This is a genomic window from Sphingobacterium sp. UBA2610 (genome assembly GCF_002339225.1).
Taxonomy (GTDB): domain Bacteria; phylum Bacteroidota; class Bacteroidia; order Sphingobacteriales; family Sphingobacteriaceae; genus Sphingobacterium; species Sphingobacterium multivorum.
Genome location: NZ_DDKA01000019.1, coordinates 399,897 through 457,567, shown reverse-complemented (window position 1 = coordinate 457,567; position 57,671 = coordinate 399,897). Strand labels below are relative to the sequence as shown.

45 protein-coding genes and 1 pseudogene (1 of these 46 only partly in view) are annotated in these 57,671 nt (G+C 39.5%); 33 read left to right on the top strand and 13 right to left on the bottom strand.

Annotation, left to right across the window (positions count from 1 at the left end; all coding sequences use genetic code 11):
- Positions 1-62 precede the first annotated feature (62 nt).
- The 18 genes from B4Z47_RS14610 (at position 63) to B4Z47_RS14525 (ending at position 19,239) form a co-directional block, all read left to right on the top strand.
- A complete protein-coding gene (locus B4Z47_RS14610; RefSeq protein ID WP_286727436.1) occupies positions 63-989 on the top strand; it encodes a PstS family phosphate ABC transporter substrate-binding protein in 927 nt (308 codons plus the stop codon).
- 25 nt (positions 990-1,014) lie between these two features.
- Entirely contained in the window at positions 1,015-2,814 is a 1,800-nt protein-coding gene (locus B4Z47_RS14605) for a tetratricopeptide repeat protein (RefSeq protein ID WP_286727434.1), read from the top strand.
- A 118-nt stretch (positions 2,815-2,932) separates the two neighbouring features.
- Positions 2,933-3,307, top strand: a complete 375-nt coding sequence (locus B4Z47_RS14600; RefSeq protein WP_070560967.1) for an NADH-quinone oxidoreductase subunit A — start codon at positions 2,933-2,935, stop codon at positions 3,305-3,307.
- 61 nt (positions 3,308-3,368) lie between these two features.
- On the top strand, positions 3,369-3,920 hold the full coding sequence (locus B4Z47_RS14595) for an NADH-quinone oxidoreductase subunit B (RefSeq protein WP_070560969.1): 552 nt from the start codon (positions 3,369-3,371) through the stop codon (positions 3,918-3,920).
- Entirely contained in the window at positions 3,921-4,418 is a 498-nt protein-coding gene (locus tag B4Z47_RS14590; RefSeq protein WP_070560971.1) for an NADH-quinone oxidoreductase subunit C, read from the top strand. It abuts the gene before it with no gap.
- 10 nt (positions 4,419-4,428) lie between these two features.
- Complete coding sequence (locus B4Z47_RS14585; RefSeq protein ID WP_070560973.1) at positions 4,429-5,664, top strand: NADH-quinone oxidoreductase subunit D; 1,236 nt, start codon at positions 4,429-4,431, stop codon at positions 5,662-5,664.
- On the top strand, positions 5,657-6,178 hold the full coding sequence (gene nuoE / locus B4Z47_RS14580; RefSeq protein WP_070560974.1) for a complex I 24 kDa subunit family protein: 522 nt from the start codon (positions 5,657-5,659) through the stop codon (positions 6,176-6,178). Before B4Z47_RS14585 ends, nuoE begins: the two co-directional genes overlap by 8 nt.
- A gap of 1 nt (position 6,179) precedes the next feature.
- Entirely contained in the window at positions 6,180-7,535 is a 1,356-nt protein-coding gene (nuoF, locus tag B4Z47_RS14575; protein ID WP_070560976.1) for an NADH-quinone oxidoreductase subunit NuoF, read from the top strand.
- A 30-nt stretch (positions 7,536-7,565) separates the two neighbouring features.
- Positions 7,566-8,585: a 2Fe-2S iron-sulfur cluster-binding protein gene (locus B4Z47_RS14570; RefSeq protein WP_070560978.1), complete on the top strand. Its 1,020-nt coding sequence runs from the start codon at positions 7,566-7,568 to the stop codon at positions 8,583-8,585.
- Positions 8,586-8,593: 8 nt separating this feature from the next.
- Positions 8,594-9,634 (top strand): NADH-quinone oxidoreductase subunit NuoH, encoded by a 1,041-nt coding sequence (gene nuoH, locus B4Z47_RS14565; RefSeq protein ID WP_070560980.1) that lies wholly within the window; start codon positions 8,594-8,596, stop codon positions 9,632-9,634.
- A 13-nt stretch (positions 9,635-9,647) separates the two neighbouring features.
- Complete coding sequence (locus B4Z47_RS14560; protein WP_070560982.1) at positions 9,648-10,157, top strand: NuoI/complex I 23 kDa subunit family protein; 510 nt, start codon at positions 9,648-9,650, stop codon at positions 10,155-10,157.
- Positions 10,158-10,168: 11 nt separating this feature from the next.
- Positions 10,169-10,666 carry an NADH-quinone oxidoreductase subunit J gene (locus B4Z47_RS14555; protein ID WP_070560985.1) on the top strand — a complete coding sequence of 166 codons (498 nt, stop codon included), beginning with the start codon at positions 10,169-10,171 and terminating at the stop codon, positions 10,664-10,666.
- Entirely contained in the window at positions 10,666-10,995 is a 330-nt protein-coding gene (gene nuoK, locus B4Z47_RS14550) for an NADH-quinone oxidoreductase subunit NuoK (protein WP_046673084.1), read from the top strand. The genes B4Z47_RS14555 and nuoK overlap by 1 nt, the downstream gene beginning before the upstream one ends.
- An 18-nt stretch (positions 10,996-11,013) precedes the next feature.
- Positions 11,014-12,936, top strand: a complete 1,923-nt coding sequence (gene nuoL / locus B4Z47_RS14545; protein ID WP_070560989.1) for an NADH-quinone oxidoreductase subunit L — start codon at positions 11,014-11,016, stop codon at positions 12,934-12,936.
- 14 nt (positions 12,937-12,950) lie between these two features.
- Positions 12,951-14,393, top strand: a complete 1,443-nt coding sequence (locus B4Z47_RS14540) for a complex I subunit 4 family protein (RefSeq protein ID WP_070560991.1) — start codon at positions 12,951-12,953, stop codon at positions 14,391-14,393.
- A gap of 17 nt (positions 14,394-14,410) precedes the next feature.
- On the top strand, positions 14,411-15,787 hold the full coding sequence (locus tag B4Z47_RS14535; protein WP_070560993.1) for an NADH-quinone oxidoreductase subunit N: 1,377 nt from the start codon (positions 14,411-14,413) through the stop codon (positions 15,785-15,787).
- Between the two features lie 192 nt (positions 15,788-15,979).
- Positions 15,980-18,454, top strand: a complete 2,475-nt coding sequence (locus B4Z47_RS14530; RefSeq protein ID WP_070560995.1) for a DUF5686 family protein — start codon at positions 15,980-15,982, stop codon at positions 18,452-18,454.
- A 32-nt stretch (positions 18,455-18,486) separates the two neighbouring features.
- Positions 18,487-19,239: an enoyl-CoA hydratase/isomerase family protein gene (locus tag B4Z47_RS14525; RefSeq protein ID WP_312129259.1), complete on the top strand. Its 753-nt coding sequence runs from the start codon at positions 18,487-18,489 to the stop codon at positions 19,237-19,239.
- A gap of 165 nt (positions 19,240-19,404) precedes the next feature.
- On the opposite strand, the gene B4Z47_RS14520 is transcribed toward B4Z47_RS14525, so the two are convergent.
- Positions 19,405-20,298 carry an AraC family transcriptional regulator gene (locus B4Z47_RS14520; protein ID WP_070560999.1) on the bottom strand — a complete coding sequence of 298 codons (894 nt, stop codon included), beginning with the start codon at positions 20,296-20,298 and terminating at the stop codon, positions 19,405-19,407.
- A 129-nt stretch (positions 20,299-20,427) separates the two neighbouring features.
- Here B4Z47_RS14520 and B4Z47_RS14515 point away from each other — a divergent pair, with 129 nt between their 5' ends.
- The 6 genes from B4Z47_RS14515 to B4Z47_RS14490 all read left to right on the top strand — a co-directional run bounded on the left by B4Z47_RS14515 (position 20,428) and on the right by B4Z47_RS14490 (position 30,917).
- Complete coding sequence (locus B4Z47_RS14515; protein WP_070561001.1) at positions 20,428-21,804, top strand: sugar porter family MFS transporter; 1,377 nt, start codon at positions 20,428-20,430, stop codon at positions 21,802-21,804.
- Between the two features lie 63 nt (positions 21,805-21,867).
- A complete protein-coding gene (locus tag B4Z47_RS14510; protein ID WP_070561003.1) occupies positions 21,868-25,236 on the top strand; it encodes a tetratricopeptide repeat protein in 3,369 nt (1,122 codons plus the stop codon).
- A gap of 6 nt (positions 25,237-25,242) precedes the next feature.
- Positions 25,243-26,082 (top strand): sugar-binding domain-containing protein, encoded by an 840-nt coding sequence (locus B4Z47_RS14505; protein ID WP_286727431.1) that lies wholly within the window; start codon positions 25,243-25,245, stop codon positions 26,080-26,082.
- Positions 26,083-26,088: 6 nt separating this feature from the next.
- Positions 26,089-28,026, top strand: coding sequence for a glycoside hydrolase family 2 TIM barrel-domain containing protein (locus B4Z47_RS14500; RefSeq protein ID WP_286727430.1), 1,938 nt, complete (start codon positions 26,089-26,091; stop codon positions 28,024-28,026).
- 328 nt (positions 28,027-28,354) lie between these two features.
- Positions 28,355-29,551, top strand: coding sequence for an ankyrin repeat domain-containing protein (locus B4Z47_RS14495; protein ID WP_070561005.1), 1,197 nt, complete (start codon positions 28,355-28,357; stop codon positions 29,549-29,551).
- A 19-nt stretch (positions 29,552-29,570) separates the two neighbouring features.
- Positions 29,571-30,917 carry an ankyrin repeat domain-containing protein gene (locus B4Z47_RS14490; protein ID WP_070561007.1) on the top strand — a complete coding sequence of 449 codons (1,347 nt, stop codon included), beginning with the start codon at positions 29,571-29,573 and terminating at the stop codon, positions 30,915-30,917.
- Between the two features lie 452 nt (positions 30,918-31,369).
- Here B4Z47_RS14490 and B4Z47_RS14485 read toward each other — a convergent pair whose 3' ends face one another.
- Genes B4Z47_RS14485 through B4Z47_RS14445 form a run of 9 tightly spaced genes read right to left on the bottom strand, consistent with a single transcriptional unit; the run spans position 31,370 to position 47,475 of the window.
- Positions 31,370-33,349, bottom strand: coding sequence for a hypothetical protein (locus B4Z47_RS14485; RefSeq protein ID WP_070561009.1), 1,980 nt, complete (start codon positions 33,347-33,349; stop codon positions 31,370-31,372).
- 19 nt (positions 33,350-33,368) lie between these two features.
- Entirely contained in the window at positions 33,369-35,408 is a 2,040-nt protein-coding gene (gene brxL / locus B4Z47_RS14480) for a BREX system Lon protease-like protein BrxL (protein WP_070561011.1), read from the bottom strand.
- 11 nt (positions 35,409-35,419) lie between these two features.
- A complete protein-coding gene (pglZ, locus tag B4Z47_RS14475; RefSeq protein WP_070561013.1) occupies positions 35,420-37,921 on the bottom strand; it encodes a BREX-1 system phosphatase PglZ type A in 2,502 nt (833 codons plus the stop codon).
- Positions 37,922-37,953: 32 nt separating this feature from the next.
- Positions 37,954-38,958, bottom strand: a complete 1,005-nt coding sequence (locus B4Z47_RS14470) for a PDDEXK nuclease domain-containing protein (protein ID WP_070561015.1) — start codon at positions 38,956-38,958, stop codon at positions 37,954-37,956.
- Positions 38,955-42,488, bottom strand: coding sequence for a BREX-1 system adenine-specific DNA-methyltransferase PglX (pglX, locus tag B4Z47_RS14465; protein ID WP_070561017.1), 3,534 nt, complete (start codon positions 42,486-42,488; stop codon positions 38,955-38,957). Before pglX ends, B4Z47_RS14470 begins: the two co-directional genes overlap by 4 nt.
- A gap of 3 nt (positions 42,489-42,491) precedes the next feature.
- Complete coding sequence (gene brxC / locus B4Z47_RS14460) at positions 42,492-46,055, bottom strand: BREX system P-loop protein BrxC (protein WP_070561019.1); 3,564 nt, start codon at positions 46,053-46,055, stop codon at positions 42,492-42,494.
- A gap of 10 nt (positions 46,056-46,065) precedes the next feature.
- A complete protein-coding gene (locus B4Z47_RS14455) occupies positions 46,066-46,662 on the bottom strand; it encodes a DUF1788 domain-containing protein (RefSeq protein WP_070561020.1) in 597 nt (198 codons plus the stop codon).
- Complete coding sequence (locus B4Z47_RS14450) at positions 46,659-47,222, bottom strand: BrxA family protein (protein ID WP_070561022.1); 564 nt, start codon at positions 47,220-47,222, stop codon at positions 46,659-46,661. The genes B4Z47_RS14455 and B4Z47_RS14450 overlap by 4 nt, the downstream gene beginning before the upstream one ends.
- The gene (locus tag B4Z47_RS14445; protein ID WP_254667628.1) at positions 47,212-47,475 is read right to left on the bottom strand and encodes a helix-turn-helix transcriptional regulator; all 264 of its coding nucleotides are present in this window, start codon (positions 47,473-47,475) and stop codon (positions 47,212-47,214) included. Before B4Z47_RS14445 ends, B4Z47_RS14450 begins: the two co-directional genes overlap by 11 nt.
- Before the next feature lie 125 nt (positions 47,476-47,600).
- Between B4Z47_RS14445 and B4Z47_RS24735 the strand changes: the two are divergent.
- A pseudogene (locus B4Z47_RS24735) lies at positions 47,601-47,780 on the top strand (integrase core domain-containing protein); the annotation flags it as partial.
- A 307-nt stretch (positions 47,781-48,087) separates the two neighbouring features.
- Here B4Z47_RS24735 and B4Z47_RS14440 read toward each other — a convergent pair.
- Positions 48,088-48,783, bottom strand: a complete 696-nt coding sequence (locus B4Z47_RS14440; protein ID WP_070561025.1) for a hypothetical protein — start codon at positions 48,781-48,783, stop codon at positions 48,088-48,090.
- A 121-nt stretch (positions 48,784-48,904) separates the two neighbouring features.
- Here B4Z47_RS14440 and B4Z47_RS14435 point away from each other — a divergent pair, with 121 nt between their 5' ends.
- From B4Z47_RS14435 to B4Z47_RS14415, 5 genes are all read left to right on the top strand, one after another.
- The gene (locus B4Z47_RS14435; RefSeq protein WP_070561026.1) at positions 48,905-49,657 is read left to right on the top strand and encodes a hypothetical protein; all 753 of its coding nucleotides are present in this window, start codon (positions 48,905-48,907) and stop codon (positions 49,655-49,657) included.
- Between the two features lie 135 nt (positions 49,658-49,792).
- Positions 49,793-50,071 (top strand): helix-turn-helix domain-containing protein, encoded by a 279-nt coding sequence (locus B4Z47_RS14430; protein WP_070561027.1) that lies wholly within the window; start codon positions 49,793-49,795, stop codon positions 50,069-50,071.
- Positions 50,064-50,381 (top strand): hypothetical protein, encoded by a 318-nt coding sequence (locus B4Z47_RS14425; protein WP_070561028.1) that lies wholly within the window; start codon positions 50,064-50,066, stop codon positions 50,379-50,381. Before B4Z47_RS14430 ends, B4Z47_RS14425 begins: the two co-directional genes overlap by 8 nt.
- The gene (locus tag B4Z47_RS14420) at positions 50,374-50,928 is read left to right on the top strand and encodes a BfmA/BtgA family mobilization protein (RefSeq protein ID WP_070561029.1); all 555 of its coding nucleotides are present in this window, start codon (positions 50,374-50,376) and stop codon (positions 50,926-50,928) included. Before B4Z47_RS14425 ends, B4Z47_RS14420 begins: the two co-directional genes overlap by 8 nt.
- A gap of 5 nt (positions 50,929-50,933) precedes the next feature.
- A complete protein-coding gene (locus tag B4Z47_RS14415) occupies positions 50,934-51,911 on the top strand; it encodes a DUF5712 family protein (RefSeq protein ID WP_070561030.1) in 978 nt (325 codons plus the stop codon).
- Positions 51,912-52,108: 197 nt separating this feature from the next.
- Here B4Z47_RS14415 and B4Z47_RS14410 read toward each other — a convergent pair whose 3' ends face one another.
- The gene (locus B4Z47_RS14410) at positions 52,109-52,243 is read right to left on the bottom strand and encodes a hypothetical protein (RefSeq protein ID WP_286727429.1); all 135 of its coding nucleotides are present in this window, start codon (positions 52,241-52,243) and stop codon (positions 52,109-52,111) included.
- Positions 52,244-52,493: 250 nt separating this feature from the next.
- Here B4Z47_RS14410 and B4Z47_RS14405 point away from each other — a divergent pair, with 250 nt between their 5' ends.
- Positions 52,494-52,931 carry a hypothetical protein gene (locus tag B4Z47_RS14405; RefSeq protein WP_070561031.1) on the top strand — a complete coding sequence of 146 codons (438 nt, stop codon included), beginning with the start codon at positions 52,494-52,496 and terminating at the stop codon, positions 52,929-52,931.
- A 417-nt stretch (positions 52,932-53,348) separates the two neighbouring features.
- On the opposite strand, the gene B4Z47_RS14400 is transcribed toward B4Z47_RS14405, so the two are convergent.
- A complete protein-coding gene (locus B4Z47_RS14400) occupies positions 53,349-53,780 on the bottom strand; it encodes a helix-turn-helix domain-containing protein (RefSeq protein ID WP_175441935.1) in 432 nt (143 codons plus the stop codon).
- An 838-nt stretch (positions 53,781-54,618) separates the two neighbouring features.
- Here B4Z47_RS14400 and B4Z47_RS14395 point away from each other — a divergent pair.
- A complete protein-coding gene (locus B4Z47_RS14395; RefSeq protein ID WP_070561033.1) occupies positions 54,619-55,200 on the top strand; it encodes a TlpA family protein disulfide reductase in 582 nt (193 codons plus the stop codon).
- On the top strand, positions 55,197-57,671 hold the 5' portion of the coding sequence (locus tag B4Z47_RS14390) for a SusC/RagA family TonB-linked outer membrane protein (RefSeq protein WP_070561034.1). Its footprint extends 735 nt past the window's final position; the window shows 2,475 of its 3,210 coding nt (coding positions 1-2,475); its start codon is at positions 55,197-55,199; its stop codon lies off the right edge, out of view. Before B4Z47_RS14395 ends, B4Z47_RS14390 begins: the two co-directional genes overlap by 4 nt.

The following is a 57,671-nucleotide window of genomic DNA, read 5'->3' as shown; positions in this document are numbered from 1 at the left end:
AATTCTCTCTTCAAAAATTAAACTATTTTTTAATTAAACTGTCTTATTTTATGATGTATCATATGAGAAAATATAAAATGATTCTTGTGATGCTTGGCATCTGTATGGGCATTTTTGTTTCCTGCGAAAATAAAACAAAGCAAACGAAAGAGAGCGATGATATTCTAACGGGTAAACTACCCGTCATTGTCGATCAGACTTTGTTGCCTATTATTCGGGAGTCTGCGGATGTTTTTGAAAGTTCTTATCCAAACTCGAGTTTGGAGCTCATGGCACGGCCCGAGATTAAAGCGGTGAATGCCTTATTGTCTGATTCTGCTTATGTGGTTGTGTTGACCCGACAGTTGACAGATGAAGAAGATAGCTACTTTAAAAAACGTGGCATTCAACCTAAAATATTCCAAATGGCTTCGGATGCCGTTGTATTGATTAATAATCGTAACAGTACTGATACTATAATGCAGCAAAAAGACGTTAAGTCTTTGTTGGAAGGTAACTTAGGGGGACAGCGATTGATCTTCGATAATGCCAATTCAAGTACACTGCGCTATTTGAAAGATTATTTCAAATTGAACAAAATTGATCCGAAAGCTGTTTCTGCTTTGAAAGATAGTGAAGATGTCATGAAATATGTCAGTGAAAATGCCAATGCAGTAGGCGTTATCGGATACAATTGGTATTTAAAAGCGATAGAAAAAAATTCGAATTTATTGGATAAAATTCGTACATTGAGCATCGAAAGTGTTGGTAAGGAGGGTGAAAAGGCGAGTTTTTATCGGCCGTCCCAATCGACTATTGCTGATGGCTTATATCCTTTTGTAAGGCCTGTCTACATTATGAACTATCAGCCAAATATGGGCTTGGGGTTAGGCTTTAGTGCCTTCTTGACAGGGGATCGTGGACAGCGGATTGTATTAAAGGCTGGATTGGTTCCTGCTACAATGCCCGGACGAGAGATCATTATTAGAGATGAAAGTTATATTAAATAGATAATAAATAGTACAAAAATAGATTATGACAAACAGTAAATTATTATTTAGTCTTTTATTGGCTGGATCTGTGGGCACAGTGAGTGCACAAAGTTTGAAAGATGCTAGAGCAGCCATCGAGGCTGAAAATTATGGTAAAGCGAAAACTATCCTTCAACAGTTAGTGACTAAGCAACCTAAGAATGGAGATAATTATTTCTATTTGGGTCAAATTTATTTGGTAAACGACAGAGCGGATTCTGCCGCTGCGATTTTCAACCAAGGTTTGGCTGCTGATCCAAAGGCTACAATTAATAATGTAGGTTTGGGTTATGTTGACTTAATGAAAAAAGATAAAGCAAGCGCTGAATCTAAATTCGCTTTGGCAACAGCAAAATTAGGAAAAAAGGATTATGAGCCATTATTGGAAATCGGTCGTGCATATATTAATGCTCCAGAGCCTGATTATGCAAAAGCGTTGGAATACCTGACACAGGCGAAAGAGAAAAATAAAAAAGACGTAGCTGTTCCTATCGCGTTAGGTGATGCGTACCGCGGTTTGAAAGAAGGTTCATTGGCCTATACAAGCTATGGTGAGGCGACGGATATTGATCCAAATTCAGTACAGGCGAAAGTTGGACAAGCTGTGATTGTACGTGGCGCTCAAGCTTTTGATGAGGCTATCACACAATTGGAAGCTATCGCAGCAGAAACACCGGCATACGCACCTACTTACCGTGAGTTGGCTGAAACATATAACCAATGGTCTAGATTGCCGGGTACTTCTGACGAGAAATATGTCGAGTTAAATAAAAAGGGTGTTGAGCAATACAAAAAATACCTAGAAGTAGCGGGTGATAATTCATTGGAAGCTAAAATCCGTTATGCCGATTTCTTGGTTTACGCGCGTCAATACGACGATTTGAAGGTCGTTTCTGAGGAATTAGCGAAAAACCCTTCTGTAGATCCAAAAATCTACCGTTATTTGGGTTATATTGCCTTCCAAAAAGCTAAAGATTATCCGAAAGCCTTGGAGTACTTAAACCAGATGTTTAGCAAAATGGAAAAAGATCGTGTAATTCCGTTGGATTATATGTATCTAGGTATGTCTGAGATTGCTGCAAATAGCCCAAAACCAGCAGCTGCTGGTGCAGATAGTACGGCTACTGCGGCTCCGGTATTGACAGCAGAGAATACAGCGAATATTCAAAAGGGTATTGCCGATATTAAGAAAGCAATTGATTTAGACAAAGAATTGTTGGGAGAAACAGCTGAGTTAGCTTTTGCTAAATACCAAGAGCAAGAATTGCAAACAGCAGCCTCTTTATTCGAGCTAGTTGCTTCTTATAAAGATAACAAAACATATCTGTTTGATGCAAATTACTATGCTGGAGAAGCCTATTACCAAATCGGTGCTAAAGAAGATGCAGCTAGTAAAAATGAGGAACAAGTTGTGGTTAATCAAGAATTGAGAGACAAAGCAATTGCGGATTTACAAAAATCACAAACTTTCTTAACTGTGATCGAAACAACTGATAATAAAGAAGCACAAGATAAATATTTGATTAATGCGCTTTATTACAAGGCTTTTGCTGCATTGACGGCTGATAATTTGGAACAACCAAAAGGTGATTTCGTAGCATCCTTCCAAAAATTGATTGAAACAATCAATCAACGTGGTGCGCAAGAGAAAAATAAAAATTATTTAATCGATGCGAATACCTATATCGGTCTTTACTATTATGTGAAGCAAGATCTTCCTAAAGCGAAGGAGAGCTTCCAAAAAGTATTGGCAATAGATCCAACGAATGAAGCTGTTAAAGGCTATTTACAAGGGATCAAATAGGCTTAAGTAAAATCATTCTAAATTAGGCGCAGATAGTAATATCTGCGCCTTTTTTGTTTTGTTTTTTACCTTGGAATCTCTATATTTAGAGACAGTTACCAATATAAATTGAATTGAGATGGAGCAAGCCAATAGTATGCCGATAGACTACTTGCCTATATTTATACAGCTTCTAGTTGCTGTAGGATTTGGAGTAAGTACCATAATTATTACACATCTTATCGGGCCAAAGGTCCGTACTGAAAACAAGCTTGGGGCTTTTGAGTCGGGGATTGAAGTTGTCGGAAATGCCAGGCAGCCTTTCTCTATCAAGTATTTCTTGGTGGCTATCCTGTTTGTGATTTTTGATGTTGAAGTCATTTTCATGTACCCGTGGGCTGTAAACTTCCGGGAGATGGGATTACAAGGCTTGATTGAGATGTTTATTTTCATGGGACTGCTCTTGTTGGGCTTTATCTATGTGATCAAGAAGAAAGCATTGAATTGGGACTAAACGTCCCGTTGGTCGTTGGCTCTTTGAGTCAATGATACTTAAACCTATAAATCGACTTTTCATGAGTGATATAAAATTGGCAGAAGCTCCTCCGGGAGTAGAAGGCGCAGGTTTTTTTGCGACAAGTTTGGATAAAGCCATTGGCTTGGCCCGAGCCAACTCGTTATGGCCTTTGCCGTTCGCCACATCCTGCTGTGGTATCGAATTTATGGCAACGATGGGCTCTACTTACGATTTGGCCAGATTTGGCGCTGAACGTCCTAGTTTCTCGCCCCGTCAGGCAGATATGCTTTTGGTGATGGGGACAATCGCTAAAAAAATGGCGCCTGTATTAAGACAAGTATATATACAGATGGCCGAGCCGCGCTGGGTAATCGCTGTAGGAGCTTGCGCATCGAGTGGTGGTATTTTCGATACGTATTCTGTTCTACAAGGAATAGACGAAATCATACCGGTTGATGTGTACGTGCCTGGTTGTCCTCCCCGCCCGGAAGCAATTTTGGATGGTGTATTGCGTCTGCAGGATATTGTAAAGAATGAATCATTGAACCGGAGAAATACGCCCGAATACAAAGCGCTGCTTGAGAAGTACGGAATACATACAAATAAATAGATGATGGAAAACAGTTTTTTATTGGATAAGCTCCAAGGAAATTTTCCGGGAAAGATTAACGAAATTCAAGATGCACACAGTCTATTGACCATTGTTGTTGATATGGAAGATGTGATTGATGTACTTCGTTTCTTAAAATCGAATAACGAATTGCAGTTTATTCATCTCACGGATATTACGGCGGTACATTATCCACATTTAGAAAAGGAGTTTGCTGTAGTTTACCATATTCAAAGTCTCGTTCATAATATCCGAATCCGCGTGAAGGTCTTTTTGCATGGACCAAATCCTGAGATTCCAACGGCAACAGTCGTTTGGAGAGGTGCAAATTGGATGGAACGTGAAACCTTCGATTTTTTTGGTGTCAATTTTATAGGACATCCCGATTTGAGAAGAATTTTGAATGTAGATGATATGGAGGTGTTTCCAATGCGTAAGGAATATCCTTTAGAGGATCCAAATCGCGTAGATAAGAAAGATTTGTATTTCGGCCGTTAATTTATACGATATGAGCGAATTTATAAGCAAGATAACAGCTAATCAGCCTGTCTTTGATGATAATGATCCACAGGATGAGTTGATTACCCTAAATATTGGTCCCACACATCCGGCTACGCACGGTGTATTTCAGAATGTCGTGCAAATCGATGGTGAACGGATTGTTAGCGGAGTTTCCACGATTGGCTATATTCACCGTGCATTTGAGAAAATTGCTGAACATCGGCCTTTTTATCAAATTACGCCTTTGACCGATCGTCTAAATTATTGCTCGTCTCCAATCAATAATATGGGCTGGCATATGACCGTTGAAAAACTACTCAAGATCGAGATTCCTAAGCGGGTGCAGTATATGCGTGTTATCGTCATGGAGCTTGCGCGTATTGCAGATCATATTATTTGTAATGGTATTTTGGGGGTAGATACGGGGGCTTTTTCGGGCTTTTTGTATGTGATGCAGGAGCGTGAATTTATCTACGAAATCTTTGAAGAAATCTGTGGCGCTCGCCTGACAACGAACATTGGTCGTATTGGAGGCTTCGAACGTGATTTCAATGCTATAGCCTTTGAGAAAATACGTGAATTTCTAAAACGCTATCCGCCGGTATTGCAAGAGTTTGAAGAGTTGTTTGTTCGTAACCGTATTTTTATTGAGCGGACTTCAGGCGTTGCTGCTGTAACAGCAGAAGATGCACTGGATTATAGCTGGTCTGGCCCTATTTTACGGGCGACAGGTGTAGATTACGATGTGCGGGTACAGAATCCTTATTGCTCATATGAAGAATTTGATTTCGACGTACCTGTTGGCACGACAGGCGATGTATATGACCGTTTCATGGTTCGAAATGCCGAAATGTGGCAATCACTTCGCATTATAGAGCAGGCATTAGCGAAAATTGAGAAAGAGCCTAAAGGTGTCTTCCATGCAGAGGTGCCTGATTTCTATTTACCACCGAAAGAGCAGGTGTATACCAATATGGAAGCTTTAATCTACCATTTTAAAATCGTCATGGGTGAGGTGGACACACCGAAAGCCGAAGTCTATCATGCGGTCGAAGGGGCAAATGGTGAACTTGGTTTTTATCTGATTCATGACGGTGGACGGTCACCTTATCGTCTTCACTTTAGAAGACCTTCTTTTGTCAATTATCAAATGTTCGCGCCAATGAGTGCAGGAATGCTGATTTCAGATGCCATTATAAATATGAGTAGTCTTAACGTTATAGCCGGAGAATTAGATGCTTAGTGTAAAACAACATAATGAAAATGTAACGTTTTCTCCAGAATTGTTAGCCAAGTTTGGAGAAGTGGTAAGTCGTTACCCCGAAGGAAAGCAAAAATCAGGCTTATTGCCCATTTTACATCTGGTTCAGGCGGAATATGGCTGGGTAAGCGCAGATGCGATGGATAAGGTTGCTGTTTACCTGAATATATTGCCTATTGAGGTGTATGAGGTGGCAACCTTCTATACCATGTTCCTGTTGCAACCTAAAGGAAAATATGTACTGGAGATTTGTCGTACCGGACCTTGTTGTTTGGTCGGTGCAGAGCGTATCATGGGGCATTTAGAGCAAAAGCTCGGCGTAAAGGAAGGTCAGGTCACCGCTGACGGGCTTTTCTCTTGGCGGGGTGTAGAATGTTTGGCCGCCTGTGGTTTTGGACCAGTCTTACAGATCGGCCCTGAATATACATTCTATGAGAATCTGACAGAAGATAAAGTCGACGAATTGATTGATAATTTAAAAGCTAAAACAGAATAATATGGCACGTAAACTTTTGTTGACTCATATCGATGTTCCTGGCATCAATACCTTTGAGGTCTATCGACAAAAAGGTGGTTATGTTGCTGTTGAAAAAGTAGTAAAGACAATGTCTCCTGAGGATGTTGTTGAAGAGGTTAAGAAGTCTGGATTACGTGGACGTGGGGGAGCTGGTTTTCCTACGGGCATGAAATGGTCCTTTTTGGCTAAACCTGAAGGGGTGCCACGCTATTTGGTCTGTAATGCCGACGAGTCTGAACCAGGAACATTCAAAGACCGTTATTTGATGACGCACATCCCACATGCGCTCATTGAGGGAATGATTGTATCCAGCTTCGCCTTAGGAGCTCATACATCGTATATCTATGTGCGTGGAGAGATGATGCCGCAAATAAGAATTCTGGAGCGGGCCATTGCTGAAGCCAAGGAAAAAGGTTTTTTGGGTAAAAATATTTTAGGCTCGGGCTATGATCTGGAGATTTATGTTCAGCCGGGAGGTGGAGCGTATATCTGTGGTGAGGAAACAGCTTTATTAGAATCTTTAGAAGGTAAACGGGGTAATCCGCGTATTAAACCGCCTTTTCCAGCGATAGCAGGTTTATATAACTGCCCGACAGTGGTGAATAATGTGGAGTCTATTGCGACCACAGTGCCCATTATCAATTTGGGCGGTGAAGAATATGCTAAAATCGGCGTGGAGCGTAGTACCGGGACAAAATTAATTTCCGCTAGCGGAAATATTGTAAAACCAGGGGTCTATGAGATCGAACTCGGTCTGCCTGTGGAAGAGTTTATTTACTCGGATGAATATTGTGGTGGTATTGCCAATGGGAAACGAATGAAAGCTGTCGTAGCTGGAGGCTCTTCGGTTCCAATCCTACCCGCTAACTTGATCTTGAAAACTGCGGCAGGAAATAGCCGGTTGATGACTTATGAGTCATTGGCGGATGGTGGTTTCCAAACAGGGACAATGCTCGGGTCGGGTGGTTTCATCGTATTTGATGAGGATCAGTGCGTGGTGCGTAATACCTGGAATTTTGCACGTTTTTATCATCATGAAAGCTGTGGGCAGTGTTCGCCTTGTCGTGAAGGAACGGGTTGGATGGAGAAGGTGCTGCATAAGATCGAGAGCGGTCACGGCTCGATGTCAGACATTGATTTGCTGTGGGATGTGCAGCGAAAAATTGAAGGGAATACAATTTGTCCATTAGGGGATGCGGCAGCATGGCCTGTGGCAGCAGCAATAAGACATTTTAGGGATGAATTTGAATGGCATATTCTTCATCCGGAAGAGTCACAAACACGGAATTATGGACTGGCACATTATGCTGATCCTTTACAACCAATAGTATCATAATAGAAGCTGTAACGATAAATTAATTATATCATGGCAGAAGCGGAAGATGTAAAGTTTAAGGTCACCATCGATGGTATACCGGTAGAGGTTGCTCCTGGGACAAGCATATTAAATGCAGCGAGAAAGATCGGTGGAGATATAGTCCCTCCGGCAATGTGTTACTACTCCAAACTGGAGGGAAGTGGCGGTAAATGCCGTACCTGTTTGGTCAAAGTCTCCAAGGGATCTGAAAAAGATCCGAGGCCGATGCCAAAATTGGTGGCTTCTTGTCGTACGACGGTGATGGACGGTATGGAAGTACAAAATATTACTTCGCCAGAGGTGGTGGAAGCAAGAAAAGGTGTTGTTGAAATCTTATTGATCAATCATCCCTTGGATTGTCCAATCTGCGATCAGGCTGGTGAATGTAAATTGCAGGATCTTGGGTATGAACACGGCAGCGCTAATACACGCTACGAATTCGATCGTCGTACCTTCGAACGAATTGATCTGGGCGATAAGATCCAATTGCATATGAACCGTTGTATCCTATGTTACCGTTGTGTTTATGTCGCCAATCAGTTGACCGACCAACGTGTACATGGTATCCTAGGAAGAGGAGATCACGCCGAAATATCGACTTATATTGAGAATGTCATCAACAATGATTTCTCCGGAAATGTTATTGATGTTTGTCCTGTGGGAGCTTTGACGGATAAAACCTTCCGTTTCAAGAACAGGGTATGGTTTACAAAGCCTGTCGATGCACATCGCGATTGTCCGACATGTTCAGGTAAAGTAACCTTATGGTATAAGGGAGAAGAAGTCATTCGGGTAACTGCTCGAAAGGATGAGTTTGGTGAAGTGGAAGAATTTATCTGTAATACCTGCCGCTTTGATCAGAAAAAAACAAGCGATTGGATTTTGGAGGAACCAACAGAAATAGATCCACATTCTGTTATTTCTGCCAATCACTACGAGTTATTTAATCCGCCAAAAGTCATTAAAGAAAATCCAATATTGCAGGAACAAAATCGGGAACAGTTAGCTAGAACGGAAAAATTGAAATAATCACAAACATGGAGTGGTCTTTTGTCATAGAAAAATTAATACTGGTGTCTGTTATTTTTGTTGTCACCCTGGTGATTGCGATGTATTCGACACTTGCTGAGCGTAAAATTGCAGGTTTTATGCAGGATCGATATGGTCCTGACCGGGCTGGTCTCTTTGGTATCTTGCAACCGCTTTGTGACGGTGGTAAATTCTTCTTTAAGGAGGAAATTATCCCTGCAGGGGCACACAAGGTACTTTTTATTTTAGGGCCTACTATTGCCATTATTACGGCCTGTATTAGCTCGGCGGTTATCCCTTGGGGACAGGAATTGCAAATTGGGGGACGGGTCGTTTCCTTGCAGGTGGCCGATGTTAATGTTGGGATATTGTATATGTTTGGTGTGATCGCATTAGGTGTATATGGTATTATGTTGGGCGGCTGGGCTTCCAATAATAAATTCTCACTTATGGGTGCTATTCGCGCTGCGTCGCAGAGCATCAGTTATGAGATCGCCATGGGATTGTCAATTATCGCTTTATTGATGGTGACACAAAGTCTCTCCTTAAAGGAAATCGTTGCGCAGCAGTCGGGTTTTGTCAATTGGAATATCTGGGCGCAGCCGCTAGGGTTTATCATTTTTATGGTCTGTGCTTTTGCCGAATGTAATCGGGTTCCTTTCGATTTACCGGAATGTGAGACAGAGCTTGTCGGTGGTTACCATACGGAGTACTCCTCCATGAAATTGGGACTCTATATGTTTTCCGAATATATTAACATGTTCGTTTCCTCTGCATTGATGGCATCACTTTATTTTGGCGGTTATAATTTCCCCTTTATGAATGATCTGGGATTGTCGGCCAATATGATCACGATCATCGGGGTAGTGGTATTCTTCATTAAAATATTGCTGTTTATCTTTTTCTTTATGTGGGTCCGTTGGACTTTACCACGTTTCCGCTACGATCAATTGATGAATCTGGGCTGGAAGATGCTGATTCCATTGGCAATTGCCAATATTGTACTCACAGGTGTATTTACATTGATTAAAGATACTTATTTCTCATAAGAAAGGACTTTTTATGCAACTAACCAATCGTAAAAAAGTAATTGAACAAAAACCGATGACATTTTCGGAAAGAATATACTTTCCGGCTATTATCAAAGGTTTGCGCATTACATTAAGGCATTTTTTTAAGAAAATTCCAACCATTAAATATCCGGAGGAAATAAGACCTTATTCGAAAAACTTCAGGGGGCAGCACTCGCTCAAACGTGATGAGGAAGGGCGTGAGCGCTGTACAGCCTGTGGATTATGTGCTTTGTCCTGCCCGGCAGAGGCGATTACAATGACTGCCGCCGAGCGGAAAAAAGGTGAAGAGAATCTTTATCGAGAGGAAAAGTATGCGTCGGTATATGAAATCAATATGTTGCGTTGTATTTTCTGTGGTCTATGTGAAGAGGCCTGTCCTAAAGAAGCGATTTATCTGGATGGACCGCATGTGACAGCAGATTACCTACGTAAGGATTTTATCTATGGAAAAGATAAATTGGTAGAACCAACTTTTGATATTACCAAATTAAAGAGCTAAACCAGGAAATTATGACAGTATTTTATTTTGTAGCCTTCTTGTCTATTTTCTTTGCGCTGCTGACCATTTTTACAAAAAATCCTGTACACAGTGTACTGTATCTGGTCATTACGTTTTTTACGTTTACAATACATTATATTCTTTTGAATGCACAGTTTTTGGCTGTGGTGAATTTCATCGTATATATGGGAGCCATCATGGTGTTGTTTTTATTTGTACTGATGCTGCTCAACCTGAACAAGGATACCGAACCCATGAAATCCAATCTGGTTAAGTTTATGGGTGCTATCGCCGGTTGTTGCCTATTGGTGACTTTCTTCGGTGTATACCGCGTATTTGACATTTCTAATCCCTTAACTGTTGTTAATCCGGAAATAGGGTTGGTTAAGAATCTGGGTAAGGTGTTGTTTAACGAATTTTTGCTTCCTTTTGAGTTATCATCATTATTGTTATTGACAGCAATGATTGGAGCAATATTATTAGCTAAGAAAGAACCTAAACAAATCTAATGGAAACAGTTGTTCAACAGTTGCAGGGGGTGCCAATAAATCATTATCTGATTTTTTGTGCGATTATTTTCGTTATTGGTGTTATCGGTGTTCTTATTCGCCGTAACGTCATTATTATTATGATGTCTATTGAATTGATGCTGAATGCGGTGAATCTTCTTTTAGCTGCTTTTTCAGTGCAGCATGGCGATTCGTCAGGACAGGTCTTCGTCTTCTTTATCATGGCATTGGCAGCGGCAGAAGTTGCCGTAGGCCTAGCGATTATTATTATGGTATATCGGAATACGAAGTCTGTGGATATCGATTCCTTAAATAAACTTCGTTGGTAGAACTTAGAAATAAATACGATGAGTGAATTAGTTTGGTTGATTCCCCTTTTGCCCTTAATCGGGTTTATTGTGAACGGATTGGGTAGGAATGCCTTCTCCAAAGGTATGATAGGTGCTGTTGGCAGCGCTGTAGTGCTTATTTCTTTTGTATGCAGCTGTATTCTTTTCTCCGAAGTCTACCAAGCGAGGCAAGCTGGACAAGCAGGTATTATAGAACAACATGTATTTGACTGGATTGCGGTGGGCAATCTCAAGATCGGTCTGTCCTTTTTGGTAGACCCACTAAGTGCCATCATGCTCCTGATCGTTACAGGGATTGGTTTCCTTATCCATGTCTATTCGATTGGTTATATGCATCATGATCATGGATTTGGTAAGTTCTTCGCCTATTTGAATCTCTTTATCTTTTTTATGTTGCTATTGGTATTGGGATCCAATTACCTGGTCATGTTCATTGGCTGGGAAGGTGTAGGGCTATGTTCTTATTTATTGATCGGCTTTTGGTATAAGAATAGTTCGTATGCGAATGCGGCAAAAAAAGCATTTGTGATGAATAGAATAGGTGATTTAGGTTTTCTACTTGCGGTATTTTTAATCCTTGGAACTTTTGGATCCTTAGAATTTTCAACTGTATTTCCTGCGGCCAAGAATTTTGCTGTTGGTGATATCACAGTCGTTAGCATTACCATTTTGTTGTTTATTGCTGCAACAGGTAAATCGGCGCAGATACCTTTGTTTACTTGGTTGCCAGATGCCATGGCTGGCCCAACCCCCGTCTCGGCCCTGATTCATGCGGCAACGATGGTTACGGCCGGTATCTATATGATTGCACGTTCCAATGTACTGTTTATCCTTTCACCGTTTACCTTGCAGCTCATTTCTGTGATCGCTATTTGTACAGCCCTATTGGCTGCTGCAATAGCATTGACACAAAATGATATTAAGAAAGTATTGGCTTATTCCACCGTTTCACAATTGGGCTATATGTTTCTTGGCCTTGGTGTCGGAGCATTTACGGGAGCGTTTTTCCATGTATTGACGCATGCCTTTTTCAAAGCCTTACTATTCCTGGGGGCGGGATCTGTTATACACGGTATGAGTGAAGAACAGGATATGCGAAAAATGGGAGGTTTGAAGAAAGCAATGCCTATTACTTATCTGACGATGTTGATGGGGACAATCGCGATTGCAGGAATTCCACCCTTCTCCGGCTTCTTTTCCAAAGACGAAATATTGGCCGGGGCATTTGCTGCGAGTCCAGTTTTATGGGGTTTAGGTTTTATTGGTGCATTAATGACGGCTTTCTATATGTTCAGGATGTTGTTTATGACCTTTTCTGGAACATTCCGTGGTACGGAAGAGCAAAAGCATCATTTGCATGAATCTCCAAAGAGTATGACAGTGCCACTCATTGTATTGGCTATACTTTCTGTGATCGGAGGAGTGATCAATTTACCAGCTGTTTTGGGTGGTAACCATTGGCTTGAGGATTTCCTGACGCCAGTGTTTTCAGAGGGAAAAGCGATAATGCCTGCAACTCATCATTTGGAACATAGTACGGAATATTTACTCATGGGCATTTCTGTTGTTGGAGTATTGATTATGGTTGCTTTGGCTTTTCATAAATACGTTAAACGACAACAGCTACAGGAAGAGGGCGAAGGTACGCGTGGTTTCTTGGGCAATCTTTCTTACCATAAGTTTTACGTGGATGAGCTCTATGATAGCATCATTGTACGTCCCATCAATTGGCTCTCGGCTTTCTTCGGAAATGTCGTGGATCAACGTGGTATTGACGGTGTTGTTAATGGGGCCGGTAAGGCAACATTTGATACGGGAAAGGTATTGCGTTTGCTCCAGAATGGTAATGTTGGTTTTTATTTATTGATGATGGTAATTGGGGTGATTGCCATTTTCATCTATGGATTGTTGAGTCTTTAATTTTGGTGTAATCGATGGATAACTTGTTTTTACTTATTTTATTGCCGTTAATAAGCGCATTGATTCTAACGTTCTTAAAGACCAATGCTGCAAAGTCTATTGCCTTGATTTTATCATTACTGTCTTTGGCTTTGACTATTCCGTTCCTCTGTACTTTCGACGCAAATGGCGGAATGCAATTTGAACAAAATTGGCTATGGATTTCTTCGTTGCATATTCATTTTCATATCGGCGTTGATGGAATTAGCTTGCCGTTGATCTTATTGACAAATGGATTGATGCCTTTAATCATTGCTACAACCTTTAAGAAGGAGTATAAAGGAAACTTTTATGCATTAATGGCTTTTATGCAAGCGGGCTTATTGCTCGTATTTATGGCCCTGGATGCTTTTACTTTTTATGTGGGTTGGGAGATTGCCTTGATACCGATTTATTTTATTTGCGCGCTTTGGGGTGAAGGAGATCGTATTCGCGTAAATTTGAAATTTTTTATTTATACTTTTTTGGGTAGCCTTTTGATGTTGATCGGTATTCTTTATCTCTATCAACAAGTGCCCAACCGTGATTTTGAATGGACCTCATTTATTGCCTTAGATTTGGGAGAAAATACGCAGCGGTGGTTATTTTGGGCATTTTTTGTCGCTTTCGCCATCAAAATACCAATTTTTCCTTTTCATACTTGGCAACCCAATACGTATACAAATGCGCCAGCGGCAGGCACGATGTTGTTGGCAGGTATCATGCTCAAAATGGGGGTTTACGGTTTAATGCGTTGGCTATTGCCTATCGCACCAAATGGTGTTGCGCTGTATGGGCATTTTGCAATGATCTTATGCGTTATTGGGATCGTTTATGCTTCCATTATCGCAATTAAACAGGACGATGTGAAGCGATTGATCGCGTATTCGTCAATAGCCCACGTTGGCTTAATTAGTGCCGGTGTCTTCACATGGAATACGAATGGCCTGAGTGGAGCAACTATTCAAATGTTAAATCACGGTATTTCTGTGATCGGGCTTTTTTATGTGTTGGATATTATACAGCAGCGCACACAGACACGTAGTCTCACAGCGCTTGGCGGAATAGCAAGCAAGGCGCCTCGTTTGGCCATCTTCTTTATGATTATTTGTATGGGGGCAGTGGGTTTACCATTAACGAATGGATTCATTGGTGAGTTTTTATTATTGAAAGGCGTTTTTCAGTATGGATTTTGGTTTGCTGTTTTCGCGGGTCTAACCTTAATTCTGGGCGCAGTTTATATCCTTAGGCTTTACCAAGGAACGATGTTGGGGGAAACGACCGAAAAAACTGTACAATTTGAAGATGTAAAAGGAACGGAACTTATTGTATTGACAGTCGTCTCCGTCTTGATCCTTTATATTGGTATATTTCCTAATTTCCTATTGAACCTTTCTGCAGGTTCCGTGGAAGTTTTAAGTACATTTTTAGGCAGATAATAGATATATTTAATTGTATGGGTGCAATAATTACACTTTCGATATTAGCATTAGTCGTCCTTTATCTTGGTTTATTCAAGATGAAATCTATGCTACTGCCTGTTTCTATTCTTGGCTTCTTGGTCGCTATTGGTTTTTTATGGAATGATTGGACTTCGACCAGAGGACCGCTCTATAGTGGGATGGTTCATTTTGATCATTTTGCTATTGCCTTCTCAATCTTATGTATCGCAGTTACCTTGTGCATTTTTGTTATCTCAAAGGGATATTTTGATGAGGAGGGACAAATTGCGGAATATTATTCCTTATTAATTTTCTCCCTCACAGGTGCTGTTCTTGTGAATAGTTATCATAATTTTTCAATGCTTTTTTTAGGTATTGAAATTATGTCTGTAGCGCTTTACATTTTGGTCGGTATACGTAAAAGAGACAAAGCATCAAATGAAGCTGCATTGAAGTACTTTTTGATGGGGGCTTTCTCTACGGGCTTTCTATTGTTTGGTATTGCCCTTTTGTACGGTGCCACAGGATCATTTGATTTAAGTGAAATCAAAGACTATGTTGTCAATAACCCGCAGGCAATTTCACCGTTGTTTTATGGGGGTATATTGCTTCTCATTGTAGGACTGACGTTCAAAGTGGGCGCTGTTCCATTTCATTTTTGGACACCAGATGTTTATGATGGGGCTCCGATATTGATTACGAGTTATATGAGCACCGTGGTTAAAGTTGCTTCTTTTGCTGGATTGTTACGTTTATTCAGTTATAGTCTATTGCCTTTACAAGATTTTTGGACGCCGGTTTTCTTAGTGATCGCCATTCTCACCTTATTTGTTGGAAATATTTCTGCATTAATGCAGTCTTCCTTCAAACGTATGCTTGCTTATTCGAGCGTTTCGCATGCCGGGTATATGTTATTTGCGATTGTAGCAGTTGGGGCTACCTCGGCTAATAGTATCTTTGCTTATGGCCTTGCCTACTCTCTAGCCACCATTGTTGCTTTTACAGGATTGATCCTAGTCAAGAAAACGACCGGTTCTGAACATTTTGAAGCTTTCAATGGCCTGGGCAAACGAAATCCTTTGCTAGCATTTGCCATCACGATAGCAATGCTTTCTCTTGCGGGTATACCACTGACAGCTGGATTTATCGGTAAGTTTATGATGTTTTCTTCTGTTATGGAAAATTATCATATTGTTTTGCTTGTATTGGCTGTAATCAATGCAGGAATTGCAGTGTATTACTACTTGAAGGTTGTTGTTGCGATGTACTTTAGAGACAGTGACGAATCCTGTGTCAATGTACAGTGGAATTATTCATTTGTGTTATTCCTTGCCGTAGCGCTTACAATCTTAATTGGGGTATATCCAGACTGCCTTTTAAAATTAATATAAAGTTTCTGTTAAAATACTTGTTGTTTATTAGAGCATGGCGATTTCGCTGTGCTTTTTTTATTTTTATTGGTATAACTCTTGCATACAAATTGTATATTGTAAAAAAGAAATCCTATCAAATTGCAGATGGCGTTTAAAGTGTGTGTTAAATCTTTTTCGATTCGTGTTTTAAGTGTGTTACTATTCTTCTATATGGGTGGAAAAGTAATTGCACAGGACTTTATTCGTGGAAAGGTCATTGATGCACAAACAGGCAAGGGTATTTCAAGGGTTTCAATTAACTGGCTTGATGGAGATAGCGGTGGTAGCAGCGATACCCTTGGGTTTTTTAAGATTCTGGATATCAAGAAATACAGACAGCTTGTCTTTGGAGCGGTGGGGTATGAGCGGCGTACGGTGGATGTTCGTCGTTTACAGGATTCAATGCTGACCGTGCACTTAATTGCCTCAAATAACACATTAGAGGAGGTCGTGGTCAATCGAAAAAACAAAAAAACCAAAGATCCTGCTATAGCACTGATTGAACAGGTTATTGCACATCGACCACAAAATCATTACACCCGCATACCTGAAATTCGTTTTGATGAGTATGAAAAGACGCAGTTTGGTTTTGTCAATCCTGAAGATAAAGCGAAGAAATTTCCGAAACCATTCCGATTCCTCTTTGAAAATATAGATTCTACCGCTTTTCGGGGGCAAACCATTGCACCCTTTTATTTGGAAGAAAACTATGCAAATGTCTATTCATCCCATAATCCAGATCGTAGTAAGAAGATTGTCATCAGCCACAACCAGACCGAATTAAATCCACGCTTTTTTAACAATGACAATTGGCAGACGCGGTTTCAAACGATACTCCGTGATGTTGATCTTTATGATAATACAATTCAGATCACAAACAAAGGAGTCTTGAGCCCAATTGCTGCAGGTGCTACAGCGTTTTATAGGTACAAAATTCAAGATACGGTCAAGATTGAAGGCAAGGATTATATTGAGCTCCATTTTGAAGGTAAATCGGCTATTGATCTGCTCTTCTACGGTGATCTTCTGATCTCAGATGATACAAGGTATGCTGTTCATCGCGCGACTTTGAATATCGGACGTTCTGCAAATATCAATTGGATTAATGACGTGCAAATAGATCTTAGCTATAGTGAATTTAAAAATGGTAGCATGCTCCCTGTTCGTGCAGATCTAAAAATGTTATTTGGTGGGAGCAAGTCAGATGTATTGTATGGACGCAGGGAAACCCAATACTTGGGACATCGCACAGATTCTATTTCGAATGAGAATTTTGCTGGTGTACCAGTTGAAAAGAGGTATCTCCTCCAGTCCGCACCGCAGGTGCCCATTGTAGGGGTTAGACCAACTCCGTTAAGCCATGCTGAATTAGGAGCCTATCAAAAGGTTGATTCGGTACAGAATATGCGTTCTTTTAATCAGTTGGTCGCATTGGGTTATTTGTTAGCAAAGGGATATTATAATGCCGGGAAAGTTGAATTTGGTCCACTGGAATATCTTTATAGCCGCAATAATTACGAGGGGAATCGTGTGCGCCTGAGTGGTCGGACGACGCGTTTATTTTCGGAAAAAGCCTACATTGAAGGATACACAGCCTATGGCGATAAGGACAAAGAGCTAAAGTACTACCTGAGTACGGCATTTACTTTAAATGGAGAACGTATTGTTCAGTTTCCGGCAAATTATTTACGCTTTACAGTACAGCATGACGTCATGGAACCGGGGCGAGGTTTGGGTTTTTTAAAAGGGGATGGTTTCTTCCGTTCTTTTGGGAAAAACAGGCCTAATAAATGGCAATTTAATGATATCTATCGTATCGATCATCTGATCGAATTTGGGAACCATGTTAGCGTAGGTACGGCGTTTACGCATACTCGCAGACAACCGCGCGCTGACTTGTTTTATATTAATAGCCTACCTTTACCTGATACTGTCCGACAAGTCAATACAAATGACCTACAGCTGATTTTACGTTGGGCTCCGAATGAAGAATTTACTTATCATAATCTCGACAGAGGAACCGTAGAAAACAAATATCCCATTTTTACCCTGCAATATAATAAAGGACTGAAAGGATTTTGGGGCGCAGACTATAGTTATGATGCATTACGCTTTAGCATTTTCAAACGACTATTTTTATCCCCAGCGGGGCAGGCGGATTTTGAATTTTCAGGAGGAAGAATTTGGGGGAAACATCTGCCTTATACCTTACTGGAACTCCCTGACGTCAATAGAGATAAGCAGGGACCGTTGGTGAATTTTGACTTGATGGCTACCTCGGAATTTGTTTCAGACCAGTTTTTGAAACTGACCTATTACCATAACTGGAATGGTTTCTTTTTCAATAGAATTCCGTTGTTCAGGCGGTTAAAATGGCGTGAAGTGACGGGATTTAAGGCTTTTTATGGAAAGTTAAGCGATGCCAACAACCCCTTTGTAACGCCCGAAAATATTCAGTTTGAAGCGGACAAAAATGGTATTATCCAAACAAAAGCAGTGCGTAACAAACCGTATGTAGAAGGGCTAGTGGGGGTGGATAATATCTTTAAATTGATTAGATTAGAGTATAAAAAGAGATTAAGCTATAGTGGTGGTGAAGGCATACCTTCTGATACCTTTACAGCATCCTTACATTTTAATTTTTAGCAATTATGGTCCAATATTCAAATTTAAATTATGTGATTAAAGATAGCATCGGCTATGTTATCATTAATCGCGAACCCCAGCTGAATGCGTTGAATCAGGAAACCCTTGACGAATTGCAAGATATCTTCATGCATTTCAATGCCGATGACCACGTAAGAGGTATTATCCTGACAGGCGCTGGGCTTAAAGCATTCGCTGCAGGGGCAGACATTAAGGAATTTATGGATTTATCTGTAATTCAAGCACGGTGGCTCAGTGAACGAGGACATATTATTTTTTCGGACCTTATTGAAGGTTCTCCGAAGCCAGTTATTGCTGCAATAAATGGGTATGCTTTAGGCGGAGGGCTGGAGATGGCTTTAGCCTGCCATATTCGTATAGCGTCTGACAATGCAAAAATGGGACTACCGGAGGTTTCTTTGGGACTGATTCCGGGTTATGGTGGTACGCAGCGTTTACCCAAGTTGATCGGAAAAGGACAGGCTATGCAAATGATTTTAACGGGTGATATGATTGACGCGCAGCGAGCCTATGAACTAGGATTGGTCAATGAGGTGATCGCACAGGATAAACTAATTGCCCGTGCGGAGGAAATACTCCATAAGATATTTACGCGCTCTCGCGTTGCAGTGGCAAATGCTATTACTGCTATTAACGCTGCTGAAGATAAACAACAAAACGGGAGTAAGGTGGAAATGGATGCTTTCGGACATCTGTTCGGAACAGAAGATTTCAAAGAAGGTGTTTCCGCATTTTTAGCGAAAAGGACACCCAATTTTGAATAATACCGCAGCACTTCGCTAAATGCTATATTGCCGTGTATTGTCAGGTTTGAGTATCGATGAAGAGGTAAAATAAGACCAAGAAAGGAGGTTCGGATTGAGCGCCAATCGTTTTGCGGCATTGGTTAAGATGGCTCATGAATCTGAATCAGAAAGCTTTAACCGACATTATTTTTGATATTTTTTGCGATATTCCTGTGGCGACATTTTCATTTCCCGTGTAAACGCTTTTGAAAAATGAAAGGGGTCATAAAAATGGAGTTTGAATGCGATTTCTTTAATCTTAAGTAGGGTAAATTGCAGATAGGAGCAAGCCCTTTGCATACGGAGTTGATTGTAATACACCATGGGTGGGTAAGATGTTTTCTGCTTGAACAAGTTAATAAGATGTGACTTGGAATAGTTGAAATGTGCTGAAATATCATCCAAGTTGATATTGTTTTCCAGATTGTCTTTCATAAATATAATGATGTCCTGTATGATATTATCTACTTGAATTCGGTTACCTTCTCTAAACTGAGCCTGATATTGAATGGACGCTAAAAAATATTGAAAGCAAAAACTCGTATACTCCAAATTTTCTGGACTATACCCCATTTCCAGGTTTTTGTAGATGCTCTCGAAGAGCTGGATGCGGTTGGCATGTTTGTTTGAATCCGCGTCATCTATATGAATCACTTCGCCCATGATATGTTGAAAAAGAACTGCATCTGTGCCGTCGAAATGAATCCAATAGATGCTCCAGGGATCATTTGATTTTGCTCCATAGCAATGAGCGCTATCTCTCGGGATAATGTATATATCGTTTCTTTTAAGGTTGTGCGTTGTTTCATCCTGTTTTATCCAACCGCTTCCATCTTCGCAATAAATCAGAATATATTCCTTACATCCTTCTTGACGATCACGGTAGTGTTTTTTAGCATTGGGATAATAGCCGATATGTGTGATGTGTAATTTTGATGTGATGTTGTTGCCTGTCAGGTAATTGCATACGGCATAGGGAAGGACAATCGCCTTTTCTCCTTTGAATCCTTCAGCGATGACATCTTGGTTTTGTTTCATAGATCGAGCTTATTTTTGGTTATTCGTATAAAAATAGTAATATTTTACATGTTTATCGTGTTCACTTACATGATTCTCCCCAAGTATTCCATTAATTTTACCTAAGTAAATCTAAATATGTAAACTCTTATGCAAAAGACTGCGACGACCTATCTGCTATTGATCACTTTTGTGGCTGCTATCGGTGGATTTCTATTTGGGTATGATTGGGTAGTTATTGGTGGTGCAAAGCCATTTTACGAGGCTTATTTTCATTTGGAGTCCGATCCTGCCTTGCAGGGGTGGGCCATGTCTTCGGCGATTGTGGGAAGCTTCGTTGGTGTACTACTCTCGGGGGGATTGGCCGATCGCTATGGCAGAAAACCGCTGATTTATACTGCTGCAATTTTATTTATAATGTCTGCAGTGGGAACCGGTATGGCGTCCGAACTGGACACTTTTATTATCTATCGGATTTTGGGCGGGATAGGTATTGGTGTAGCCTCCAATTTGGCACCGATGTATATTGCTGAGATCGCCCCTGCAGAAAGTCGAGGGAAATTTGTATCGATCAATCAGTTGACCATTGTACTGGGCATCCTTGCAGCACAAGTGGTCAATTGGCTCATTGCAAAGCCGGTTTTAGCCGGAGAATCTATGCTAGAAACCTGGAATGCGCAAGAGGGGTGGAGATGGATGTTTTGGGCAGGAGCGATCCCGGCAGTCATTTTTTTATTGCTACTTTTCCTGATTCCTGAAAGTCCGCGCTGGTTATATACAAAAGGGAAGCACGAACAGGCAAAACGTGTGTTTTTACGCATGGGTGGAGAGGAGTATGCAGCAGAAAATATACGTTCTATTGCCGAGGCGGCTGAACTAAGTCAGGCTAAATCCCGAAAGAGAAATTTATTTCAGGGGAAACTGCTGCGGTTGCTACTGCTAGGGAGTTTTATTGCGGTTTTTCAGCAGTGGTGTGGGATTAATGTTATTTTTAATTATGCCCAGGAAATCTTTACAGCTGCTGGATATACGGTTTCGGGGATGCTTTTCAATATTATTATCACTGGCGTGATCAATGTCATTTTTACATTCATTGGCATGTATCTGGTTGATCGAATTGGTCGTCGCGCATTGATGCTTTTCGGATCAGCAGGCCTTTTTGTGATTTATATTGCCTTAGGAGCATGTTATTATTTCAATTGCAGCGGCATTTTTGTGCTTCTCCTTGTACTGGCCGGAATTGCGGTGTATGCGATGACCTTGGCTCCTGTAACTTGGGTAATTATCGCCGAAATATTCCCTACCGCTGTAAGGGCGCAGGCCATGGCGATTGCAACATCGTTATTATGGATTGCATGTTTTGTGCTCACCTATACGTTTCCTTTACTGAATCAAAACCTGGGAGCAGCTGGTACATTCTGGCTGTATGGTGGAGTCTGTTTTATCGGTTGTCTGTTTCTATGGAGCCGATTGAAAGAGACCAAAGGAAAAAGCTTAGAAGAAATTGAACAAGAACTGGAAGGATAATTGGCACCCGGATAATCAACTGAATCAACTCGACCTATATAAACCTATTAGCGTATTAAGAAAATGACAGAATTGACTCGTTACCTCATAAAATCAACAGTGGATCAAAAAGGGATCGTAAAAGCATGGGAGGAGCAAGTTGCTATTCCAACATACGAGATTGGAACGATGGAGAAGAATCCCATATTTGCAGAAAAACGCGTATATCAAGGTAGCTCAGGGGTAGTATATCCCTATCCAATCATAGAGAAAATTAGCGATCAGAAGCGAAACAAGATCTATCAGGCGCTATTTCTTGAAAATGAATATATTAAGGTAATGATTCTTCCAGCCTTAGGTGGGCGGGTTCATATGGCTTATGATAAAGTCAGAGAACGGCATTTTGTTTATTATAATGAAGTGATCAAGCCGGCTTTGGTAGGGCTTACTGGCCCTTGGATTTCGGGGGGGATTGAATTCAATTGGCCACAGCATCATCGACCGACTACTTTCATGCCAACAGAGCATTTAATCGAACACAATAGCGATGGAAGCATTACGGTTTGGTGCAACGAAATCGAACGTATGTTTCGGATGAAGGCCATGCAGGGATTTACTTTGCATCCCGATAAAGCATATCTAGAGATTAAGGTTCAGGTATATAATCGGACAGCATTGCCACAAACCTTTCTGTGGTGGGCCAATCCGGCTGTTGTTGTGAATGATGACTATTTTTCCGTCTTCCCTCCCGATGTCAATGCCGTTTTTGATCATGGAAAGCGAGAGGTTTCCTCTTTTCCGATTGCTACGGGGACCTACTACAAGTACGATTACTCAGCTGGTGTTGATATAGCACAATACAAGAATATTCCTGTTCCGACATCCTATATGGCCATTCAATCGAAATACAATTTCGTTGGCGGCTATGAGGCCGGTGAGACCAATGCGGGGATGTTGCATGTGGCCGATCATCACATTTCACCCGGGAAAAAACAGTGGACCTGGGGAAATGGTGATTTTGGTGTCGCCTGGGATAGAAATTTGACCGATGAAAATGGACCGTACATAGAATTGATGGCCGGTGTATATACCGATAATCAGCCTGATTTTGCTTGGTTACAACCCTATGAAGTGAAATCCTGGTCTCAGTATTTTATGCCTTACGCAGAAGTCGGACAGGTGAAAAATGCAACAAAAGATGTGGTGCTCAATATGGAGGTTAGGGAGCAGACCGCTCACATTGTCTTATATACAACGGGGACGTATGAAGGTATACGTATTTTGTTACGCAATATGGCAGGTAAAATCTATTTGGACGAACAAACGGACTGTGCTCCTCGGAATATTTATACCCAAAGTGTTGCTGGATTGGACAGTGATCCAACCGAACTCCTATTGACTGTGTACGATAAAAATAACCATGAAATATTGGTCTACCAGCAAGAGGAGGCAAAGGATGCTAAAGACATACCCAAACCAGCACAGGCAGCATTGCTACCCGAAGATATTCGTTCTATCGAAGAATTGTTTTTGACGGGACAGCATTTGGAACAGTACCGACATGCAACTTATAATCCATTGGATTATTATAAGGAAGCGCTGCGACGTGAACCGAACGATATCCGATGTAATAATGCAATGGGTGTTTTCTTGTTGCGAAGCGGTAAGATAAAGGAGTCTATTCCTTATTTTGAGACCGCTATCGCACGCGCTACGGAGCGTAATCCCAATCCTTATGATGGAGAACCTTATTACAACCTAGGTGTAGCTCTGCAACTATCTGGGGATTTGAATGGAGCTTATTCAGCTTTCTACAAAGCAACATGGAATGCAGCCTGGAAGGACTCTGGCTATTTTGGTTTGGCACAAATTGATGCAAAGAGAGGCGATTGGAAAGCTGCTTTGGAAAAAATAGATCACTCATTGAGCCGAAACTGGTATCACCACAAAGGACGACAGCTGAAGGCCTCTATTTTAAGAAAACTTGGGGTAAAAGATGCCGCTTTAGCATTTATTCAGGAATCAATGGAATTGGATCCCTTTAATATGGGCTGTCGATTCGAATGGTACCTGTTAAATAAAGAAGAATCCATTTTTTCTCCTATTCTCGATTTAGCGCGTGTAAATATTCATAGTGTGATTGAGTACGCATTGGATTTTGCGCATGCCGGTCTGTATGAAGAAGCATCGTTACTGCTGGAAAAAACCATTGAAGACGTAAGCTTAGTATACCCTATGGTATATTATACACTAGGTTATTTTGCGACCCAGTTAGGCTTGCGCGACAGGGCAAAGAGTTACTGTGATCAGGCCATGACTATGGATCCTACCTATTGTTTTCCAAATCGTTTGGAAGAGATTGCAATTCTCCGACATGCCATCGGTTTAAATAGTGCTGACGCAAAAGCCTCGTATTATTTGGGCAATCTTTGGTATGGAAAAAGGCAGCATCAGGATGCTGTTGACTGTTGGGAGCATGCTATCCAATTGGATGGACAGTTTCCTACCGTTTTTCGCAATTTGGCCTTAGCTTATTATAATCGGATAGATAAGAAGAAAGAAGCCGTGCCCCTATTGGAGAGCGCATTTTCATTGGATGAAACTGATGCACGTTTACTCATGGAGCTTCATCAGCTCTACAAGAAGGAGGGACGCTCTTACAAAGAAAGGTTGGCCCTGCTCGATCGATATCCGGATTTGGTGACGCTTAGAGATGATCTATTTTTGGAGCGGATCACCCTATTTAATCTCTTGGGTGAATATGAGAGCGCGAAAACGTTGCTTGCTTCCCGGCAGTTTAAGCCCTGGGAAGGAGGGGAAGGTAAGGTCTCTCGTCAATACACGATATGTCAGCTCGAATTGGCCAAAAAATCGATACTGCAAAATGAACTGCAGCAGGCGCTTTCCTTGCTAAAGGCGCTTGATTATTATCCACATAACCTTGGTGAAGGTAAGCTGATTACAATGGAAGAAAACGATGTTCACTATTATAAAGGACTCGTCTATCGTTTATTGAGTATGGACGAAGAAGCTAAAGTTTATTTCCATAAAGCAACAGAAGGTGTTGATGAACCCCAGCAGGCCCTTTTCTATAATGATCCACAACCAGATAAGATATTTTATCAAGGTTTAGCTTGGCATGAGCTTGGTGATCCAGTGCGAGCTGAACAACGTTTTCAATGTTTAATAGATCATGGAAAGTTATTTATTGACAAGCCCTTTAAAATAGATTATTTTGCAGTTTCCTTGCCTGATATGGATATTTGGGAGGAAGATCTGGATCATAAGAATAAAATACATTGTTTGTATGTCATGGGATTGGGGTATTTGGGGAATGGAGATCGTGCTTTGGCAATGCATTATTTAGCACAAGTCCAGCAGTTGGATCCCAATCACCAAGGGAGCCAGGCTATTATGTATTCTTTCTTAGGTGAAACTTCTTTAAAGAATTAATTCAGTATGTATCGCTATATCATTGTATTCGTCGTTCTATTTCAAAGTTATACGGTCTGGGCAGATGGACTAAATCGCCTTGATCTTGCAGGAGAGTGGAAAGTTCGGCTTGATCCCGAAGATGTCGGTATCGAGCATGGTTGGGCCGGTAAATCGTTCGAAACATCGATCAGATTACCAGGAACAACTGATGATGCGAGTTTAGGAACCGTAAATACGTTGACACCTGCTCTTGCCAAACCTCAGCTTTCGCATCTAACGCGAGCACATCGTTATGTGGGGGCAGCATGGTATACACGGGAACTTTCAATCCCCGCAGGTTGGGCAGGTAAGGAGATGATCTTAACCCTCGAGCGTGTTCTTTGGGAGTCTATGGTTTGGATCGACGGGATAGCAGTAGTACAAAAGCAACGTAGCCTTGTCAGTCCGCATGAGTTTGACTTAAGTTCCCTACTGAAAACAGGAAAGAAGCATCGGTTGACAATCCGCATAGATAACAGGAAGAAGCTTCCAATTAGCGTTGATGATATGGCGCATGCTTATACCGATCACACCCAAATTATTTGGAATGGCATTCTTGGAAAGATTGCTATTCAGGCCTACGATGCGGTGCGTCTGAAGTCTGTGTATGCGAGCTCTAATCTAGCGAAAAAGGAAATCAATCTGCAGATCAATCTCCGTAATAGACTTGCAAAGGCCGTTGTCGGGAAACTGAAAATAAAGGTAAAAGACAAAATGGGGTCCCTACCACCAGTTGAAAGAGCCATTCAGCTGTCGCCAGGGGATTCAGCGATCAATCTAAACTACCTTCTTGGTGACAAACTGAAACTTTGGAGCGAATTTTAACCGCATTTGTACGACATCAGTCTGGAATTGAAAACCATAAATGCCGTATCAACATTGAATACCTCAATAGGTATGCGTGAGCTTTCTACAGATGGGACCATGCTAAAAGTCAATGGTGAGCCTTTATTTTTGAGGGGAACATTGGAATGCAGTATCTTTCCGTTAACGGGACATCCGCCGATGGATAAAGCCGGTTGGAGAAAAGTCTTTGTGACAGCGCGCGAATGGGGGTTAAATCATCTGAGGTTTCATTCATGGTGTCCTCCTGAGGCGGCCTTTGCTGTTGCTGACGAACTGGGATTCTATCTTCAAATTGAGTTGCCAATCTGGGAGAATAATCTTGGTAAAGATGAGGGAGTGATGAATTTTCTCTATGAAGAGGCCGATCGAATAATGCAGACTTATGGAAATCATCCGTCCTTTTGTTTTTGGAGTATGGGTAATGAGTTGAGTGGTGATTTCAATGCGCTGAATGCTCTGGTAAAATACGTAAAGGAAAAAGACAAACGGCATCTTTATACGGCAACTTCTTTTACATTCCAGCAAGGGCATGGTGTGAAGGAAGAACCCTATGATGATTATCTGATCACCCAATGGACAGCCAAGGGCTGGGTACGGGGACAAGGTGTATTTAATAGCGAAGCACCTACATTCAATAAAAACTACAGCAATTCTTTGGAAGGAATTTCGATTCCGGTCGTGACACACGAAATTGGACAATATGCGGTCTATCCCAATCTCGCCGAAATCAAAAAATATAAAGGTGTTTTAAAACCGTTAAACTTCATTTCTGTAGCAGAAGATCTAAAACAAAAAGGATTATTGCATAAGGCCAGCGCATATACGATGTCCTCAGGAAAATTGGCAGCTATTCTGTACAAAGAGGAGATGGAAAGAGCATTGAAGACACCGGGTATCAGTGGTTATCAGCTCCTTGATCTTCACGATTTCCCTGGTCAGGGAACGGCATTGGTGGGCTTATTAGATGCTTTTTGGGACAGCAAACATATTCTCTCAGCGGCAGAATTTCGCCAATTTAGCGCTCCAGTAGTGCCTTTGCTCCAGTTTGCGAAAGCTGTATATACCAACGATGAAACGTTCAAAGCTTCTATAGATGTGAGTAATTATGGACAGGAGATTTTGAAGGATCAAGGGATTAGTTGGTTCCTGAAAGATGCAGGAAAAATAATCGCACAGGGACATTTTCAGTCAACCATTGGAAAGGGACATCAAGGCAATGTGGGGCATTTAGAAGTACCATTACAAACAATTAGACAGGCGAAGAAATTGACGATTCAACTTAAACTTGAGGGTACTTCGTACGAAAACCATTGGAATATTTGGGTGTATCCTCAAAAGGTAGCCGTTAATTTTGGGGAAGTCAGCTATACGCGCGAATTGGGGGAAGCAATGCGCTTGCTGAAAGAAGGGAAAAAAGTACTTTTAAATCCCGATTGGAAGAAAATAAACGGTATTGAAGGGAAGTTCGTTCCTGTTTTTTGGAGCCCGGTACATTTTCCAAAACAGGCCGGTACAATGGGCTTGCTTTGTGACCCTAAACATCCTGTATTTGCCGATTTCCCAACATATAATCATACAGATTGGCAATGGTGGGATCTCCAAATTAAATCGACTACGATGATTACGGATCAGGTCAAAGGTGGACATGCAGTTGTAGAACTCATTGATAACTTTGCCAATAATAGAAAATTAGCATCTCTTTTTGAAGGGACGGTAGGATCAGGCAAGCTGATGATCGCTTCGTTTGATCTGGAGGCGGATCTAGCCGATAGGCCCGTTGCAAGACAGCTGTTGAGCTCCATCTTAACGTATATGAACAGTACAAAGTTTAGGCCTAAAGTGATCGAAAATCCAGCTATGCTATCGCAGGTGTTGCGCTACAAAGAAGCGCAAGAAAAATCCGAACCCAAAGAGATCTATTAGTTAGAAGATCGCTTTGGGAAAATTTAACGCATCAGCCTAAGGCTAATCGTTCAACTTCATCCGCTATTGCAGAATTATATGCCAAAGGTCTGTGACAGGATACATCCTGTTACAGACCTTTGGCATAAATCAATTATAGACTAACTTTCAATCTGATATAGTTGAAAGCCACTCCATTTTCCGGAGTAACTTTTTTATATTCCTGCAGTTTAAAGGCTTATGGTGATTCTGTTGTTATTATCAAGTGCCTGTTATACTATTTTTCTAGTTAAATCGTTTTCAATTTAATCATGCGGATTTCTTTTCTTTAGATTAACAGAAGTAAAAAATGACAAATAATGAATTAAGAACGCTTGCTGAATTTTCACGTAAAGGTGAAATCGCGGAGATGGAACGGATTGTTGCAGCAGCAAATAGTAGAGTTGACTTTCACGATTACGAATTGAATAGTTTAGTTAGCCAATTGATTAGAGCCCAGCATTACGGAGTCTTGGACCATTTTGTAAAAAAAGGACTAATCTCAACTGATCTATACGATTATGATCGTTTTAGCACATCCGTGATTAATACGCTATTCAAACCTCAGATTGCATCCGAAGTGCAGCTTGAAGCCCATTTAATTTGGATGAAAGGCTATTTAGCACAGATAGATGATATCAACGAAGAAGTAGGTGGCATTACTTTATTGGAATATGCATTACAGGAAAATGTGGTTATTCCTTTCTTAAAGCTTATTTTTGAGGCAGGTGCCGACCTGCAGCGGATGGATCAGTATGGACAAACGTTGCTTTTTAAAGTTTGTAGTCTACGTATGCAGTCCAATGAACGTATTAGCGAGCTCGTAGACTGGCTGTTAGTTGAAGGTTTAGACCCGAATATCGGCAATGTTGAACAAAAAACAGCCCTGCACATGGCTGTTGATACATTGAAAACTGATGTTGTGATTAAATTACTCAATGCGGGAGCAGATCCAGGGCTAAAGGATTGGCATGGCGAAAGTTCATTTTATTATGCAGCAGTAAGGCATTTTAATCCAGATCTGCTCGTTCCCCTTCTCAATTATGGAAGTCCAGATTTTCATAGCGTCAATAAACAAGGAGAAAACCTACTCAATGCATTCCTTCGCATGATGCATACGGATAGCGAGACTAATCTGAGTGTGCTGATCTTACTTTTGGAACATGGGGCAGATTTGACAGCTGCATCACTTTGGTATCAGAAAGAAAAAACAGGCGTAGATTGGCTAGCAGAAAAATCACTCCTAGTTGTACAGGAAATTATGGACAAAGGATATCTAGATCTCAGTTATGCGGATAACGAGGGTAATACACTATTGCATAAAATTTGTCAAGTAAACCTCAATTACGATGAAAATAGAGCCCGAGACCTTTATAAAAAAGTAAAATATCTTGTCGGTGAAGGAATCGATCCTCAATTGGAAAATGTAATGGATAAAAAAGCTGTCGATTATGCTATGGAGGATAATATAAAGGTAAAGACAGTCGAATGGTTATTAAAACAATAAAAAAGCAGAAAAAATTGTTATGTCTCAGTCATTTATAATAGCGTGTGAAAGCGGAAAACGTAAAATAGCGGAAATATTATTGGAGAAAAATCAAGTTGATGTATCTTACACTGATGAAATGGGACGGACAGCATTGCATTATGCGGCGCATCGAGGTTATTTGGATTTGGTGAGAAAGCTGGTTGAGGCTGGAGCCACAGTGGACTACGAGGATCATCGGGGGGAAACCCCCTTATATTTTGCCCTGTTACAAAAGCAAAAACAAACAGCAGTCTATTTATTGGAAAATAATGCTAATATTCTGATCAACGACTTTTTGGGAAATAGCTTGCTCCATATTACAGCTCGAACAGGGCAACAGGAAATGGCTGAAAAACTGATTGCACAGGGATTAGACGTAAACGTATTGAACAATAGTGCTGAATCACCATTACTATTGGCTGTGCAGGCAAAATACCCGCCAGTGGTACAGCTGCTTATTGAAAATGGTGCTCGTGTAGATATCTCTGACAAGGAGGGCAATACGGCCTTAAATTTGGCGGTGGTACAGGGCTCCGTTCCTATTGTCAATATGTTGTTGGATAATGGTGCATCTGTCAATATCCTGAATGACTTAAGTGAAGGTCCCTTGCTGCTCGCAGTAAAAAACGGAAACCGTATTCTTGCTCAGAAGTTACTGGAGCAAGGGAGCGATATTTTTGCTGAATCTGCCGAGGGAATTTCTCCTGTGTGGTATGTTTGTAATAGCAATCAAAAAGAGCTTCTCGCTTTATTTTTAGAAAGAGGCCTCTCTGCAGATTATGCACGTCCTGTAGACTCATTTGATGGAAAGGACGGTAAATATTTGGAAAGGTTGATCGAACGGACAGGGGGGCGTATCTTTATTCTTGGTTTTGAACCTCATTATGCAGGAGAAACATTACTGCATACAGCTACAAAAATGGGTTATCTGTCTTTGGTCAAACAACTTTTAGACAGTGGTGCAACAATTGATAAGCAGGATGCTACCGGCAACACTGCGCTTCATTATGCTGCTGCCTATGGTAAAAAGGATGTGTTGCGGTATCTCTTATCTAATGGCTCCGTTACAGATATAACGAATGTATTGGAACAGAAAGCAATAGATTATTCCAATATGCAAGGATTTAATGAAATAACGGCATTATTGATTGATGCCGGCGCACAGACCGATCCCCTAAAAGGTGAGCCCGTCCTTCCAGGGAAAAAAGTGTTCACTGAACCCTTATCAAATGTGGATATGGGAATGAAGAAAAAGGCTCTATTTGATTTAAAAGATCTGTTGGACGCGGGAATTATAAACCAGGAGGAATTTGACGCGGAAAAAGCGAAAATTTTAAAGAATTAAATTTTATTGAAAGCCCCTTTAAAAATCTGTTTGCCTGTTTCCTGAATTTGGTATTAGGCACTTAGATAAAAACTAAAAAAGCGACTCTTTTGAAGTCGCTTTTTGTAGCCCGTAGGGGAATAATACCTTACGAGCATCGACCTTATTTTCAGTCATTTACAAACACTCTGTTCCCTTACTCCCCGAATCGCTCACTGGTTTGACATACATTTTAGCTGCAATTGCTATATGTAAATATATAGATTCTTTAGAATAAAATAATGGAAAATATTTCTGCCTTGAAACGTTCAAAGTCGAATAGGGTCTTTTCTTTCATGACCGTGTCATCTGAATATAAATAATCTTCTTGAATTATTCCATTTACACAGTTTAGGCTACAGTCTCGCAAAGACTAACAAAAAGTTAAAAAGTCGTTGGTTGGATCAACGACTTTTATCAATTAAAGGAACATGCTAGTTAACCTTCAACCCTTTGGAAATTAATTCAGCAATAACATCAAGAGAATCATCTCCTTCCAATATTTCTTTAAACTTATTTTTAACCGAGCTATCCTTTACTTTAGATAATAACACGTCTCCTATTTTTTTAGATTTCAATTCGTCAGGTGTTTTAGGTGAGATTCCTGTTAATAACAATAATTCATCCTTATAAGCCATAAAAGGATCATATAACTTTTGGAAAGTTCTTCCTACAGCGCCATAGAATTGGCTTAATTCAGGATTATCATTTTGGTCAAGTCCGTTTTTAAGTATATGTTTAGTAGCAATACCAGGGTAAGGATCTATATAATAAATATTTCTCACACCTAATTGAAAAGCTTTTTTAGAACACAACTCACAGGGGCTTGCTGTGGTAAAAAGATTGCCACCTAAGAGTGGTTCTCCGCCATATTTCACGATTTGCATCATTGCATTTTCTTCAGCATGTAGAGATCTGGTATGCACTTGATTTTTCTCGAATTCGTAAGAGTTTTGATGGCTTTTAAAACAAAAACTACAATTTCTGCCTTCTAAACTTTCGTTATGAAGTGTTGAAAAATCACTTTTTGCCAACTCTTTAAAAGGAATACTCTTATCCTTATTGATTTTCACCAAGCCTTCTTTTTCATAATCAGAAAAATGATTCGGATTCTTAACCTCATCTTCAATCAAATCCTTTAAATTTCGGAGGTTACATGGTAATTGTTTTTCAGGCACGTCATTCCATCCTATTGCCTTAACAGAAAAATTACTATCCGTAACGACAGCGCCAACTTGTCGAGAAATACATCCAGAATTCAATTTTGCATTGAAAGCGATCTGCATACACCTTTCTACTGCGGATGGAGTAATAATACCTGGTTGCTGGACAAGTGCTAAAAATTTAACAACTTGCCTATCTAAATTAAACACAGTACTATCTAAAGATAGATGATATTCACTTTTTTGAATACAGTTCTCGATATCGGGATATCCAAATTCACCTTTTGTAAATGAACTTCCTGAATATTCTGCTTCGTCCAATTTCATTATTTCTTTAAAATGAGAATTTTCAGTTTTCAAGCCTGTTTTTAATGAAAGAGATTCAATTCTATTTCCTTCAACCATATTTGTTGATAGCATGTAAAAAGCCGAATACTTCTCTTTAAAAAACATAAGCTCAAGTGAATTTTTTAAAGAATCAATAACGATTTTCGTTTTACCGTCATTAGGATTATACCGTTTCCAAAGTTTAATAATTGAGTTTATTGTTTCTGCTACGGTGTAAATATGTTTAGTATCAATATTTTCTGTTCCTTGATTCCATACAGTTCCGTAACACCGTAAATTATTTCCCAAATCATGCAGCAACCTCGACCGATTAGTAGGATGTTGTTGGAATAGTATATTGAAAAACTTGTCAGAAAATGGCTTAAATAAACCAAAGTATAATGCATATAATCGTTTACTTCTCTTACGTTTTAAGTAAGAGTTTAGATCAGAATCTATTTCTGAGAGATATGTATGCCAGCGAGAATCTTTATTCAATAACTCTTTAAGCTCATCAAAATTATCAGTAACATCAAACCTATTAGTAAAAATTTGACCAAAATGACCACTTTTCCCATTTTGACCAATCACGTTAATTACTTGATCTATAACTGAAGAAATAATAGCACTTGAGCCAGCTTTAACAATTGATTCATGTAACAGATGTAATAAAATTATTGACTTATACTCAACTACTTCATAAGCATTAAAATTGCCAGGAAACCTTAAAAAGTCATAGCATATTTTGCTCTTGATATCTTCTGGATTATCCATATTAAGATTCCATTTGCTAATATCAATTTTATCGATAAAACTTTTATCAGATAAAATTTTTGCTACTTCAGAACATCCAGAGCCAATACGACCTGTCAATCCAATGATTGTGAAATTCTTTCTTAGTGAATATAATGTGTCTAATTTCATAATTTAGGTTTATATTTTATTATTTCTCTACAACATACATCGTAAACTCCTTACAGATCCGCTTCTCCTGAAAGTACTCCGAAAAATCCAACATACCACCAGTACGCTGCCATATATCCAATCCACGCCCCAAAGCGATAACCCACCCTGTATCGAGGCTTATACTACGATCGTGAATATTATCATCAAATTCATACGTAAAATCTACATCCATAGACTCTAATGACTCTTTCAAATCATCGAACGTATCAATCATCTCCGAAATTTTATCGTCCGTATTAAATGTCTTCAAATGAATTTTGATTGTATTTTCAGACACACGCTTAGACAAAACCAAGCGCACAAGCTCCATGAAATTCCGTACCTGATAAGGCATACGAATATAAGGATCGACAATTTCAATACTTTTAGCTCCAACTAAATATTCACCGAACAACTTGTCATAACTAATATTCGATTGGTTCTCGCGAACATTCACCGTCCGTCCCGCCAGCTTGGGTGAAGATTTAATAGAATCAATCCGTCGCTCTTCATAATTCACTTCAATATTAGCACTAAACTTAGAACCAGCGTCACCGTCATAAATTACATCTTTAGGAACCCCATATTCTATCTCCTCCAATGTTTGGACTTCAAACTTATTTCCATCCATAGAAACGTACTCAAAATAAACAGGGTCATCATTGAAAGTCTCGTCCATTTTAATGAGCTGATTCTTTACCCGTTTTCGCGATTCAATAGCGAAATCCAATAGAAGCTTAGCATCATCCTTTGATAAATGAAGATCTGGAAAGATAATCTTTACCAATCCCGAAAAAGTTTTTTCAATGGCCGTTTTATCCCGAGTAGTTATCGACGACGAGAGCGTAAAATACTGTTGATACAATTTACTATGATCTTCCTTACGCAAAGCTTTCAATACCTCAGCTAAGTAGTCAACAATAAACCCAAAATCACTAGTAAAAAGATCATTACGGAGCTTAGAAACTTCCCATCCTGGTAAATATGCATGAATACGATCCAAAAAGGCCGTATCATGGTAATCCTTAGGGAGTGCATCAAATAAATGAGAATGCTTGATCATGTACGAGACAGAATGATCCGTATTACCGACAAAGACCATAGACGCCTCTGCTTGATACACATCAGTTCCTCTAGAAAAAGACTTGTTGGCCATGTAGTTCTTCATAATATCTACTAAGCCACGGTCTACTTTTTTAGTTTTCCCCGCAAATTCATCATAAGCGATTACGTCCCAATACCCGACCAATCCAATATTCCCATTAGAATTATTTACAAAAAGCTTAGCCTTTGACACCTCACCACCAGAAATTAAGATACCATGAGGCGATAGCTCCGAAAATACATGAGATTTCCCAGTTCCTTTGGGGCCCAACTCAATCAAATTATAATTATTCTCGGTGAAAGGAATCAAGCGACATAGTTGGATCAGTTTTGATCGAAGTGAAAATTCTTCCGGATTCAACCCTATAGACTGCATCAGCAAGTCTATCCATTCCTCCATACTAAAATCTTTTCTCAGATCCTTGTATTCCCCGACATCGACCATCGATATCTGAATAGGCTTTACATTTTCAATAATCCAAGGTGTTGTATTCCGCTCCTCAACAGCCATGTAGGCCATATTGATCAATGACCATACACCTTCAGAAAGCAACTTCGGATTTTTCTGAACAAAATCATCATTGATCGGGATATTCACTAATCCCAGATTGCTAAACCTTGCCTCATAACGGTCCGCTTTATCATTAAGTTTGACGGAGATCTTGTCAATAATACGATGAGTTCCTTTTTCACGAATCTTAGACTTAATAGACTCCGATTCATCCCTATGAACAAAATGTTGGCTTATAATATTTTTGACTGTCTCAATGCCAGCTTGAATAGTCTCTTCATTATCTGTTGCACAGTATTGACCAAGTAAATATTCTAGCACATAGTTAGGTACTATAGCATTACCTTTAATTTTTTGAGTTAAATCTTTACGAACGACCTTTCCTCCAAAAACAGCATTAATCTTTTGATCCAAATTTTTCATAATCTAGGAAATTAAAAATCATCAAAATCATTCATCATACCTAACGATAATGTGAACTTATATTGATTATAAGGTTTCCACTGAGTCGACTCCGCTATTTGTTCTTCGACAAACAACCATACATTCTGATGTCGCTGGATAGTGGTAGAAAACTTAAAGGTGTAGGAAACCTCTCTATCCTCAGCTCGAGACATCTCAGAATCAAACATATGCTGAAAAACATCACTAATAACTTGGGTTTTTCCATTTTCTTCAATACCAAAGTAAGCCTTCAATTGACGACCAATTAACCGAGAGGATATAGCTTCAGACTGATAAAATTTTATTGGATGGATATTAGTCGTTATTCGATTATTACTTTTATTAATAATATCCACCGACACCTGGGTCAAAGTATCTTCTCGCAGTTTAGACACATATAATAAAGGTACAACAGTCTCTTGTAAAGATGCTCCACCGTGGACAAATCGACTTCCAGCTCCTTGTCTCCGCAGTCGGTTCATACCCTTCGGAATCAATACAGTTGCATCAGAGTGAATACCCACATTGCAGGCATCAAACTTTAATACCGTATTATTATAGCTTAAGTCATGTCCGATAACAAATCGCCTATTGCTTTTACTAATGGTTCCAGAAATCTGTGCATCTATAAAATCAGATTCGTCTATAGAATCATGCTGATAAATAAAACCATGATCTGCAGTGATCAAGATATAGGAAATGTTAAAACTGGTTATACGTTGAATCAACTTTAACAAATGTTCAATTTCATCTCTACCAGCATCAAATACTTTTTCTTCTGTCACCTTGTCATCACCCATCTTATCAATTATATTATGATACACATAGACAACATCATGGTTTTGGACTAAAGCCTTAGCTTCTTCAGATTTCACTTTATACGAAGCCAGCTCTTCTGCACTGATAGTAGTTGCACTTACTTTCCCAATATCAGTTAGGATTTTCTTCCGTGGAGCCAAACCTTTTGTCGCCAATCCATCAATATAGATATCATCCCCATCACCAAATGACAGCCGTTTATGTGGTAATAAGCTGGCCATCCCCAATTGCGTATAGGAAGGCAGTCCGGTAACTTGATAATCTAAAACTGATTTAAACCGGTTGCGCTGATTGATGGCATCGTGCAATTCTTGCCCAATTTCATAACGCAAGGCATCAGATATAATCACAAATACCTTACGGTTATGATCCAAGTACTTTCGTTTAACATTTTTTTTGTAGAAATTAAACTGGCTCTTATCTCCCAGATACCAATCCTTTTCTTTCTCAATGGTATACTGCCATTGCTCTGACAGCTCTAACAACCATTTATTCGTGTATAACCTTTCAATTTCGATATATAATGATTGTAGCACACTTCCATGTTCAACCTGACGTAATAATTCGATAAACTGCCTATAAAGCTGGTCAACTTTATAATAAGCTTGAGTATATAAGTTAAAACCGTCAGCTAATGTATCAATGCCTTTCAAATCTATTTCTTCGACAAGATCCATCAATGATACAGCTTTTTCAATAGCCAAATAGTAGGATTTATATTTTTCAAACCAATGCTTGGATAAGCGCTTCTTAATAACTTCCTGAATGCGGGGGGTATTGTAAGTACGATCAACAGCTTTTTGTACCAAGTCTTTTATGATCCATTTCTCTATGCTTTCGAATAAATCATCCTCCAGCAAATCTTCTAACACCAAGGAATCTAATAGTTGACGAATTTGCAGATCCTCACTTATTCGATGAGAAAGTGAATCATAGCTGTTGTGAAAAGATCGCAGATCTTTCCACCGAGAGAGAGCAACTTTAGCCGAATTCAACACCTGAGACTCACCACATAATGGTTTGAAGCTATATTTAAATAACTGCAGCAAAAAATCATACAATTGCTGCGACGGATTATCTATGCCATAATGATTCATAATCTGTTCCCAAAAATGATCGCTTAAATCATATTTTAGCAAACTGCTTTCATACTCTTTAATACTTTCTTCAACAAAAGCTTGTGTATAATCGCGCAACAAATCATCAATATCACTTGAATTAGAACCAAACAAAACTTGGATCAACTTATTATTCAATACAACATCGCTATCAGATGCTACTACTAATTGTTTAAATTTTGCGGTTCTTTCCTTACTACGAAAGAATGACTGATTTCTTTTAATCCAGTTCTGCTGCGCTAGTGGTAGTTCCAATTCTTGAAGTAACATAGCTTCTTGATTGGTCTGAAAGATATGCTGGGACAATTCGATATCTAACAACCAATTATCTTCATCAGCTGGTCTAGCATAGGGCATATATAACAAAAACTTTTGCTTAGGTTCTTGATGCAGTATGCGATATTTAACGGCTAATTCATCATTAGATATTTTGAGCACCGAAACGTTGGGCATAGCAAAATCCACAAGCTCTTCTGTAAAGGTTTGTTCTGGATCATACCACACGACGATACGATGTTGATTATATAATTTTTCTAAACTCTTTTCTATTTTCATTCTCTTTATAAAAAATAAAATCAATACTTAGGCTAATCATCACCAAGTATTTGCTTTACTTTGTTTTCCAACTGCTTCTGATCGGGTAGGTAGAGCTGATATTTTGATACGAATATTTTAGAAGATAAACCGCCTGTTGCATATTTTACGAGAAACTCATGCTTATCTTTTGCAATGATTATTCCGATAGGCTCACGATCTCCTTCTGTATTTTCTTCTTCTTTAAAATAATTCAAATACAGATTCATTTGTCCAATATCTTGATGCTTCACCTTCTGTGTTTTCAGGTCGATTAAGACAAAACATTTGAGTATCCGATGATAAAACACCAAATCAATATAAAAATGCTGGTTATCTACAGTGATCTTATATTGACGGGCTACGAAAGAGAATCCTTTGCCTAATTCCAACAAAAACTGCTGTAAGTTATCAATAAGTTTAGTTTCCAACTGCCGCTCTTTAACCAGTTGCTCTTCCGGCAATCCAAGAAATTCAAATATGTAGGGATCTTTGATGATATCGCTAGCACCTTCTATAAGCTGGCCTTTCTCTGACAGAGCCAAAACTTGTTCTTTATCTTTACTGAGCGCTAGCCTTTCGAATAATGAGGCATTTATTTGCCGTCTCATTTCCCGTGCACCCCAATTTTCGGCAATTGTTTGCTTTTCATAAAAGGCTCGAGCAAGGTCGTCAGAAACAGTCAGCAACTCCGCATAATGGCTCCAACTCAATTTTCCGGACACTGTCTGGAAAATTGGATATTGAAGATAAAACTGCCGACATAAATATAGATTACTCTTACCGAAACCCTTGCCATAGGCCAATCTTAGATCTTTAGAGAGATTGGTAAGTAGCGAGCTACCATATTCAGCCTTCTCTTTTCCATGTTGTTCAAATTCAACAATATGTCGACCGATCTCCCAATTGGCAGCAACCAGCTCGCGATTTACAGCTATAGCAGCGTTTTCACGTTTCTCTTGAAGCGTAACACCAATATCTTCGATCAGCTTTTTGTAAGTTTTATCTACCTGTTTCATCTAATCGTACTTGTATCTATCCAATCAAATCCCTTTACTTTATTTTTTGTTTTGACATCATTTAGCCCAGCTACTGGGGCTATGGCATGCCCAAACTTATTATAATTGACCAATACACCATCATCTAGATCTATGCTGGTACGTTCGCCAGCCAAAGGATACAAAATATCATGTTCATAGGCTTCACAATCTCGCAATATATCTCGTAATTTACCTTGGCGCTTGTGTGCTTTACCTTGTTCAGATGCCGATCCGGTAACAATGATATCTTGTTGTCGCGCAATATCATTACGTACCTTCTCCATAAAGGGACGTAAATAAGAGTTCAAGATATGATTAAGTGTATCCTGCGTGTAGCGGTGCATATAGATAAGCACATTAAAATGCCCCTTCGGTGATGAAAACTGCCAATAGATAGGACGCTTTTTATACCGCTTAATATGATCTTTGTAAAAGTCCTTAGTCAAATACTTCCGAAGATCCTTACCCAATACCTCTTCTATATACTGCATATTTTCGGTATAAGATTGCTCTCCCCATACAGCTCGGATAAATACCTTTACACGATTGACGATATCATCATCAAACCATTCTTCTTCCAATACTGGTATAACATTATCGGCGTCAGGCACAAATTGCAATTGATCAATCGTCTTTTCTACCTTACTTAAATAATCCGGGATTGTTTCCCCTTGATTGGCAAGTATTAGCCCTTCCTTATCCAAAGAATATCGACCAAATACACATCCTATAGCATACGATAACAACTGCGCTATCAATTCTTTTTCTTGAAACACCAGCTGATTGTCGATAATCTTCGTCTCTTCTTTTAAAATAGTAACTTCTTCAAATGGAACATTAGGTATCAATTCGTCTTCCAAACCGTAGATCTCGATAAACTGTTTATTGAGTTTTTCTTCGATACTATGGAGTTGCAAAAAATTATCTTTCCAATATCGTTTATACAAGTTGCAAGCATTTTTAAGGTTTTGTCCTTTGTCCCGGAGCAACTCATTTTTCATAAAACTCCATGAGCACTCGTTTGAATTCCATTCTATGTTAGATATTTGGAGACATTCTTTGGTAAGTTCTTCAATTTTGAAATTTTGAAGTATCAATGGTGAAATAGGTAATCTGTCTAAATCACTCAGATTGAAACTAAGTGTAGGATTCAGTACGTTTTGAAAATAATTAGAAACTTTAGAATTTAAGAAAGCCAATAAATTAATATTTTCTGTAAAAATCATCGGGGCTCTCGCCGCAAAAATTAATCCCTCATTTTGAAATCTATATGATGAATTGCCTCCTGCAACATCTCCCCATGAAATTCCTTTTTTAAAGTAAAGACCTGAATCCCTTAAACGGTAGTTGAGATTCGTAACATCTGAAAAATTATTTCCCTCCTTCTCTAAATGTAATACTTGTTTGAATCTACCAGTCCATTTTCTGAATCCTTCTTCTTTATTAAGCGGAAAAAAACGATACTTTTGATAGTTCACGCATTTAATATCTGAATATCCAAATCCAATTGATGTAAAACTTATTTCGCTCCAGTATCTTAAAAACCTATCATCATTCCCCGTCATTACTCCTGACTTAACGTTAAAATCTTTTGACAATGCATTTAGGTTTTCAAAGGAGAGGTACGTTTCTATACCCACCCAATACCCAATAGGATTGCCAGGAATTTTCTTAAAGTCATTTTGGTTGGCATTAAATAATAATATAGAATTTAATTTTTGTATAACTTCTAAAGTTTTTTCTTTCTTTAAATGAGAATTATCAAAATCAACTAATCTCAAATAAGTCCCCTTACAATAACTTTGACAATTCAAAAAAGTAAAAGCAGCATTCTGTACCACCTCACCACCAATTTCAGGAAATGTACGAGGTCCCAAATGCAAAAGTGTATCGAAATGCACGGTATCAATCAAATCTTTACGCAATTCTTCATAAGAACTTAAAAACATCCACGTGTGTTGATTAATCATACCTAACAAACCTTTCGATTGTAACGCGGCAATACCGGCTTCCATAAAACAAGCCATTAAATCAGCTTTGGATTTTGGATAATTAGTTTTCACAAAATCCCCTAATACAAGATTCATATTCCCACCGCCCATATATGGTGGATTATCTACCACACAGTGATATTTTTCTGCTAAAGGAACCAATTGTTGTAATGAATTCTTTAACTTTATCTGTATCTGTTGCTTGAATGCATCACTCGACTCGCCTTCATCTGCTAACTGTTTTTCAATAGCTTTTAATGTAGGTAGACTCGTATGGGGTTGGATTAAGGATCCTAAGTTGGTAGCCTGCTCTAAGGTTTGAAGATCATACTTGAATGCTTCTTTATTTTCTATACTATAATCGCTTAAGATACCAATCACATCCTCTTCAGAAAACTTGATGTCTTGGTAACATATGATTTGAGGCACCGCTGCTTTTCGAAAGAACCTACGATAATATTGTCTCGCTTTCATCGTGATCGCAAACGCTGCTAGTTGAGCAGCTCGATCATCTATTTCTAAACCATACAAATTGTTTTCAATAATCTTTGTTGGTATTTCTGATGCGCCATATCCTTCTTCTTCATAGATTTTCGCCAACAATTCAAAACCATAAACCAAAATATGGCCACTTCCGCAGGCTTGATCCAATAATTTAATATCTTCGACTGAATCAACTTGTAGATAATCTGCCGAGCTACCTTCTGCAGACTCGATATAATAGGGCATATGCTCTTTCAGTTTAGATTGCGGATTGTTTTGCAACCACAATTTACCAACTGTATTCTGAACCATATACTCCACAATCCAGCGAGGTGTGAATAATTGTGTACGTGCAGGAATATCTTCTTTTCTTACTTTTCCGCCCGCTGCAAACACCTCATCCTTTTTTTCTGAAATATAGAATTGATACAACCAGCCGATAATCTCAACTTCTGCACAATCGGACACCGACATACCTGCAACCATATCTGCCAATATAGAAAATGGTGATGTCAGGTCATCTGGTAATAATAATTCACTGTAATCGTCAATTCGCTCAAATAAAAACGGGAATATCCGATGCAAATCATTACATACAGCGATCAATACATGTCGGTATATCGTATTATCTGGGTTATTGGAGCTAATAACACCATTTAATACATCATTAATATATTGATGATCTATTTTAAGATCATCCGGGAATTGACCTGCATGAATATCATTTAAAATTTGAGGTATATTTCCGCCTATACCTTCAGCAGGTGATAAAATATTTACACCTAAGGGTTGAAATCCGTTGGCATCCATAAACCGTATGGCAACCAAACGATTGAACCAAGTGTAGGCTACTTTATCCACCAAAGCTTCACGTCCAAGTTTCTCTAGTTCAGTTTGTAACTGTCTAATCGTATCTTGCTTCGCGCGAAGACTACCACTATCATCTTTTAACACAGCCTCCAACTTACCATCGACCAAGGTACTGAGCTTTTTCCTAGCCTCTTGCGCAAAACGCTTTAATTGTACTGTATCCATGTATTAGTTTAAGTTAATTTTACGTTGCTGTGCAATCTGATCTAATAATACTTTACGCAGTTCACCAAGGTATTCCTCCACATCCTCACTCGTTTCAATATGTGCTTTAGGTGGTTTCACTTTCTTTAGTGTAGTCGATAGGGTGATAAATACTTCCTTTGGCTCTCGGACTGTATTTCCTAAAACATCACTTTCATTGTAAGTTTCCGTCTTCTTTGTGGGCGAAGTTGGTATTTGGAATCGAGCAATATCATTTAATTGTCTATTGTATAACTCTCCTATACCATAGGACATATTCTGTAAAACACTAATAAAACGTTCTTGTTGAGCATCCCTCAATTTATTCAGCAAAGGTTGCAATACCATATTTTGCTGTTCTAAGCTCAAATTTTGATATAGTTTATCAGCCTTTAATAAGGATATATAGTTTTCCAGCTTAAGAATAACCTCTGCACGCATTTCATTTTGAGCGTCAGTAATACGTTCAGACAACAGACCTACAGCCTGCTTAGCATCTCTTATAAGTGTTCCTGCATAAGGCTTCTCATGCTGTTGAACCTCATTCAACAAATCAAGTTCCTTATCACATTCAACATATTTGAGGTTACTATTATTGTCACTTAAAAAAACCGAAAGCTGTCGATAAATATTGGCTTGTTCGCTATTTATAAAACTTCGAATTTTATCAAGCACATCCTCTTTTGCATCTAACAAGTCATCTTCATAATCTTTAATAGAAGTTAGCAACTGATTGTAATCCATTACTGTCAAAGACTGCAGCTTGTCAAGCATTGGACTTAAACTCTTTACAAACGGAAAATGTATCTGTTGGTTCAATAACCGTTGGATTTCAGTAATCAATTCCGCCGCTTTCTCCTTAAAATATTTGGCAATCTCCTTAGCTTCTGTAGCAATGTTTGTATCCTCGAAAAGTTCCTTATGCAAGTCCTTTAATTGGCGTAGGTAACTACTGTCAATATCCTGTTGAGGCAAAATCAACGTATTATTCCAATGTTGATTATTATCCAGAGCCAACATAAATTGCTGATCATCCAAAATGTTTGTCGCCTGTTTGGGTTCTACTTTTCCACGTTTAAACAATTGTCCAACTAGGCAAAATGTGGAGATCATACGCCAACCATAGGGCTTTCCGTTGAAATGGCTTCGAAGATCGGTAAGCGTAGTACGCTCATTTTGATTTTTACGTCTGTTGATAAAATTCAGCACCTCTTGCTCTGCTTGAGATACTGTACTGATATCGCCTCCAAACAAATTAAGATTTAAACTACTGGACATTATTCTTCGCAATTGTGCTTCATCCAACACCGCATTACCCAACAATGATAGTTTTGGATAGGCTACCTTAATCAAATCTTGAGCAGATTCTATTAGTCTTGTTTTACCATCACTTGACGAGGATTTCGTATTCTCCGAACCATTAATATAGATCTGAGACCTTGCAATGAGATCATTAGCCATATCTTTTATACTCGTATTGCGAAGACTATTTTGTGATCCCTTTTCTCGTAATATACGTGCATAAGAGTCTGTATTAGAACTCGTATTATTCTTACGAACATAACTGTCAGTTTTTAAAAATGATCGTACCTCACGCATAAAGCGCTTATCTTCGGGCAATTTGATCATCATCAAAGTAGAATCCGATAAAGTCTTCGCTGAAAAATGGGAATCGTTCTTATACTCACTGTATTCAGAAGTGATAAAAGATAGCTGCAACTCATGGGATCTTCCTAAAGTCAAGCCATCTACAATTCTTGTATAATCAAAATCTTGTTTATTACCTAAAAACTTAAGTTTTCCTTCACGCAAAATACCATCAAAAAAGACTGAGGCTAAGTATTTGCTTACATCATCATCTTCAATACGAATATCCTTAATCTCTTCTTCGATGTCCTTTTCTTCATTAGTCAAATATTCGTAGATTTCACCGCGGCGTTGGATATAGGTTTCCTCTTCGAGCAGGGTAAGGGCTTGTTCTATTTCCTTACCAAACTCATTAATATTGATGTTTACATCTTCAGTAAGCAGGATCTGAATATTGCGAGCTGTAGTTTTAAAACTATCAAAATATTTAACTAAAAACAGCGCTTTTAGGATACGTATAGCCAGTTTGCTACGGTGCTCCAACTGATTGCTTGCCAACAATATCGCATTTTGCACTTCAGTACGTAAAGTTCCGGCAATACCATGGAACATCAAATCAAAAGTGACAAGGTTTCCAACCTGGAATGTATTGAGACTTTTTAAAACTTCCTGAAATACCCCCAACATCGAACGTTCACCTACGGATGCGTGCTTACCTTGGAACACGTTATGCCGAGACAAAGACTTAATACATTGCTGAAATAAATCGAATTGATAGGGAATAAATGGATATTTACTTACAAAATCTTCCTCATCACGATACAATTTAAATTGCATGCCGACTTCAGAAAAAGTCAATAATGTCCTTAAATTTGGGTGTTCTTGTTCATAAAGATCTCCGAAAAGAACCTCCCCTTCATTATTCTTTTCCAGTAAGCGACGTTCAATCACTTCATCAACATTCGATGAGGTTAAAGGTATCCGATTACTAAATCGTCCTTGAATTTTAGAAAAGTCATCTTTCTGTATTTGGCGATCATCACCAACTAAACTTTCTAAATCTTCCTGAGAAGTGACAAACACCCAGCTATTTCCTTGACATTTCGTATCCAAAGACTCGGCTATGGTCTGTAGGTTAAGCATCAACTTCGTGTTTTCAGCAATGTATTGCCCCACCTCATCCACAAAGAAGTTTAATCGAAATCCTTTTCCTTTTGAGTCTATATAGTCAGCGACTTTGTTTGCAAAATCTTCTATAGAAGCACGGTGCTTATCTTCCCATTGATCAAGATAATCTTCATACTTATCGGAATCAGTGTTATAGATATTACCCAAAGCGATAGCAATAGCCTCATTAATTAACGGGTCTACATAATCCTTACGAGCTTCAATCCAGGTCTTATCGAATTCCTTTTCAAACTCATCTTTAAACAACGCATACTTACCGTTCTTCTCCAAATAAGCCTCAAATTCCGCTATATGGGGCTGAAATCCATAAAAACCTTGATGATCAAAAAAAACTTTATAGAAAACCTGCAGCAAAGCATTTTGATCTGACTTACTGGTTATTTGAGCCTGTTGATCAATATTGAATAGAATACTTTCTGAAGGATGCTTTTCAATACTAGAAAGAATATCCGCCTTCAACTTTGGGTCATCTTTTACTTTATCTGCAAATAGACTACTCAAGCTTTCTTCACCGTATATCTTATTTTCAAGAACATAGCTCAATATTTTTAGTAAATGAGATTTACCTGAACCAAAGAAACCCGATATCCACACACCGTTAGTGCTTCCTTTTTCTTTATACGCTTCGAAGAAATTAGCGATCTTATTAGATATATCATTTGTAATTACGTATTCTGATACTTCATCATAGATATGATCCGTGTCATCAGCCTTGATGACAGTCTCAATAGGTCTATTATAATCTTTTAGAAAATATGAATTCAAATTGGCCATTATCGTTAATTTAATTTTGTAATTTATACTCGAAAATATTAAAAGCACGATAGTAATTATCGTCCTTCAAATTTCCAAACAGATTCAGTGCCCTACCATTATATTCCCCTGGGAAAAACATCAAAGTTGGTATTTCAGTAATTGAGCTTTGCAGATTATTCAATACATTATGTGACCGAATAAATGGATATACTGCGCTAACTCCTTTAAGCATTAATATTTTAGGTTGGGCTTCTTTTACTTTTTCTACAATTAGAGGAACAAATCGTTCATGCAAATTTAGAGTAGATTGAAGGGCTTTTTTGAATTTGATTTTATCCTTCTTTTTTTCTACTTGAAACATTTTATCCAGCCCGATATGATTGTTAATAAGCTCAATAGACAACTCAAAAAGATCAAGGATAAGAACTTCAATACCTTGGTGCTTTAATTTGTTTACAAGATGCTCAAACTGTTCTGCCGCAAAATCCTGAAACTGTATGTCGTAAGGCGCAATCCAAAAAGGAATTTCACCACTCAGCCCTTCCATCTTCAAAAACTTGGAGGAACTGGTAACTTCAAAAATAACCTTGAAGTTTTCAACAATTTTCTCTTGTTCCGAAATCATATATTAAGCAGATATTTATGTTCGGTTTCAGGAATAATTGTTTTTATGCCATAATCTAAAAATGGTACTTGCAGCTTTTTTGTTCGAACACTATCAATTAATCCAGCCTGTTCAAAAAGCTTAAAAACAACTTGTTGTACTTTTTTCTTTGTAATCTCAGATAAAGAATTAATTTCCTTATGATCAATACTCTTACTATACAAAAAGCTATTAAAATCCATCGAGTCTAATTGATAATCGAATGCTTGAATCTTATATAGAACAACCTCATCAAGGTACTCTTGTAATATCCGATATAAACGAACACAAGATATAAATGCAACCAGCCGTTGATGCTCTAAACTTGCCCTATTTAAGTAGTTAATTTCATCCTTAGATAAAGTCGATAGACGCAATTTCAACTCGCCAAATTCTCTTTTCCTGGTACCTGCTCGATCTCGATCCAAATTCTCACTTGAAAGCCTTCCTATTTCATAATCCACATCACTAAGTTGTTCCGCCAAATGAACAAATTCTGAAACTAGAAGAGATGCTCCGGTCATTGAAAATCTATAACTCATTTTTAGAAACCTCCCTTTCTTCAATCAATAAGTCCCTAGCACTTACACCCAGAACTTCTGCTATCTTGTATAAAGTTTCTAAACTTGGTTGATGTCGATTCTGAACATAAGAATTCACCATATTAAAGCTTTTACCTAACTTCTCTGCAAGCCAAGTTTGCTTTATACCTTTTTCGTCCAACACTTCTTTGATACGGTTCATAGTTGTTAAAAATAGTAAATTATTTGAGATATTTCTGCCTTTGGATTTCAACGAAATTGATTCTTAACAACTTATTTTTAAAAATGGTCAACAATGGCCTATTTCAGATATAGTGTTTTAAGTTATCGAGGTAAGAGTAATATGTAAACCTATCCCAGTACGAATTAGAATATCTATGTAGTTACAATCTAAGTAATTTGGAAGAGGGTAAAGAAGTGCTCGATTTTGTGGTTATACTTTACAACGAGGAACGCCCACACATGAGTCTTGGAAACTTGACTCCAGAGTTTGTTCACGAGCAAAATGGAAACCCCGCCAGACTATGGAGGAATTATTATCAAATAGTAACATTGTAAACGCATTTCAGGATTACGACACAGTTGTAATCCTATAATAGGACGAGTCACTAGAGCTAGAGCAAGCAGAAGTTGGGCAGAGCCCTACTTTTCTTGTCCCATTTGCCAGAAATGGGGTTTAGAGTATCCTCCGGGGATACTCTGTTGCCTTTACAATAGCATAAAGCCAATTTTTAGGATACTGAGGTGTATACTTTATAATTCAATCCAACATGGGAAATAATAGGCTGTATATCGAATAGACAATATATCTATTAGGCTATCAATATAGATAAATATATCGCCGGTTATCTGAATAAGCATTCATTTAGCGATAACTGATGTAGCTTTTACCACCCATCTCCTCGAATATGAAAACTTTGAACACAATTTTTGACAATAATTCCATCACTTGATTGGTTAAGGTGTTAAGCTCCAATCCCAAATACAACAAAGTTTCTCTTGCATCCCATTGGAACCCCATCCCCTGCAGAAGGCTGATCTGATGGTTTCCGATAGCGTTTCTATTTCTGAGAGTTTTTATTTTGGGAATCCGTAGGTATAACTTTCTACCGCTGGTAATTATGATACCAAGATCCAGTTCACTATCGAACATCAGTACGACTTTTTGAACTTCCTTCCGTTTCAATTTCTCTAGTAGATCAGCCACAACCCTAGAAAAGGGCGCGTCTGGGTTCACATTACTATTAAGTCCCTCCAACTTCTTCTCGGCATCTCCTATCCACTGCTCGTAAAGTTCCCTTAAATTTTTTTGCCCCGCCAATGAGCGATTCTTTTTATAGTGGGTAATCTGCCTAATCAGGATCTGTTTTTCACCATAATCGGGGTCAAGGATTGTCTGCAATATCTGTAACTCCCTATTGACCTGTCGCAACCTTTGTGCATAATGATCTGCCATCATATACTCCCATTCCTTAATGCTGATAGAAATTAACTTTTTCAAGTCCCTTGCTTCCTTCTGGTACAATCCGATCAACATTTTTAATCTGTCTAAATCATGCATAGTATTGGTCGTTTACCAAATTTACTTATTGTTTCTCGTTAGAAGAGCGTCCCCAGATAATATTATCCATATCCAAAGGATTGATTCATGTCAATTGTGATGATTTTATTAAATTCGTTATATGACAGCAACTTACTTTAAAGCAAGAAAAGCGTTTGATTTCAATCCGAACCCTTTTGAATTAGGAAATATTCTGGGTCTCAAAATGGGGTACGAAGACAATCACTTCCTTTTGAAGGTCTATGATCTGGAAGAGAAAATATTTCAAGATTATTATCAGTACCATCTGGAATATTACCTTTCCGGAGGAAACCGCTCGGAAAAAGATTTCTTTTCCCATGTCTGGCGTATCGTGTCCGATAGGATTGATTATTTTAAGGGACAGGATCCCTTCTCCTCAAAGCACTCCCTCCATATCTCCAATATCAAGAAGTTGGGTGAATTCATGGATTTCCTCGCACCGCTGGATAGATGGAACATCAGACCGAATAATATGCTCATTAGAGAGAAAGATGAAGAGATCGCAAAACTACGGTCAGAGCTCGAAATTTTACAGACCAAACTGTCCGATCTGGAGAAATATGAGGTCTCCGTAAAGCCGATGATACAGGACGAACACCTGCCTACTTTTATCGACCTGCTGCAGCAGATTAAAAGTCTTACTCTTCCTAATGGAAGGAAGCTATTGGTCAGTGACCATGAAAGTCCCTATTATAAAATGGTCTCAAAATATTTTGTCTACAATGGCAAAGATATACCGGTCAATACCGTCCGAAACTATTTTGTACAGAAAGACCCGAAAGATTCTATGAAGGGAGTCAGGATCCCCGATGACAAAAAACTATTCGAGATTATTCGCAAAAATCAGGGTTAATGACAGTTCCTGTCTGACTATTGAACATGACCATCGCTGTCTAGTGGTCATCCAAAACCCTATCCCGGAGTCCAATTTTGTAGTACTGGCCCGGCATATAGCTGGATCCCATATTGTTCATAAAATTGGTTTATTATGCTACTAGACATTCTGACAAAAGAAGATTTACAGCTATTTAAAAAAGAGCTGCTCGATGAAATCAGACAGATCGTTAAAGGAAAGACCTTAGCGGAAAACGGAGACAGGGAATGGCTCCGTAGCCGGGAGGTAAGAAAGAAACTGAACATATCTCCGGGCACTTTGCAGAACCTGCGGATAACCGGAGTACTGCCCTTCAAGAAAATCGGTGGCAGTATGTATTATCGCAGTAGCGATGTAAATATGATGATGGAAGGAGGTGACGTTAATGGTTAATAATACGCATGACCATAACTTTAGCGTTTATTTTGGACATATCACGCAGGATGATAGACTACTGCCTTCACATATCGGCCTTGTCATGGCCCTATGCTATTTTCAGCAGCAGGATAATTTCAATGATTTTTTTCATGCCAGTCGCAGGAAACTGATGCATTTTTCGCGCATACGTTCCATTGCTACCTATCATAAATGTCTTTCCGAGCTTGTCCGGTATGGTTATCTTGAGTATATCCCCTCATGCCATCCGACCAGGGCAAGCAGGTTCAGGTTTATCATGAACAATAATCCCGACAGCAATGGCTAGGTCCGATGAAAACACAAGGTCCGTCCGCTTCCCCGTGGAAGTGGACGGCAAACTCGAACATCTTTCCCTCAAACTAGGCCGGACAAAACGCCTGCTGGTGATGCAGATGGTCAATTATTTCTACAGGAGCAAGAAGGATCCAGCAGATCTGAACGACGAGGTGCTGAAAAAGGAACTTTCCAGTGGAGTAAGCCGTATACTTTCCTTTATCCGAAAGCAGGAAACCGACCTGTTGGTACCTGTCTATTCCATGCTGGATGAACTGACGACCATGCACAGACAGCAATCAGGAACGATAGAGATTATTTCTGATGAACAGCAGCAATCGTCAAAATTTCTGAAAGCAAATACGGAGTATCTCGGGAGCCTCGATAAATTCCTTAAGAAATTACTTTTGGGGATCGCAGAAAAGCAGGAGCTAAAAGATAATTTCAGAAAGATCCTTGAACATTATATCAGTCAACGGGAGACGCTTGGCTGGCCTGTCTCTGCCGCAAGAAAGGAAGAACTGGCCAAACAGGTCAGGGAAGCACTGGATAAACTTTAGTCGCTATGTATATCAATATTACAGATTCCGAAACAGGGGACAATAAAGGAAGCTGCGGGAATCTAGTCTCCTACCTTGAAAAGGAAAACCGGCCCAACGAAAACAAAGTACCCCAGCATTGGTTCAATGGGGCTAGCAATAACATCATGCCGCATGAAGTCCGTATCGGTATAGATGGCAATATCGCCAAGCTTGGAAAAAATGACAGTAAATTCTTCCTGATCAACATCAGTCCCAGCAGGAAAGAGATTGATTTTCTGCTGGCTACTTATGGCGAGCAGGGCGCAAGGGAAAAGCTGAAAGAATACGCCGTGAGGATCATGGATGAGTATGCACGCAATTTCAGGCGCCCGGGAATAGAAAACCATAAGGATCTTTTGTGGTTTGGCAAACTGGAAAACTACCGGTACTACAGCCATAGGGACAGGGAGTTAAAAAATGGCACAAAAAAAGTGGGGGATCGTAAAGAAGGACCGCAGTTCCATGTACAGGTCATCGTTAGCAGAAAAGATATAACAAACAGGATCAAGCTTAGTCCCCAGAACAGGTCACGTGGAAGGAATGTGGAACATTCAAAAAAAATGGGACAGTTTGACCAGATGGCTTTCAAGCAGTGCGGCGAGACAGTTTTTGACAGGATGTTCGGCTTTGACCGAAAATTGAAAGATACCCTGCTCTATGCAAATACGATGAAGAACGGAAATATTGACCAGCAGGTGGCTCTTCATACACTTGACAGACAATTGAAGAGTGGCGGAGATACAGCAAGGGAAAGGCAGCAGAACAAGCCGATCCTTTCAAGGGAGGACTTAGAGAAATTTCCGCAGTTAACAGGATGGGTACCTCCATTTACAGAAGCTGGTTGGGGTCTATTGGATATTTTACTAGCTCCGGTTCAGGATTTCGGAGGACATGATACCGTTGCTGCGGAAGAGGAAAGAAAAAGGAAGCGAAAAAAGAAAAAGCGTGGACAGCGAAGGTAAAAAAAGCTGCTCGATTATTTGTGAAAGCGGTCTAGGACAATGATCCAGCATGATATAAAAATTATCCGCTGGATCATTGATCCGGCTTCTCAGAGCCACCATGCTTAATTTTTTCGGTAAATGTAGGATAGATATATGGTTAACTGAATATAAACAAAAACTTATATACATTAAAGAATATAAATATATATCTATTGCTATAGATTGCTGTCAATATGGATATCCATCTTCACCGCTTCTACAAATTTACCCACGATGGCACAAAGGTCAAGGGTATAGTAAACGCCACTACGCACAATCCCCAGCTTGCGCCCTTGACCAAATTGTGCCATCTTGCCTTTTGGTTGCCTAAGCGGTGATGATGGAATAGTGTGTCCCGACTACCGGGCGACAAGGAGAGGATAGTAAATACGAATTAATCAGGAATTAATTAACCGTTAATCAGCCAAAATCCATTTGAAGTAGATCAGAACATTCATTAGCTATTTCCTAGGCGCGTCAACAAATAAATCGTATATTAGGTTTATTTTGCTCCATTTAACTGATTAAGTTGTTAACACCAACTTATTAAAAACTTAAAGCATGAAAAAACTGAAATCATTATTATTTATCTTATTTATTGGAATAGGAATTTCTAGTGGACAAACCATCAAAAACCAATTTATAGATGTACCTTCAACTAATCGGGAAACAACTTTTGAGAACGTCTTACAGCTTTTTCTTTCGAGCGATTATTTTGTCCTTTCAGCAGACAAGGATTCGGGTCTTATAAAATGTAAAATAGTTAATGATGACAGCAAAGTATTTACAAAGCTAAAAGTAGATATTCTCGAATACAATCTCCTGATACGAGAAAACCAAGATAAAGGTACACGGATATATATTCAGGCCAACCTTAGACAAAAAATCCGCTCTGTTAGCGTGAATAACGACGGGGTTTACAATGATGATGCCGGTGTCACTAAAAAGCCAAAATATTATGAACCATTGATAACATTCCTCAAATCCAATTTGAATTAAAACTTGTTGGGCATACGGATAAGTATCATCTCTACTTCTTGATTTTTTCCGTCTCAATAAAATGGTATAAATGTATCTAGTTAAGAAGTCTGATTTCTTTCTCTATTTTAATTTGAAAAAGTTTCTGCCCCTATTAGGGGTGTACCCTAAACATAAGGCTATTTATTGTTGGTGTAAAAAACCGTAGACTCGCTTTCTTTAATCCAATTACCAGCAAACAGTTCAGTTTTTAGCGCTGGCACGTAGCCTATGCGCCATAATGGGCTGTTTAAAAATTAGGCAGGTAAATAGAAAAGTTCAGTTAGCAAACTTAATCAGATAGGGCTGACCAGTGTGTCTAATAAAGAAAAAAGGCCCCTATCCTGAAGGATAAAGACCAAGTTCTCAACTTTAAATTTCTTAAAATGCCGATATTGCCTAATCAGCCTTTCGGTTGATGTTTTTCACATTATCATTTGTATCAGATGAATTAGTTTTAAGAGCTGATATTTCAATCTTCAACCTAGCGATTTCATCTTTTAAAGATTCTTTCTCCTCATAGCCTTTTATTAATTCATCTTTAAAATATTGAATAACCTCCTTTATAGGGTGATTATGTTGTTCCTTCGTATAAAAGAAAAATTGATAATCGCTATCTTTATTGAAGTTTTTAATTGCCTCTACAGTAGTGCCCAATGCTTTGGCTGCTCTTTCTAAAATCTCCTCAGTTGGCAGTTCGTTCTTTTCCATTTTTGATACATTTTGTTGAGCCATACCCATTGCTCTTCCCAAGGTCTCTTGTTTCATCCCCTTAAGAACACGCATGTCTCGAATATTTTGTCCGAAATGTTTTCTTTGTACATGTGCCATATAAAAATGCATTTCTGATACACGAATATACAAATTTATTTGGGTGTATGGAATATGTATTTTACATATCGGCTATTCATTTTACGGTACTAATAAACATTTATATTTGTAGTATTGATATTTCAAATAATGATAAAACTAGAAAATTCAACATAATTTAATATTTTTGCCGATATAACAATTACGGCTAATACGGTAGTGTCTAGACCCACACCTCGCAAAAATTGGAAATCTAGACATGTCGGGTGATGCCCCATGCCTTGCCTTTATCTTAAAGATATATAGGAGAAACGGCATGGATGCTCACCCGTCCTTTCCAAACTCGCGAGGTGTGGGGGGCGGGCAGAGACCATGTCGTTTTTTTGCTTTTCTTCCCGCTGCATTCATAACCATATAAACATTGAATGATATGCAGTACAACACTTCCAATATTCAGAATAATACTATCTCACAGATATTTCAGTGCGGTGAAGTTACTGGCACATTGTTGATAACAACGAAAGCGTTTTATAAAAATTTATTCTGTGCACCAGAATAACCCTACAGAATACCTACATACCGCTCCCTCTTTGTCCCGACCGAATCCGTCATAAATTTTCCAAGGGCTGGGAGCGGCTATTTTTTATATTATAAGCCAAAACAAACCAATTTTCTATCGAAAAAATAAACGCAAATAGCGTAATGGGATAAATACGCCCTTTCCGCATCGGTAATTTTTCGATCATAAACAGACAGGATTATGTTCACACTCATACTATTACTAATAAAAGACATCCTAAAAATGTGTCTTTACAGGAGGAAAAATCTCCTAAAGACCCTTGCAACAATTTTTGTTTCTATGTTTAGTTTATCGTCCATCCCACAGCCTGCTTTAGCGCAGGTTGTGGTAAAGGACATCGGTATCAAACTGGGGATCGGCGATACCATACCGGAAGCATTGTGGAAATTTCCACTGCAAACAGTTAACCATCCATCGGGCAGGAAAACAATTTCGTTGAACGAGTACCGTAAAAGTGACCTTCTCATACTGGACTTTTGGGCGACCTGGTGCGGAAGCTGCCTGAATTCCCTACGCAAGTTAAAGGAAATAGATCTACCAAAATCTGTTTCCATCCTTCCCGTCACAGCCCAATCCGAAAAAGATATTGAAAGCTCAAAAGCCATGTCATACTGGTTCAAGGATTATAGGCCTTTTTCCGTTACCGAAGATTCCATATTGACCGGATATTTTGGCGTACAATCTGTGCCGGATATTATCTGGATCAAGGATAACAAGGTCATGGCAATAACTTCGGCCAGATACCTTGACTTTGAGAATATATTAAAGGCACAGGTGGATGACTGGTCAACGGTCATTTCAAAACCGGACAGAATTAGCGGCAAACAATCCAATATCCAAGGAAAAGGAGGTGCATTTTGAAAGCCTGGGTAATACTCTTTCTGCTGATCCTAAGATTTTCTGTATCGGCGCAGACCAAAATTACAGTTTCGGGAAATGTGGTCGATAAGACGACCGGAAAGCCTATCTCTGGCGCAACCATCGTGCTGAAAAGGAACCATCTATCAACGTCATCAGATAGTACGGGTAATTTTACACTTGTACTGGTCTCACGGGGAAACGATACCATAACAGTCAGCGACGTACAATATATATCAGCTGTCCGTCCCATCATATTGGATCAGCCGAAACGTATTTCCTTTGAACTTGTACCTGCCTCAAACATATTGGAAGAGGTGCAGATCAATACCGGCTACCAGCGTATTGATAAAAGGACGTCTACTGGTTCGGTAGAAATGATCGGTCAGCGAGAAGTGGGCTATGGTACTTCCGGAAATCTGTTGGACAGGATCGAAGGCCTCTTTTCCGGTGGCTACATGGATAGGACAGGTTATAATTTTAACGGGGCAGCGCAGCAGCCGGGTTTGACCATCAGGGGGGAGTCAAGCCTGGTTGGCGAGACTTTCCCTTTGATAATCGTTGACAATTTTCCTTTTGAGGGGAACCTTGACAACATCAATCCCGAGGATATTGAGAACATCACCGTATTAAAGGATGCTGCCGCAGCCTCCATCTGGGGGGTGCGTGCCGGGAACGGCGTGCTGGTCATCACAACAAAAAAGGGAAAGCTGAACCAGCCCTTAACCATAGATCTTTCTTCCAGCCTCATGGTTTCAAAAAAAACGGACCTATTTTCCCGGGAAATAGCCACATCGGGCGACTTCATTGACATGGAAAGGTTCCTGTTTGAAAAGGGGTTTTACAACAGTCAGATCAGCGATAGTAAAAAACCTGTACTCACACCCGCGGTCAAGCTTCTTATCCAGCACCAAAAACAGGAAATCAGCGATAATGAACTGGAATCCCAATTGGCGGTACTGCGTGGAATGGACGTGAGAAATGATTTCCTGAATTCCGTATACAGAAATGCAATCGAAAGCAATTCTTCCATAGGCCTGCGTGGCGGTGGCGATAAGGCGAGCTACTCATTCTCGCTTGGATACAATAAGAATGCATACAGTATGCCCACAAACTCCCAGGACAGGATCACAGCAAGGTTTAACCAGTCCTATAAACCAATGCCAAAACTGATCCTTTCCGCAAATCTTGCCTTTAGCAGGATCGCGGGCGAAATGTACAATTCTTCCAACATGCTGGGATACGGTCAGATCAAGGTAAACAACAAAGAGCTGTATCCATACGCCCAGTTAAAAAATACGGATGGCAACAACAACATTCTCTACACCGATTATGACAGGACCTTTATTGACCAAAATCAGAAACTAGTATCCCGTGACTGGACTTTTGTTCCGCTGGATGAACTTAGTAGAGCTGGCAAAAGGTCCGAAAGTCAGCAGGTTACTGCAGGTATTGACCTAGGTTATGAAGTAACCAAAGGCGTAAAAATCACGCTACAGTCGCAGCTCAACCGTGCCATGACCCAGTCGGCTTCCCGTTATGATGAAGACAGTTACTTTACCCGAAATCTGTACAACCGCTTTACGTCCATAAATTCAGGAAAGACGACTTACGGTATACCCGAAGGCGGGATACGGGACAGAAGCGATAGCAAATTATGGGGTTATTCCCTCCGGGCACAATTGGACTTTTTTAGGCAGGTCGGCAAAGACCACCGCTTTGAGGCCTTAGCAGGAGCCGAAGTAAGAGAAGTAAACAATGGCAGTAACTCTTACCGAACCTATGGTGTGTACAAAGACAGAAATTCATTCTCAACAGTTGATTATGCAAACACCTATCCGCTGTTTCCAAGCATTGGCGGCAGGGCATATATTCCAAATGGCTTGGCAAGTTCAAGAACCGCAAACAGATATGTTTCCCTTTTCTCAAACCTAAATTATACTTTTAAGGACAGATACTTTTTGTCTGCCAGCGCAAGGAGCGATGCTTCGAACATTTTCGGTGTTGAGACCAGAGATAAATGGTCCCCATTATGGTCGGTAGGTGGAGGCTGGGAAATATCAAAGGAATCTTTCTTTAAGATGACGGCTATTAATTACCTCAAAGTCCGGTCTTCATTCGGGTACAGTGGAAATGTGGATGCCAGCATTCCTGCGGAACTGGTTCTGAAACAGGCCGATTATCTGGACTTTTATTCCAACCTGCCTTTTACAAATATCCTCTCATTACAGAATCCAAACCTGCGCTGGGAAAAGATACAGATTTTCAATACTGGAATAGATTGGAAAATGTGGAACAACAGACTGGATTTCACCTTGGATTATTACAATAAGAAATCAAAGGACCTGATCGGTTTTACATTGGTAGACCCAACGCTGGGTGTTTCTACCGCCACGATGAACTCGGCGGAGTTAAATGGAGACGGATTTGATTTTAGCATCGGTACCAATATAAGGCAGGGGCCCTGGTCCTGG

Coding starts and splice junctions, on each gene's coding strand:
- B4Z47_RS14610 (WP_286727436.1), top strand. CDS start 63: ATGAGAAAATATAAAATGATTCTTGTGATGCTTGGCATCTGTATGGGC.
- B4Z47_RS14605 (WP_286727434.1), top strand. CDS start 1,015: ATGACAAACAGTAAATTATTATTTAGTCTTTTATTGGCTGGATCTGTG.
- B4Z47_RS14600 (WP_070560967.1), top strand. CDS start 2,933: ATGGAGCAAGCCAATAGTATGCCGATAGACTACTTGCCTATATTTATA.
- B4Z47_RS14595 (WP_070560969.1), top strand. CDS start 3,369: ATGAGTGATATAAAATTGGCAGAAGCTCCTCCGGGAGTAGAAGGCGCA.
- B4Z47_RS14590 (WP_070560971.1), top strand. CDS start 3,921: ATGATGGAAAACAGTTTTTTATTGGATAAGCTCCAAGGAAATTTTCCG.
- B4Z47_RS14585 (WP_070560973.1), top strand. CDS start 4,429: ATGAGCGAATTTATAAGCAAGATAACAGCTAATCAGCCTGTCTTTGAT.
- nuoE (WP_070560974.1), top strand. CDS start 5,657: ATGCTTAGTGTAAAACAACATAATGAAAATGTAACGTTTTCTCCAGAA.
- nuoF (WP_070560976.1), top strand. CDS start 6,180: ATGGCACGTAAACTTTTGTTGACTCATATCGATGTTCCTGGCATCAAT.
- B4Z47_RS14570 (WP_070560978.1), top strand. CDS start 7,566: ATGGCAGAAGCGGAAGATGTAAAGTTTAAGGTCACCATCGATGGTATA.
- nuoH (WP_070560980.1), top strand. CDS start 8,594: ATGGAGTGGTCTTTTGTCATAGAAAAATTAATACTGGTGTCTGTTATT.
- B4Z47_RS14560 (WP_070560982.1), top strand. CDS start 9,648: ATGCAACTAACCAATCGTAAAAAAGTAATTGAACAAAAACCGATGACA.
- B4Z47_RS14555 (WP_070560985.1), top strand. CDS start 10,169: ATGACAGTATTTTATTTTGTAGCCTTCTTGTCTATTTTCTTTGCGCTG.
- nuoK (WP_046673084.1), top strand. CDS start 10,666: ATGGAAACAGTTGTTCAACAGTTGCAGGGGGTGCCAATAAATCATTAT.
- nuoL (WP_070560989.1), top strand. CDS start 11,014: ATGAGTGAATTAGTTTGGTTGATTCCCCTTTTGCCCTTAATCGGGTTT.
- B4Z47_RS14540 (WP_070560991.1), top strand. CDS start 12,951: ATGGATAACTTGTTTTTACTTATTTTATTGCCGTTAATAAGCGCATTG.
- B4Z47_RS14535 (WP_070560993.1), top strand. CDS start 14,411: ATGGGTGCAATAATTACACTTTCGATATTAGCATTAGTCGTCCTTTAT.
- B4Z47_RS14530 (WP_070560995.1), top strand. CDS start 15,980: ATGGGTGGAAAAGTAATTGCACAGGACTTTATTCGTGGAAAGGTCATT.
- B4Z47_RS14520 (WP_070560999.1), bottom strand. CDS start 20,298: ATGAAACAAAACCAAGATGTCATCGCTGAAGGATTCAAAGGAGAAAAG.
- B4Z47_RS14515 (WP_070561001.1), top strand. CDS start 20,428: ATGCAAAAGACTGCGACGACCTATCTGCTATTGATCACTTTTGTGGCT.
- B4Z47_RS14510 (WP_070561003.1), top strand. CDS start 21,868: ATGACAGAATTGACTCGTTACCTCATAAAATCAACAGTGGATCAAAAA.
- B4Z47_RS14505 (WP_286727431.1), top strand. CDS start 25,243: ATGTATCGCTATATCATTGTATTCGTCGTTCTATTTCAAAGTTATACG.
- B4Z47_RS14495 (WP_070561005.1), top strand. CDS start 28,355: ATGACAAATAATGAATTAAGAACGCTTGCTGAATTTTCACGTAAAGGT.
- B4Z47_RS14490 (WP_070561007.1), top strand. CDS start 29,571: ATGTCTCAGTCATTTATAATAGCGTGTGAAAGCGGAAAACGTAAAATA.
- B4Z47_RS14485 (WP_070561009.1), bottom strand. CDS start 33,349: ATGAAATTAGACACATTATATTCACTAAGAAAGAATTTCACAATCATT.
- brxL (WP_070561011.1), bottom strand. CDS start 35,408: ATGAAAAATTTGGATCAAAAGATTAATGCTGTTTTTGGAGGAAAGGTC.
- pglZ (WP_070561013.1), bottom strand. CDS start 37,921: ATGAAAATAGAAAAGAGTTTAGAAAAATTATATAATCAACATCGTATC.
- B4Z47_RS14470 (WP_070561015.1), bottom strand. CDS start 38,958: ATGAAACAGGTAGATAAAACTTACAAAAAGCTGATCGAAGATATTGGT.
- pglX (WP_070561017.1), bottom strand. CDS start 42,488: ATGGATACAGTACAATTAAAGCGTTTTGCGCAAGAGGCTAGGAAAAAG.
- brxC (WP_070561019.1), bottom strand. CDS start 46,055: ATGGCCAATTTGAATTCATATTTTCTAAAAGATTATAATAGACCTATT.
- B4Z47_RS14455 (WP_070561020.1), bottom strand. CDS start 46,662: ATGATTTCGGAACAAGAGAAAATTGTTGAAAACTTCAAGGTTATTTTT.
- B4Z47_RS14450 (WP_070561022.1), bottom strand. CDS start 47,222: ATGAGTTATAGATTTTCAATGACCGGAGCATCTCTTCTAGTTTCAGAA.
- B4Z47_RS14440 (WP_070561025.1), bottom strand. CDS start 48,783: ATGCATGATTTAGACAGATTAAAAATGTTGATCGGATTGTACCAGAAG.
- B4Z47_RS14435 (WP_070561026.1), top strand. CDS start 48,905: ATGACAGCAACTTACTTTAAAGCAAGAAAAGCGTTTGATTTCAATCCG.
- B4Z47_RS14430 (WP_070561027.1), top strand. CDS start 49,793: ATGCTACTAGACATTCTGACAAAAGAAGATTTACAGCTATTTAAAAAA.
- B4Z47_RS14425 (WP_070561028.1), top strand. CDS start 50,064: ATGGTTAATAATACGCATGACCATAACTTTAGCGTTTATTTTGGACAT.
- B4Z47_RS14420 (WP_070561029.1), top strand. CDS start 50,374: ATGGCTAGGTCCGATGAAAACACAAGGTCCGTCCGCTTCCCCGTGGAA.
- B4Z47_RS14415 (WP_070561030.1), top strand. CDS start 50,934: ATGTATATCAATATTACAGATTCCGAAACAGGGGACAATAAAGGAAGC.
- B4Z47_RS14410 (WP_286727429.1), bottom strand. CDS start 52,243: ATGGCACAATTTGGTCAAGGGCGCAAGCTGGGGATTGTGCGTAGTGGC.
- B4Z47_RS14405 (WP_070561031.1), top strand. CDS start 52,494: ATGAAAAAACTGAAATCATTATTATTTATCTTATTTATTGGAATAGGA.
- B4Z47_RS14400 (WP_175441935.1), bottom strand. CDS start 53,780: ATGGCACATGTACAAAGAAAACATTTCGGACAAAATATTCGAGACATG.
- B4Z47_RS14395 (WP_070561033.1), top strand. CDS start 54,619: ATGTTTAGTTTATCGTCCATCCCACAGCCTGCTTTAGCGCAGGTTGTG.